The sequence below is a fragment of the Streptomyces sp. NPDC048197 genome, assembly GCF_043202395.1.
Lineage (GTDB): Bacteria > Actinomycetota > Actinomycetes > Streptomycetales > Streptomycetaceae > Streptomyces > Streptomyces siderophoricus.
This window is the reverse complement of the sequence record NZ_JBIDAJ010000019.1, coordinates 1-57,671: the sequence shown is the minus strand read 5'-3', so window position 1 is coordinate 57,671 and position 57,671 is coordinate 1. Positions and strand designations below refer to the sequence as shown.

36 protein-coding genes and 3 pseudogenes are annotated in these 57,671 nt (G+C 69.5%); 26 read left to right on the top strand and 13 right to left on the bottom strand.

Annotation, left to right across the window (positions count from 1 at the left end; translation table 11 throughout):
* Position 1: 1 nt before the first annotated feature.
* The 4 genes and pseudogenes from ACGF4C_RS24155 to ACGF4C_RS24140 form a co-directional block, all read right to left on the bottom strand.
* Complete coding sequence (locus ACGF4C_RS24155; protein WP_393568894.1) at positions 2 to 274, bottom strand: hypothetical protein; 273 nt, start codon at positions 272 to 274, stop codon at positions 2 to 4.
* A gap of 482 nt (positions 275 to 756) precedes the next feature.
* Positions 757 to 1,098 carry a hypothetical protein gene (locus ACGF4C_RS24150; RefSeq protein ID WP_393568893.1) on the bottom strand — a complete coding sequence of 114 codons (342 nt, stop codon included), beginning with the start codon at positions 1,096 to 1,098 and terminating at the stop codon, positions 757 to 759.
* A gap of 605 nt (positions 1,099 to 1,703) precedes the next feature.
* Positions 1,704 to 2,345, bottom strand: a pseudogene (locus ACGF4C_RS24145) (TniB family NTP-binding protein); the annotation flags it as partial.
* A gap of 534 nt (positions 2,346 to 2,879) precedes the next feature.
* Positions 2,880 to 4,976: a Helicase associated domain protein gene (locus ACGF4C_RS24140; RefSeq protein WP_393568892.1), complete on the bottom strand. Its 2,097-nt coding sequence runs from the start codon at positions 4,974 to 4,976 to the stop codon at positions 2,880 to 2,882.
* 404 nt (positions 4,977 to 5,380) lie between these two features.
* Between ACGF4C_RS24140 and ACGF4C_RS24135 the strand changes: the two genes are divergently transcribed.
* Both ACGF4C_RS24135 and ACGF4C_RS24130 read left to right on the top strand, forming a co-directional pair.
* Positions 5,381 to 10,351, top strand: a complete 4,971-nt coding sequence (locus ACGF4C_RS24135; protein WP_393568891.1) for a hypothetical protein — start codon at positions 5,381 to 5,383, stop codon at positions 10,349 to 10,351.
* Between the two features lie 327 nt (positions 10,352 to 10,678).
* The gene (locus ACGF4C_RS24130; protein ID WP_393568890.1) at positions 10,679 to 12,046 is read left to right on the top strand and encodes a hypothetical protein; all 1,368 of its coding nucleotides are present in this window, start codon (positions 10,679 to 10,681) and stop codon (positions 12,044 to 12,046) included.
* 155 nt (positions 12,047 to 12,201) lie between these two features.
* Here the strand turns inward: ACGF4C_RS24130 and ACGF4C_RS24125 are convergent, their stop codons facing one another.
* Genes ACGF4C_RS24125 through ACGF4C_RS24115 form a run of 3 tightly spaced genes read right to left on the bottom strand, consistent with a single transcriptional unit; the run spans position 12,202 to position 16,995 of the window.
* A complete protein-coding gene (locus tag ACGF4C_RS24125; RefSeq protein WP_393568889.1) occupies positions 12,202 to 14,289 on the bottom strand; it encodes a hypothetical protein in 2,088 nt (695 codons plus the stop codon).
* Positions 14,290 to 14,323: 34 nt separating this feature from the next.
* Positions 14,324 to 16,297, bottom strand: coding sequence for a hypothetical protein (locus tag ACGF4C_RS24120; RefSeq protein WP_393568888.1), 1,974 nt, complete (start codon positions 16,295 to 16,297; stop codon positions 14,324 to 14,326).
* Complete coding sequence (locus ACGF4C_RS24115) at positions 16,297 to 16,995, bottom strand: hypothetical protein (RefSeq protein WP_393568887.1); 699 nt, start codon at positions 16,993 to 16,995, stop codon at positions 16,297 to 16,299. The genes ACGF4C_RS24120 and ACGF4C_RS24115 overlap by 1 nt, the downstream gene beginning before the upstream one ends.
* A 641-nt stretch (positions 16,996 to 17,636) precedes the next feature.
* Here ACGF4C_RS24115 and ACGF4C_RS24110 point away from each other — a divergent pair.
* From ACGF4C_RS24110 to ACGF4C_RS24080, 7 genes are read left to right on the top strand one after another with little or no spacing between them, the layout of a single operon-like run.
* Positions 17,637 to 19,073: a Mu transposase C-terminal domain-containing protein gene (locus ACGF4C_RS24110; RefSeq protein WP_393568886.1), complete on the top strand. Its 1,437-nt coding sequence runs from the start codon at positions 17,637 to 17,639 to the stop codon at positions 19,071 to 19,073.
* Positions 19,070 to 19,870 carry an AAA family ATPase gene (locus tag ACGF4C_RS24105; RefSeq protein WP_393568885.1) on the top strand — a complete coding sequence of 267 codons (801 nt, stop codon included), beginning with the start codon at positions 19,070 to 19,072 and terminating at the stop codon, positions 19,868 to 19,870. Before ACGF4C_RS24110 ends, ACGF4C_RS24105 begins: the two co-directional genes overlap by 4 nt.
* The gene (locus ACGF4C_RS24100) at positions 19,864 to 20,691 is read left to right on the top strand and encodes an AAA family ATPase (RefSeq protein WP_393568884.1); all 828 of its coding nucleotides are present in this window, start codon (positions 19,864 to 19,866) and stop codon (positions 20,689 to 20,691) included. The genes ACGF4C_RS24105 and ACGF4C_RS24100 overlap by 7 nt, the downstream gene beginning before the upstream one ends.
* On the top strand, positions 20,688 to 22,148 hold the full coding sequence (locus ACGF4C_RS24095; RefSeq protein WP_393568883.1) for a hypothetical protein: 1,461 nt from the start codon (positions 20,688 to 20,690) through the stop codon (positions 22,146 to 22,148). Before ACGF4C_RS24100 ends, ACGF4C_RS24095 begins: the two co-directional genes overlap by 4 nt.
* A complete protein-coding gene (locus tag ACGF4C_RS24090) occupies positions 22,145 to 22,933 on the top strand; it encodes a hypothetical protein (protein WP_393568882.1) in 789 nt (262 codons plus the stop codon). Before ACGF4C_RS24095 ends, ACGF4C_RS24090 begins: the two co-directional genes overlap by 4 nt.
* Before the next feature lie 23 nt (positions 22,934 to 22,956).
* Positions 22,957 to 24,108 carry a hypothetical protein gene (locus ACGF4C_RS24085; RefSeq protein ID WP_393568881.1) on the top strand — a complete coding sequence of 384 codons (1,152 nt, stop codon included), beginning with the start codon at positions 22,957 to 22,959 and terminating at the stop codon, positions 24,106 to 24,108.
* A 45-nt stretch (positions 24,109 to 24,153) separates the two neighbouring features.
* On the top strand, positions 24,154 to 24,831 hold the full coding sequence (locus ACGF4C_RS24080) for a hypothetical protein (protein ID WP_393568880.1): 678 nt from the start codon (positions 24,154 to 24,156) through the stop codon (positions 24,829 to 24,831).
* A gap of 102 nt (positions 24,832 to 24,933) precedes the next feature.
* Here the strand turns inward: ACGF4C_RS24080 and ACGF4C_RS24075 are convergent, their stop codons facing one another.
* Positions 24,934 to 25,179, bottom strand: a complete 246-nt coding sequence (locus tag ACGF4C_RS24075; RefSeq protein ID WP_393568879.1) for a hypothetical protein — start codon at positions 25,177 to 25,179, stop codon at positions 24,934 to 24,936.
* A 75-nt stretch (positions 25,180 to 25,254) separates the two neighbouring features.
* Positions 25,255 to 26,625, bottom strand: a complete 1,371-nt coding sequence (locus tag ACGF4C_RS24070; protein WP_393568878.1) for a hypothetical protein — start codon at positions 26,623 to 26,625, stop codon at positions 25,255 to 25,257.
* Between the two features lie 138 nt (positions 26,626 to 26,763).
* On the opposite strand from ACGF4C_RS24070, the gene ACGF4C_RS24065 reads away from it, so the two are divergent.
* From ACGF4C_RS24065 to ACGF4C_RS24055, 3 genes are all read left to right on the top strand, one after another.
* The gene (locus tag ACGF4C_RS24065; protein ID WP_393568877.1) at positions 26,764 to 26,892 is read left to right on the top strand and encodes a hypothetical protein; all 129 of its coding nucleotides are present in this window, start codon (positions 26,764 to 26,766) and stop codon (positions 26,890 to 26,892) included.
* Positions 26,893 to 27,003: 111 nt separating this feature from the next.
* The gene (locus ACGF4C_RS24060) at positions 27,004 to 28,584 is read left to right on the top strand and encodes an asparagine synthase-related protein (protein ID WP_393568876.1); all 1,581 of its coding nucleotides are present in this window, start codon (positions 27,004 to 27,006) and stop codon (positions 28,582 to 28,584) included.
* 75 nt (positions 28,585 to 28,659) lie between these two features.
* Positions 28,660 to 30,537, top strand: a complete 1,878-nt coding sequence (locus tag ACGF4C_RS24055; RefSeq protein WP_393568875.1) for an ABC transporter ATP-binding protein — start codon at positions 28,660 to 28,662, stop codon at positions 30,535 to 30,537.
* 230 nt (positions 30,538 to 30,767) lie between these two features.
* Here ACGF4C_RS24055 and ACGF4C_RS24050 read toward each other — a convergent pair whose 3' ends face one another.
* Positions 30,768 to 31,127 carry a hypothetical protein gene (locus ACGF4C_RS24050; RefSeq protein ID WP_393568874.1) on the bottom strand — a complete coding sequence of 120 codons (360 nt, stop codon included), beginning with the start codon at positions 31,125 to 31,127 and terminating at the stop codon, positions 30,768 to 30,770.
* 1,060 nt (positions 31,128 to 32,187) lie between these two features.
* Between ACGF4C_RS24050 and ACGF4C_RS24045 the strand changes: the two are divergent.
* Positions 32,188 to 32,293 (top strand): annotated as a pseudogene (locus tag ACGF4C_RS24045) (IS5/IS1182 family transposase); the annotation flags it as partial.
* Positions 32,294 to 32,384: 91 nt separating this feature from the next.
* Here the strand turns inward: ACGF4C_RS24045 and ACGF4C_RS24040 are convergent.
* Positions 32,385 to 32,999, bottom strand: coding sequence for a hypothetical protein (locus tag ACGF4C_RS24040; RefSeq protein WP_393568984.1), 615 nt, complete (start codon positions 32,997 to 32,999; stop codon positions 32,385 to 32,387).
* A gap of 646 nt (positions 33,000 to 33,645) precedes the next feature.
* Here ACGF4C_RS24040 and ACGF4C_RS24035 point away from each other — a divergent pair.
* The 5 genes and pseudogenes from ACGF4C_RS24035 (at position 33,646) to ACGF4C_RS24015 (ending at position 36,924) form a co-directional block, all read left to right on the top strand.
* Positions 33,646 to 33,909 carry a helix-turn-helix transcriptional regulator gene (locus ACGF4C_RS24035; RefSeq protein WP_393568873.1) on the top strand — a complete coding sequence of 88 codons (264 nt, stop codon included), beginning with the start codon at positions 33,646 to 33,648 and terminating at the stop codon, positions 33,907 to 33,909.
* Between the two features lie 158 nt (positions 33,910 to 34,067).
* Positions 34,068 to 34,460, top strand: a pseudogene (locus tag ACGF4C_RS24030) (DUF6083 domain-containing protein); the annotation flags it as partial.
* Between the two features lie 222 nt (positions 34,461 to 34,682).
* Positions 34,683 to 34,931, top strand: a complete 249-nt coding sequence (locus ACGF4C_RS24025) for a hypothetical protein (RefSeq protein ID WP_393568983.1) — start codon at positions 34,683 to 34,685, stop codon at positions 34,929 to 34,931.
* Positions 34,932 to 34,933: 2 nt separating this feature from the next.
* Entirely contained in the window at positions 34,934 to 35,413 is a 480-nt protein-coding gene (locus tag ACGF4C_RS24020) for a hypothetical protein (RefSeq protein WP_393568980.1), read from the top strand.
* Positions 35,410 to 36,924, top strand: coding sequence for a UvrD-helicase domain-containing protein (locus tag ACGF4C_RS24015; RefSeq protein WP_393568872.1), 1,515 nt, complete (start codon positions 35,410 to 35,412; stop codon positions 36,922 to 36,924). Before ACGF4C_RS24020 ends, ACGF4C_RS24015 begins: the two co-directional genes overlap by 4 nt.
* 579 nt (positions 36,925 to 37,503) lie before the next feature.
* Here the strand turns inward: ACGF4C_RS24015 and ACGF4C_RS24010 are convergent.
* Both ACGF4C_RS24010 and ACGF4C_RS24005 read right to left on the bottom strand, forming a co-directional pair.
* Positions 37,504 to 38,703, bottom strand: a complete 1,200-nt coding sequence (locus ACGF4C_RS24010; RefSeq protein ID WP_393568871.1) for an endonuclease domain-containing protein — start codon at positions 38,701 to 38,703, stop codon at positions 37,504 to 37,506.
* A gap of 306 nt (positions 38,704 to 39,009) precedes the next feature.
* Complete coding sequence (locus ACGF4C_RS24005; RefSeq protein ID WP_393568870.1) at positions 39,010 to 39,786, bottom strand: hypothetical protein; 777 nt, start codon at positions 39,784 to 39,786, stop codon at positions 39,010 to 39,012.
* A gap of 425 nt (positions 39,787 to 40,211) precedes the next feature.
* On the opposite strand from ACGF4C_RS24005, the gene ACGF4C_RS24000 reads away from it, so the two are divergent.
* The 8 genes from ACGF4C_RS24000 (at position 40,212) to ACGF4C_RS23965 (ending at position 57,440) form a co-directional block, all read left to right on the top strand.
* Entirely contained in the window at positions 40,212 to 42,602 is a 2,391-nt protein-coding gene (locus ACGF4C_RS24000; RefSeq protein ID WP_393568869.1) for a UvrD-helicase domain-containing protein, read from the top strand.
* A 332-nt stretch (positions 42,603 to 42,934) separates the two neighbouring features.
* Complete coding sequence (locus ACGF4C_RS23995; protein WP_393568868.1) at positions 42,935 to 44,491, top strand: DUF2397 family protein; 1,557 nt, start codon at positions 42,935 to 42,937, stop codon at positions 44,489 to 44,491.
* Complete coding sequence (locus ACGF4C_RS23990) at positions 44,488 to 45,801, top strand: DUF2398 family protein (RefSeq protein WP_393568867.1); 1,314 nt, start codon at positions 44,488 to 44,490, stop codon at positions 45,799 to 45,801. The genes ACGF4C_RS23995 and ACGF4C_RS23990 overlap by 4 nt, the downstream gene beginning before the upstream one ends.
* Positions 45,798 to 50,822 carry an SbcC/MukB-like Walker B domain-containing protein gene (locus tag ACGF4C_RS23985; protein WP_393568866.1) on the top strand — a complete coding sequence of 1,675 codons (5,025 nt, stop codon included), beginning with the start codon at positions 45,798 to 45,800 and terminating at the stop codon, positions 50,820 to 50,822. The genes ACGF4C_RS23990 and ACGF4C_RS23985 overlap by 4 nt, the downstream gene beginning before the upstream one ends.
* A complete protein-coding gene (locus ACGF4C_RS23980; RefSeq protein WP_393568865.1) occupies positions 50,819 to 52,063 on the top strand; it encodes a TIGR02679 domain-containing protein in 1,245 nt (414 codons plus the stop codon). The genes ACGF4C_RS23985 and ACGF4C_RS23980 overlap by 4 nt, the downstream gene beginning before the upstream one ends.
* 347 nt (positions 52,064 to 52,410) lie before the next feature.
* Positions 52,411 to 53,376 (top strand): hypothetical protein, encoded by a 966-nt coding sequence (locus tag ACGF4C_RS23975; protein WP_393568864.1) that lies wholly within the window; start codon positions 52,411 to 52,413, stop codon positions 53,374 to 53,376.
* Positions 53,377 to 54,459: 1,083 nt separating this feature from the next.
* Positions 54,460 to 56,793 (top strand): DnaB-like helicase C-terminal domain-containing protein, encoded by a 2,334-nt coding sequence (locus tag ACGF4C_RS23970; RefSeq protein WP_393568863.1) that lies wholly within the window; start codon positions 54,460 to 54,462, stop codon positions 56,791 to 56,793.
* Between the two features lie 116 nt (positions 56,794 to 56,909).
* Positions 56,910 to 57,440: a hypothetical protein gene (locus ACGF4C_RS23965; RefSeq protein ID WP_393568862.1), complete on the top strand. Its 531-nt coding sequence runs from the start codon at positions 56,910 to 56,912 to the stop codon at positions 57,438 to 57,440.
* The last annotated feature ends 231 nt before the right edge of the window (positions 57,441 to 57,671 follow it).

The following is a 57,671-nucleotide window of genomic DNA, read 5'->3' as shown; positions in this document are numbered from 1 at the left end:
GCTAGCTTGTCCACGGTGAGAACGGCCCGATCGATCGTTCCTCCCGGCCCATCGCCAGCCCAACTGCACGAGCGAGGACCTCGCCGATCTGGTAGAGGCGCTGCGACGCCAGACCAAGTACGGGACCGCCAGGCTCGCCGCCGAACTGGAGAGGCTGCACGGCATCACCGTGGCAGCGGCCACCGTGCACCGGGTCCCGGTCCGGCGAGGGCTCGGTCGCCTGCGCCACCTCGATCCGCCCACCGGCGAGCAACTGCGCGAAGTCGTCCGCCACGAGCCGACGGCGTCGGCGGCCTGGTCGACGTCGACGTCAAAAAGCTCGGTCGCATCCCACCGGTGGTGGCGGGCGGATGCACGACCGCGGCACCGAAACCGCACAGGACCTCCCACCGCATCGGTCCCGGCACCGGGAACGTCGGCTGCACGTGCCTGCACACGGCGATCGACGACCACTGTCGGCTCGCCTACACCGAGGCGGTTGCTGTGGTGGCGAGACCTGCGCCGGTACCAGGAGAAGGCTCGCCAGCAGCGGGACCGCGTAGCCAGCGCCCTGGCGGCACCGAAAGGCAGGGCCCTGTCCCCTGATCGGTGGGCCTGAGCTGCCGGGACACCCCCATGCCCCGAGGCGGCCGGACTGATTCGTCCGGGCTTGGTGCTAAGCGGCTGGGTGGACGCCGGCCAATCGTCGACGGGCCCCGGCGTAACGGCCCGAACTGGACCCGGCGCCACGCAGTGACGTGTCGGTTTCAGGTCAGGCTACGACTGCGAGGGCCTCGTGTCGTACCGGGCGAACCTGCCGCGCTGGCCCCAGGGGCACTCGGCCTTGGCGTACTGGAACCGCCAGGCGCTCGTGTGGGTGCTGCCGTCGGAGCACTTCACCCACACCCTCACGTCGACGTTGCCGGAGCACTTGGCGTGCCCGCGGTAGGCGCCGCCGGGGCCGGCGTTGTCGTACCAGCTGATGCAGGCGGCCGCCCTCGTGGGCTGCTGCGCCGCCGCTTCTCCGCTATCGGCGGCTACGGCGACACCCCCGCCGAGACCACCGCTCGCGAGGGCGAGCGAGGCGAAACCGAGGGCGATGCGCTTACGTGTGTTCACGGAGTTCTCCCCTGCTTGTCTGCTTGACGTAGGTCGACCGGAGGGGCGGCGCGGGGTGGAGCACGCCGCCCGGTGTGCACGACCGACCTTGCCCATCGGCTCAACGGGCGTCCACAGCCCCCGTCCTCCGCGAGACAACGTGGGATATCCCTCCCTCTGACCTGCTGAAACGCCGTCACGGTTGATGCGGTGCGGGGACACCTGGATGACCTGGACGGCAAAGCCACGTGTGCGGCATCGGTGGCTGCCTGAGTGTTCTGGAGATATGACGCAGCTTTTCAGGGCTGCAGTACGCCCGAGGGGCCGGACGGATCGTCCGGCCCCTCGTCGTATGCCGAGGGGCTGAGAGGGCGGTGAATGATTCCCGGTTTCTGCCGTTCCGTTGACGCTCGGAGGGGGCTTGTTGGTGTGCGGGGCGGTGGTTGGCCTGGTGTGTTGCTGATTGGTTGAGAGGAGCGGCGAGGGGCGGGCGGGGAGGTCGGGGGCTGTGAGCTGTGTCTTCTGTTCTGAGTGGGGCCGGGCTCGTTGAAGGTTGCGTCAGCGTGAAAAGGCCCGGTGCGCGTTTGTGCTGGTCAAGGCTGTTCTGCCTGCTCGGCGGGTCGGGATTAGCGGCCTTGTGTGGGGCGGTGGTGTGTTTCGGCGAGGTGGTCGAGTTGTACCGCGTCGAGGGTTGTCTTGGTGATGCGTTCGGTGCCGTCGCAGATGGCGGTGATGGCGGCTTGGCGGATGAGCCTTGTGAGGGATCCGATGCGGCCGGCGGTGCGTTGGTGGAGGTAAGCAGCGTGGCGGGGGAGGGTGCCGGGTTTGTGGTGGGTGAGGTCGAGGGCGTTCTCGATGTCGGTGATGACGTCGCGGAAGGGCTGGCGGGTGCCGTGGCGGGCGGGGAGGGGGCCGCAGGTGACGAGGGTGGCGCGGCCTGCGAGCTGGGCGCCGCGCGGCCCGTTCAGCAGGGGTGAGGCTTCGACATCGACGCCGGCGTAAACGAAGGTGGCGGGGATGCGTTCGGTGAGGTCTTTGAGCAGGTCGGCGGCCTGGGCGCCGGTGGTGGTGCGGGGGTTGAGGCGGTGGATCGCGTCGATGAGGACGAGTTGGACGCCAGCTTGGGTCTAGGTGTGGCAGACAGCGTCGGTGATCTGGGTCTGGGGCATGCGGGTGGTTACGGGGATGCCGAGGTAGCGGGCGAATCCGGTGATGAGGGTTTTCGCGGTGGCGCCGGACGGGACGAGGACGTACGCCACGGGTGCCGTGGAGTGGGCTGATCCGGGCTGCGATGTGCCGGTTTGGTGTCAGTAGGTGGGTGTCAGTGACGGCACATCAGAGCTGGGTGTTTTCGATGGTCGGGTGCTGAGGACGGGCGGGGTCACTGTCGTGGGGCGGTTTCTGTAGCGGTGCGGCTGTCGTGGGGGCGGTACATCCCGCTCTGTTCCACTGTCTTGAGAACGGCACTTCTGATCCTTCCGAGGGCTGCGCGGCGGCACAGCGGTCCGTGTCGGTCTTGCGCGGGCGGAAGGGGGCGGGGTGGGGGAGCCGGGCGCGTGGGGTGAGATCACGGCGGGGTTGAGGGTGTCCCGGCCGGTGCTGGTGGCGCGGCTGCTGGAGCTCGAGGTGGCTGGGGCGTTGACGACGGCGCATGTGCGTGCGGGCGCGCAGGTCGGCGGGGTGAGTGTGCGGATGGTGTGGCGCTGGCTGGAGGCGGCGCGAACGGACGGCCGCGTGGAGCGCAGGCCGTGGGCCGCCCCGGAAGACCGCCGACGACGGAACCCGCGCCGCGACAGCGTGTGTCATGCCCATTCGATGCCGAGTTCGCGTAGTGCGTGTAGTTGTTCTTGGGTGAGTTTGTGCCGCCTGGTTTTGGTGTTGGAGATCCATACGCCCAATTGCACGACCGCCGAGGCCTCTCCGTCTCCGCTGTCACCGGGTACGGCGATTTCTTCGCTGTGGCCGCGCGGCACAGGCCGGTGGCCTTCCCGTTCGACCCACTGCGCGAGGGCGGTGAGGCCGCGCTGGAACGCCTGCTGCGCTTTGCTGGTACGCGTTGCTGTCGGGACCGCAGCGGGACGCTCGGCGGGCTTGATGCCCAGTGTGGTCAGCCGTTCCTGCTGCTCTTTCGACAGCTGCGCCCAGGTGCTCGGCTGCTTCTGCCGCTGGAGCCATTTGCCCAGGTCGTCGCCCTCGAACACCACCCCGGGCTCGATAGCCGGCAGTACACCGTCGGCGTCGACCAGGTCGGCGAGGACGCGGTAGTGGCGTTGCCAGTCGAGTGGCCAGGGGCAGTTCCAGTTGGGGTCGATTGCGGTCAGCTGCTCCGCGCGCTTCGCCGCCCGTTCCGTGTCCTTGCCGAGGCCGTCTTTGCGGCGGAGGTTGGCGATGTGTTGCCCGATGGGCATCATCGCCTCGCCTTCGCCCCACACCGCGTCCTGACGCGGCGCAAGGTGCCCGGTGGCTCGGTGGTAGGACCGGAGCGTGGCGAGCTTGCTCTCCCACGCTTCCTCACCGGGTTCCCACACCATGCCGGCTTCGTCGAGCAGCTCCTTGCGGTGGGGATCGAGTTCGCCGGCCCGCAGCGCCCGTCGCTGCTGGTGCACCCACCGCCCCAGCGGAAATGCGTCGGTGGACCCGGCCGCGGCTTCAACGTCGTAGGCGACGGCGTGCAGTCCGGTGATCTCGTTCTCCTCGCGCCAGCGTCGTAGGGCTTGGTATCCCTCCAGCCAGACCAGCGATTCGGGCCGGATGACGCGGCATCGGGTGAGTGCGGCGATGTCGGCGGCGTCGCGGGGCTGGGCGAAGTTGACCACCACCGCGTCGACACGGTCTACCTCCCGCTGTACCTCGCTCACGGCCTCCTCCGACTCCTCGCCCTCTGTCCCCGCGCCGCGGGGAGTCGGCCGGATGTGGAGGCGCCGGTGCTCGGTGCCGCGGGTCAGGGCGCGGGAGGCGAGCTGGTCGACCATGCGTTCCGAGTGGGAGCGCAGGCCCTGGAGGATGTCGACCAGGGGTTGGTAGCTGGCGGAGGCGACCATGTCCTTGGGGTCCTCGCCGGGTTCAAGGAAGATCGGGATGTTGATCCGCGCGGTCTTCACGGTGCCGTCCGGATTCGGGCGCAGGGCCCGGCCGATGTTCTGGACGATGTCGGCCTGGGAGGTGCGGGAGCCGACGATGCAGACTGCTTCCACGCCGCGCAGCCCGGTGATGTCGACTCCGACGCCCAGGGCCCGCACCGAGGCGAGGAATGCCCGGTGGACCCGCTTGCCCGCGGCGTTGATGCCGTTGGCGAACCGGCCGATCACCTCGCGCCGGTGGGCGACGGGGTGGTCGCCGCACAGCCAGTCGGCCCACACACGGTCTGGAGGGACGTGCCGGCCTTCCTCCAGCTCGTACAGCTCGGCGTCGATGGAGGAGGCCGGCAGCTCCTCTGCACGGATCAGGGCCGCCTCGGATGCCTCGGCGGCGTGCAGCTCGGCGGCGGTGGCCGGCATCTGCTCGGCGAACGCCCGGGCTTCTTCCACCCGCTGGTGGAAAGTCATGACGGTGTGGAGGTTCCTGGCCGCGGCATGCTCCAGCAGCGCGGCCTGCAGCAGCGCCAGGCGCCGGCCGCGCAGCGCGTCCTCGGACAGCCCCAGGACCGGGTCCGGGTCGCGGATCTCCAGCACGTCGATCTCGAACCCCGCAAGGATCGAGCGTTCCACCGCCTCCGCCAGCCCGAGGTCGAAAATCCTGGGCCCGTAGGTGCTGGAGTCGGCCTCCATCGAGGCGACCACCAGCTCCTGGCCGTCCCGGCCGCGCTGCGGCCGCGGCGCGGCCAGGATCCGCGGGGTCGCGGTGAGATAGAAGCGGTGTGAAGTTCGGGGAACCTGCCACTGAGATGTCCGGCTACGCATGTCACCGGCGGGAAGCCCTCTATGCGCTGATCAGCGGATGTTTTAACGAGCTGATCACGATGTCAATATCCCGAATTTCAAAGTGACATGAAGCCGTATCGGTCGGTGTCGCCTTCGCCGAACCTCCTTCTGCAGAGTTCTGCCATGGTTCCTCCGTGAGGACAGTCCAGCGTGCGGTGGCGACCAGAGAATCCCAGTGGTGGCCACTGTCTACCTGCTGAGCGTCTCCACCTGCTGCGCGGGGCAAGGTGACATGGCCATGACTGCTTTCTCGGCTATAACTGAGCCGACGGCCCCCCAAAGGCACTGGCGGTTGCCTCGTGGAGTGCCGGTGCGCACCCTCATGCCATGTACAGCAGTTGAAAGCGGGCTCCTTGTCTGTCCACTGATCGTAAAATGGCTGGGTGACGACCGGTTCTGCCTCTCCTTACTCGACTGGTGGTGGCGGTGTCCGGCTGGAACACCGTTACGCGGCGACGCTGCTCGCTGCTGTCCTGACCGAGGATCCGGTCAGCGAGCTTGGTGATGACATCGTTCCCTGTCTCGTGCGGTTGCAGGCGAGTGACATCAGCCCGATTGACGATGTCGTCCTGGAGGGCCGCACGGCCGATGGCCGGGGGCGTCGGGTCTCGATCGGAGTGCGCAGGGATCCTGCACTAACCACGAGCGATACGGCTTCGGTGCCGTTGGTGCGGTCCTTCCTTCGGATCGTGACCGAGCACTGGGAGGAGGCCGCGGCGGGGCGCTGGAGGGTCGCGCTGGCGGTCGGCGTGTCGAGCACCGCCGTGCGCGAGACGGACACGCTGGCACAGATCGCGCAGGCCGTCCCTTCCTCGCAGGAGTTCCGCGAAGCCGTTGCGCGGCCGGCGGCAACGAACCGCAGTGTGCGGCGACGGTTGACGCATCTCGATGCCCTTGTGGCCGCGGCTGCCGATGGCGAGGCCGCGTTCTCGCAGGTCGACGCCAGGGAGCTGACGTGGCGGTGGCTGTCTGCCTTGCGGGTGCGGCAGCTACGGCTGGAAGGCATGGATGAGACCGACCGCACCACAACGGTCTCGGCACTGCGGCGGGCGGTAGCGGACGGCGCCACCGAGACCGCGGACAAGGTGTTCGCGGCGCTGGCCGAGCTGACCGGCGCCTGGGCTTCGTCCGCCGCGCGCGTCGATCAGGCGCTGGTGCGCCGTGCGCTGAGCGGATACCCGTTGAACAGGTCGGCGTCCTACGAGCAGGCATGGTCGCTGCTGGACGGACTGGCCCGCCGTCTGCGTGAGGGGATTCGGGCCGACCTGTGCGCCGGTGAGGTGCGCCTTGAGCTGGAGCGTGACGAGGAACGAACGCGTCTCGCTGACGCCATGACGCACGCAGGCCGGACCGGGACCGCCCTGGTGGTGACGGGAGAACCCGATGTCGGCAAGTCCGCGCTCACTCTCCGCACCGCCGAGCAGCTCGCCGACGAGGGCGCGGCGGTGACCTCGCTCAGCCTGCGCGACCTGCCTTCCTCGGGGACGCAGGTAGAGCACCTCTTGGGACGGCCGATGACGGATGTACTGGCGGCAGGAGAGATCCGCCCCGTGCGGCTGCTTGTCGTCGACGGTGCGGAGGCCGTTCTCGAAGGCCGGCGTGACCTGCTGCGTGAACTTGCTGCGGCTGCCTTCCAGGCCGGGCTCGGAGTGGTTGCCGTCACCCGCACCGATGGGGCGAAGCGGGTCCAGGAGGTGCTGCAGACCGCCACTTCACTGGCAGGCGGCACCGGTGTATCGGCCGAGCATGTCGTGGCCCGGCTCACCCAGGCAGAGCGCCACAAGCTCGTTGAGACCTTCCGATCACTCATCCGGCTCAGCGCTGACTCGCGAGCCGAGTGGCTCGTGGGCCGTCCCGGCCTGGTAGACGTCCTGCTACGAGCCGGCACCGTGACCGAGGCGAGTGACCTGCTGTCCGAGGCCGACGTGTTCGCCGCAGTCTGGAACGGACTCGTCCGCAACAACGAAGAACACCCACCCGACAGTGCCTCGCCCGACGACCGCGAACAGGCCGTCCTAGCGGTGGCACACCGCGTACTCGGCACACCCGCGGGTGCAGCGCCGGGCGGCGGAGCGCGGGCGCAACTGCGCTCCGACGGAATCCTGCGGGCACCGGCCAATCCCGCACTGGCCGCAGGCGACGAATTCGCCACCGACCTGATCCGCGACTTCGCGCTGTGCCGACTCTTCCTCACAGCAGGCTGGCCACCCCTGTACACGGCCGGAGCACCACGATGGACCATCCGCTCGGTCCGGCTCGCCTGCCAGGCCAAACTCCTCGCCGGAGACCGGGCAGCCGCCTGGCAGGCGCTGCGCCACGAGTTCGACCAGCTCAGCCAGACCGAGGGAGAACGGTGGGCAGAACTCCCCATCGAAGCGCTACTGACCCTTGGCGACGCGCAGACGGCCATCGAGCACGTGTGGGACGAACTCGCCGCCGACGACCACCACGGCGTGCAGACCCTCCTGCGCCTTGCGCACCTTCGCTACGTCACGGGAACCTTCGGAGATCCCTTCGCGCTCGCACCGGTGGTTGCGGTCACCTACTGCGGCGACCGAGACCTCGGACAGTACAACCGCTACACCCAGCACGGCATGGGCGAAACCATCCGCAAGCTCGTCCTGGCGTGGCTGCGCGGCATGGCCCGCGACCACCACGGGCCCGATCCGCTGCGCCAGCAAGTGCGTGATCGCATCCTTGCCGCAGACCCGCCACGCTACGACGAGTTCGCGGTCGAAGCACTGGCCATGCTCGGCCCCGACACCGACGATCGCACCGAACAGTGGTTGCGGGACACAGCAACCAGCGACCCTTGTCGGCTGCAGCCGGCGATCGAGTCGTTCGGAGCCGTCATCAGCCTGGCAGAAACCCACCCACGGCTGCTCCCCGACCTCACCGAGGCGTACTACATCGAACACCCCGAGCCGGACGACATGCCCGGCGGACTGCGCGACAACGGCATCCGCGACTTCCGGCACGGGTTCGACTCCGGCTTCGGCCCTCCGTTTGCCGCCTGGTACTACGGCCCCTTCTTCCAACTGCTGAACAAGCTGCCCGCCGACACCCTCGACATGATCAACAGGATGCTCGACCACGCCGCAACCATCCGCGTGCAACCCGCGCGGTACCGGCCTCTCGGCGCCGTCCCCGACGACCGTGGTACCGCCCCGGACGGCATCGACCTCGACATCCCCGGCATCGGAATGCGGCACTACGTCGGAGACGAGCATGTATGGGGCTGGTATCGCGGCTCCACTGTTGGCCCCTACCCGTGCATGAGCGCGCTCCTCGCCGTGGAACGGTTCGCCGATCACCTCGTCGCCCAGCTGAGCATTCCCTCCAAGGTGGTTGTGCAGCTACTGCTGCGGGCCTGCAATAACCTGGCCATGCCGGGGCTCCTCGTCGGCCTGCTCATCCGCCACCGTGACGCTGCCTCGGACCTCCTCGACCCGTGGCTTGCCTCCCCGGACGTGTGGGCGCTGGAGTTCGCCCGTGCCACCGCAGAAGGCCACCTCCACGTGCAGGGAGCCGACTCCGACGACCTGGTCGGCAGAGACCGGCGTCGGCTCACCCCGCGGGACGTCGCCGCAGAGATGACCCTGCGCGCAATGCTTGCGGGCGACCAGCCGCGCCTCGACGCACTCGCCGCCGTCGCAGACCAACTCCTCGCCCACGCACAGGCGGTGGTCGCAGACGACGACGGCGACCAGCTCATCGTCGTCCAGGGGTGGGCGTCGGTCTTCCGCCCCGAGAACTATCCCGCCCGCCGGGCCCCGGATGGCTCGGTCGTGGTGCAGTACCAGCCTCCCATCCCGGTGGCCGAAGCGCTCGCCCCCTCGGCAGCCGACTTCCAGGCAGGAAACGAAGCACTGCGCCTGGAACTGACCTACACCGACCACGACCGCCACCCCGACGGTTGGCCGGCAGACACCCTCCTGGCCGATATCGCGCTCGCCCGGCAGTTCGCCGCTAATCCGCCCGCCAGCGGGCCCCTGAACCCCCAAGATCCTCTGGCGGCGGTCGCAGCAGCAGCTATCGTCAGCCACGCCCGCGCACACCTTGTCGTCCCGGATGACGACCTTCGCTGGGCAGCCGACACCGTCCTGGCCGCCGCCATCGCCCCGCACCTCGACGTCATGAGCGACGAATCCACGACATATCCGATGTCAGCCGACCGCGCGGCCGCCAAAGCCGTTCCCTCCTTGCTGCTTGCACCGTTCGACCACCTTGGCCTCGACGCAACTCGCCTCCAGGAAGCCCTCACTGCCCTGGCCACCAGCCTCTACGACGAGGTCCGTACCACACTCGTCGCTGGCTGCGCACCCGTCTGGAACGCCCCCTGCCCAAGTAGCGACGACACCGGCTGCGCTCGGCACGAGCCCGTGTGGGCCGCCGTCCAAGCGGGCCTCGGCGACTGCCGCCTCGGCCCGTGGAACCAGCAAGCCCAGTGCCGTCAGCCGCAGTTCCTACCACCCCCCTACACCGACACCCTGCGAGCCGTCCCCGCTGATGAACTGCTGGTGAACCGGCTCGCCATGCCCATTGCCTGCACCGCCGCCGCGCGCAGCACCCCCTGCCTGACACCCCGGGCAGCCGCACTGCTGACTGTCCTGCTGGACGCACACCGCAGCGGCTTCGACCACTGGACGACCCAGGGCTACAGCGGATACGACCAAACGCCGCGCGAACTGGTGGCCCGCGTCCTTATCGACCTCACTGCCGAAGGCGAAACGGAGCCGCTCACCGCGCATCTGCAGACCTTCGCCGCCAACGCCAACGCCCTGCACCACCTTCTGCAGGATTTCGCCCTGCTGTTCACCTATGATTCGCAGCTGCGCGCCGAGCTTGCCACCGTGTGGCCGTACGCACTGAAAGTCACGCTCGATGACCTGGATGCAGGCGCTGACCTGTACGCGAACGGCCACTGGGCCGACTACGCCCTCGGTGTTCTCCTGCCGACACCCCAGCTGCGCCCCGCCGACACCAACCCTGACGACACCCTCGAGCGTGCCCGCCGCGACTGGCTCGCCCCCAACGCCCTGAGCGGGCTGGCCGAACGGTGGGTTGCCGTTGCCAACGGTGAGCCCAAAGCCGCAGATGCACTGGCCCAGTATGCCCGCACCACCCCCTACACCTGGCAGTGCACTACAGGGCTCACATGGCTCGAACACATCATCAGTGGCCGCTACGACGCCTTCGCCAACCGTTGCTGGTTCGTCACCCACTGGCTGACTGAGCTGCGCGAGACAGCAACCCCCTCTGCCCTCACGCTGAGCCACTGGCGCCGCATTGTCGATGGTCTCTCTGCAGCCGGCGACAGTCGGGCCGTCGAACTTCAGCGGATCGACGAATAGCGTTGGCCTGGCGTGGTCCCCACTCAGCAAACGAGCCGTTGCCACGGCTGGAGCCTGACTTGCCCACACGGCAATCGCCCATCGTGGGCAGGCCAGCAGTTCGGCACCCTGCTCTGGGCGGCCGCAGTCACCAAGTCGGGTTGCGGCGTGTGCTGAGGGAGATAGGCGGGAAGCATGGACAAGCGGCACTCCCCGTGCTTGTCCGTCGTCCCCCCGGTTGATTAACGACATGAGGCCCGGCGCCCGGCGGGCGGAACGAGCAGGCCCGAGTACGCGAGCACCTGGCTTCGGACCGATTGTCAGTGCCAGCAGTTAGCCTTCACGGTCATGAGTACTGCGCGCCGTCCAGCATCTGAACTCCCCAGTGACCCGGCCCACTTACGGTTGATCTACTCCCATGGACACCCTGCCGTCCCCTACGGGGACGAGGACACGCTCGAGCACTGGCATGTCTCCATTCGTGCCTTCCACGACGAGGAGGAGGAATGCGAAGGCGGTTGCACGGAAGCCTGCGACCAGCTCATCAAGGACGGCAGTGAGGTCGGCTATCTGCAGCTGTGGCGGCTGCGCGACTACACCGGGGTGGACCGATGGATGGTCGCGGACGCCGAGTCGGGTGACCTGGAAAGCATTGCCGCTGTCGTCCTTGACGGCGGTGGGTACTCGGCGGCTTTCGAGGAGGCCATCGAGTGCCCGGTGGGAGATCTGCTCATCCTGGACCGGGTGTTCTTGTCCAAGCCCTGGCGTGGATTCGGCTTGGGCCCGGTGTTCGCGGCCGAAGCCGTCCGTCGGCTGTCTGGCGGATGCTGCGCGGTGGCTGCAGAGCCCGGCATGGCCGAATGGCCTGATAACAGGGAAGAGGTGACCGACGCCTACCGTGCCACGGCGAAAGCGAAGATCGCGGCCCTGTGGGAGTCGATCGGCTTTCACGCCTTCCAGCGCGGCGTGCAGTTGCTGGACACCAGCCTGCAGGAACCCGTCGACCTGCACCGGCAGCGCAGGAACGACCTCGAAGAGCTCGCCGCCGCCTACCAGGCCCACCTCAGCGGCCGGTCCGCCACGCCCACCACCACGCCCCAGCTGGCACCAGACGCGCCCCTCCCGGCCCCGTCCCCTGCGCCGGCCGACGCCCACCACCAGCCTGCTTCAGGGCCGATGGTGGCGGTGGCGGAGAGCGGTGACGGCCTGGCGGCCGTTACGAGTCTGTCCGACCTTCAGCAGGAGTGCGCGATGTCCGGCTGGAGCCGCGGTGACCGCGCGATCGCCCTGAAGGTGGCTGAGCAGTCTGCCAGCGATACCGACCTGCGCCACCTCGCCGCGGAGGTCGAGAGCGTCCACTTCGGCCTACGCGATGCCTGGGCCGCCGCGCTCACCTTCCCCGGCCGCTGCTTCAAGCTGCACCCCTTCCGTCAGGACCCCGCCGCGCTCGGGCCGCTGGCCGACGTGTGGGTGTACGGCTCCAATCTCAACGGCCGCTACCAAGGCCGCTCCCATGCTGTGGGCGGAGACTGCCAGCACTCCCGCCCCCTTACCCCACACACGGAACGGATGACACTGGCCCAACTCATCGAACTGGGCAGCTTCTGGGAGTGGAACGGCTCCGGCTGCGCCTTCTGCCACGGTTGGTCGGGGCAGCGCCTGACGCCTGCCCAACACGCGTATTACCTGAGCGTGGTTGGTGACTATCGTCGCTGACCCGCACGGCACCACGTGTGAGACTGGGTCCGACACACCGTGTGCGGGCTCCAGTCGCGGATGGTCTGCTGTGGTGCATACCCGCCCCCGTACCCCCGCGCCTGATGGGGGTGCCGTCGGCATGCGAGCAGAGGGCTGTGCAGGTTTGCTTGGGGTCAGCGGGAGTAGTCGGCGGGAGTGACGCGGTTGCCAGTGACGAGGCCGACGACGATGGCGCGGTCGATGGTGGCGCCGGTAGGGCGGTGGGCGGTGGTCCAGGCCAGCTCGTCCAGGCGCAGGGTTCCGGTGGACTTGCCGGTGAGGTCGAGTACGAGGAGCTGTCCGAACGGGGCGTTGGTGTTGGTGTATTCCGCGGCTTGCTTCAGGTAGTGGCCCTCCAGATAGGAGGGGGTGTTGTCGGTGGCGTCCTTCTTGATCTCGGTCAGGTAGCGCAGGGAGCCGAAGTGGACCATGACGTCGGCGCGGCCCATGCCGACGTCGACGGTCTCGACCTGGACGATGCTGTGCAGCTGGCCTGACTGGAGCCAGTGGTGGAAGTCGCGCTGCAGGTCGCTTTCCAGGGGTTCGCGTTGCCCTGGCCCGCGCTTGCGCCGGTAGTCGTAGGGTGGAATCGTCTTTCCGTCTGGGCCCTTGGTGCCGGAGCCGAGCAGGTTGGTGCGGGTGAGGTCGATGCGGCTTTTTAGGAACCGCAGGGTCTGGTCAACCAGCGCGGTGAAGGTGTGTCGCACCTGACCGGTGAAGTGGGGGTGTGTGGACAACTGTGCCAGGATCTCGTCCAGAAGGGGGACGATGACCGGGTCGGTGGCCTGCAGTCGTGCTGCGTCTTGGGTGTAGGCGAGTGCCTCGACCTCCGCGAGTGCGGCGTCATCCAGGTGAGCGGCGATGTCGGCAGCTTTCTGCGGGCCCAGGGCCAAGGTGAGGAACGGGGCGAGGCGGAGCAGACGCGTCGTGGCCCCTCCAGGCTCCTCGCTCTCCTCACCGCTCTCAGAGGAACTGCTCGCGCCGGGGGACGTCGTGGCGGTGCGGGCGTCGAGACGCGCGAGTACCGCGGCCGCCGTCGCCGAGTCCAGCCCTCGTGCGGGTTGCTGCTCAGGGTGGGTAGCCGCGTGCCGCAGCGCGGCGAGGAAGCTGTGCTGGCGTAGGAAGCCATCTTCGATGGCCGGTTCGATCAGCGAGGCTAGGCCGGTCAGGTCCTTGTCACCTTGGCCGACAGGCCGCACGGTGCGGGCGATCCGGTAGACACCGAGCACGCAGTCCAGCGCCTGCCAGCAGTCCATCCACACCGGTTCGTCCAACAGGGCGCTTGCAGAGTGTAGTTGGAGTAGCAGGTGGCTCCATGCGGCCTCAGCGGCACGACGTGGTTGCAGCCACGGCGCCTGGTGGGTGCCGTGCAGCCACGCCGACTGCTGCTCGAGTGCGCGTTCCAGGGCGTCGGTCGCGTCGGCAACCTGGACGGTATTGCCGGCGGCGAACCCGAGCAGCGCGTCACATACCGCGGTGTAGGCATCAGCGTCCTGGCGTGCTTCCACCGCGGCTGCGGTGGTCGCAAACAGACGCCGGGCCTGGGCGAGATGACAGGTGACCTGGTTGAGATCACCGCTGGACAAGGCGCTGCGCAGACGGTCGCAGCCCAGCTCGAACCAGGCATCGGCGTCGGCTGCTTCATCCTGGGAAAGTTGCTGCAGCAGATCGCGGATCGTCGCAGCGACGGTCTCCTCACCCGACCAGCAGTCCAGGACGACACCGAGCAGTCTCGGCATGCGTTCGAGGAAGTCGTCCGGGCCGTCCAGGGGAAGTTCGTCTAGTGCTTCCCACACCCGGTAGGGGGTGACCGCTTGCGCAGCGGCCAGCCTCACGGCGCCTTCCAGACGGGCGGCCGCCACCAGTGGGGTTGTGTGCACCGCTGCGGCAAGGTCGTTCAGCAGCGCGCTGTTCAATTGCTTCGCCCAAGCGCCGGCCGCGGTCGGGCTGCCGAGGAGTGTCTGCAGCACGCCGGTCAGGTGCAGGAAGCTGCCTTGAGCGGCGAGGCCTTGAGGGAACGCTGCTGCTGCCGTAGTCCACTGGGCGTCGCGGCGTTCAAAGGCATCCACGATCGCCTCCGCAAGCAGCGGTGCCATCGGTCCGGCGGCAGCAACCCTGGTCTGGTCCGCGACGGCCTCGCAAGACAGGGCGAGGGAGGGAAAGGTGATCGGCGTGCCCTGGGCGGCGAGCGAGCCCAAACGGTCCACCAAGGTCTCGGTCACAACTCTTCTCCCTCCCCACCCAGCGAGGCAGCGGTCACCACAACGGTTCGCCTGCCTTGGTCTGCACGACGCACCGCTTCGGCAGTACTTCTTCCACCAGCTCTGGGTCTGCGGTGGTCAGCACGATCTGCAGCTTGTTCTCTTCGGCAACAACTGTCAGTTCCCGAAGGAGGGTGTGCGCGTCGAGATCCTGGACCTCCTCCGCCTTGGGGCTATCGATTAGCAGCAGTCCTGGGTGGGTGGACACGCCCTGCTCGGCCCCGACACGCAGCAGCGCGATGACGACGGCGATCCGCAAACGCAGCCTTTCCCCAGCGCTCTGCTTGCTGAACCAGTCCTCAGCCATGCCGTCCTTGACGATCTTCAAGCGTCCGGCGCGGTCGATCTCTACGCGCTCCAGCGAGACGATGCCGAACTGGCGCCCCAGCCCGGCGATCTCGCGGTTCAGGGCATCGAAGAGCGCGTCACCGCTGGATCGGCTGTCGTCCTCCAGGATCTTGGCCCCGACTCGGAGCACCCGAACCTCTCGACTTTCCGTAGCGGAGGCAGTCACCGGCTCTGCTTCCGGCATGACGCTCAGCGCGCCCTCCCAGCGCAGTACCTCCTCGCGCGCTTCAACCACGGCAGGCAACAGGGTCGCAGACTCGGCCGCCCGTAACTGTGCGGTTGCAGCGCCCAGTTGCGTGGTGAGGTCGTGCAAGCCCGCCTCCACGGCTTCCAACGCGTCCTTGGCGGCCTCCTCCGCCTCGCTGCTGGCCTCCAGCCGCTCCGCGGCCTCGGCGATGATGTCCTCCGGAGTGTCCTCCTCGCCGGTCTCAACAGGGCGATCGCACACTGCGCAGGCGTGAGCGTGGCGCTCCCGCAGTCGCCGCTCCTCCTCGATGTCCTGGTCGCACCGCGGGCAGGCGGTGGGGTTGAGGCCGTGGAAGAGCCGCCGGGCTACCGCGCTCTCGGACACATCGTTGAACAGCTTTTCGTCACGCTGCCGTTCTCCACGGGCCTGTCGGTATGCGGCCATCAACTCCTCCCACTGGCCTTGCTTGTCGGCGACATCTGTGGCCAACTGCTTGCAACGCCCGGCTAGTTCCGACAGCGAAGCCCCGGGCTGGGCGGCGGCCGTAACCGTCGTCAACCGCTCCTGCGCGGCTTCCAGCTTCGCCTGGACCTGCGTACGCTGCTCGGCCACCGCTCTGGTAAAGGCCTCGGTGGCGGCGCGCTGCTGCTTCTCCTGAGTAGTGCGCAGGTCCTTGGCAGTCTTGACCCGGGCCAGGGCTGCGGTGGCGGGCAGGTCCAGGAACACCTGAAGGAGCCGGCCCGGCAATCCGGCGATCGACTGATCCCCGAGCAGCACCTTGTCCCCGCCCGCTGGCAGGTAGATCGCACCGTAGTACGCAGGCCACCCGTGGGTCTGGGTGGACGTGCCCTTGACGCTGTTGACCAGCGGCTGCAGATCGAGGCGGTCCATCATCAGTGCCTGGACCTGCTCGGTGAAGCTGGAGGCGTGCGAGGCGCGCAACAGCGCCGTGATGCCCTGCTCAGGCAGCGGGACACGCGTGCTCGCCAGCGTGTCCAGCTCAGGGCCCGCCAGCACGACGGCCGAGGCGATGTCACCGGACTCGACGTCCAGGCGGAACCCCATTGGCTGACCAGCGACCACCGCGTCCAGATCCACCTGCTCCAGCCACATCCGCACGCCGTTCTGCAGCTCCCGCGGCGTCCCGCGCAGGCACCACGTCACCAACTCCAATACGCTGGTCTTGCCCCGCAGGTTGGATGCCACCAACGCGGTCACACCCTCGTCGAACCGGATCGTGCTGTCGAACCGACCCGGTGCCACCACACCGGTGCGCACCCCTGCCACCCGTAACCGGCTCAGCCGCAGCGACCGCCGGCGCGCTGGCGTGCTCACCAGTGGCAGCCCGTAGGCGGCGAACACGTCCTGGACATCTTTCACCGAGGTCGCTGCCAACGCCGCGATCCGCGCCTCAATCGACTCCTGCTCGGCCATCACACCGCCCCCGCCGCGGCAGCGGCACGGAACTCGGCCAGCCGCGCCCGGGCCTTGGCACTGACCGAGCCGATCCGCGTCCGGCGCTCGGTCTGTGCGTACTCGCGCTGCAGGTACTGCCTCGCCTTCAACCCGCTTCCCCCCAACCCATCCGCCAGGTCCAGCACCAGCCGGACCCGATCCACGTAGTACACGAATTCCGGAGCCTGTCCGACGACGTCCCGGGCCACCACGCGTCCCTGATCCAGCAGGAAGTAGTCATGCTGGCGGATCCGGTTCACCGTGCCGCGGCGCCGAACCACCACCAGCCCTGCGCTGCGCAGTACCGCCAGCGCGTCGTCCAAGGGCTCGTAGGCGCCGAAGTGATGACGCAGCATCGGATACCGGCGGACCTCCGGCTCCTCGGACTCCAAGATCTGTGCCGCATGGTCGAGCAATACCGTCTCGCCGCTGGCCTCGTAGTCGTTGAGCAGTTCATCCGCGAGGTAGTCCGGGTTCCGCAGCCAGAAGTCCAGCTTTTGCAGCCGCAGCTGCGCGCGAAGCACGCCCACCGCGGTCGCCAGGCGCGGATCCTCCAGGTCCGCGCTGCTCACCGGCTCGCACGCGCCGTCCAAGAGCAGCAGTACCCGCACCGCGTCCTGCTCACGGCTGGTTATCCGAGCTTCGTCCCCCTGGCCAGCTGTCACATCCTGATCCACCACGTCAGCGTATCGATGTGATCAGTTCGCGTACATCGTCCGGCAGGCGGCGTATCAGGGCGCCGCATGACGACTCGAGTACTGACGCTCTGACCGCCCCACCGCTGCGGCTTGCCCACCCGCACCGCGTAGGAAGACCGGCGCACAGAGGGCTGACCTGCGCGCGTTCCTCCTGTGCACCGTGCGCACCACGCCCACCGCCGTGCGCACGCGTACCCCTCGTTGCCCCCGGTAGCTGGGCAAGCCCCGCTCGGAGGGGTGGATTAGCGTATGTGTCCATCGAAACGGTGGTGGAACGGTCTGATGTCACCCGCCCGAGTGAGCGGCTGGGCGGGAAGCCTACGCGCAGCTCATAGCCTCGCATCAGACGCACGTCACACACGTGCGTCTGGTTGAACTGACCTGTTCACAAGCGCTGTTCGTAGTTGGAGGCTGTACGTGATCATCGTGCCGTTATCCGTCCGCCTGCCTCGGTGCCGTCACCAGTGACGGCGCCGGACGATGCCTCGGAGGCGGCAGAGGCGGGCTTGGGGCGGCACCGGGACGAGCTACGGCCTGCTGCGGTACGGCAGTTGCTCAGGCTGCGTGGGGCGGGGGAGTTGACCACCGCTCATGTGCGGCTGGTTGCAGACGCGGTGGGTGTGAGCGTGCGTACGGTGTGGCGCTGGCTGGCGCAGGCCGAGGAGACCGGCAACCCGGAGAAACCCGATCGCCAGCGCTTTCGGATCACCGACGAGATCATCGATGTCCTCGCCGACTACCAGGGCAACGTCAAACGCGCCCATGAGCACCTGGTGCGCGTGGCCAAGGCGGCGAGGGAGGAGCCGGTGGGGCTGACTACACTGCACGACGCCATCGCCCGTGACCTCGACCCCGGTTTTATGGCGGGTCTGCGGGAGGGCATTCCGGCCGCCCGCGGCTTCGATCCCGCCTTCCAGCGGCCTCCAGTGGCCCGCAATCAGGTGTGGGAGGGCGATCACAAGCAGGCTCCCACTGTCGTGATGATGCCCGACAAGACGCTGTCGAAGGTGTGGGTGACGTGGTTTGAGGACCGCGGTACCAGCTATGTGATGGGCTGGGCGGTCACCGCCGGCTCCGCGCACCGCGGCTCAGTCCTAGCGGCCGTGCGGGCGTCCGTGCTGCGGGAGGCCCCTTACGGGCCGGCCGGGGGACTGCCGGAGCTCGTACGGGTCGACGGCGGCGCCGACTTCCTGTCCAAGACCGTCCGGCGGGCTTTCGGACTCCTCGGTGTCCCGGTGCACCGGGTGCACAGCGCCCGCCACAAAGGCGGTATCGAGCGGCTGAACCGCACCAGCATGACCCGCTTCTTCGCCGACCTGCCCCGCTACACCAAAGCGCCCCGGCTCGATCACCGCCGACGCGTCGGCGAGACGGACCCGCCGCTGGCCTTTGAGGCATTCGTGGAGTGCCTGGGGGAGTGGGTGCACGAGCACAACACCAAGCACGTGGGGAAGCGCACCGGGGTGACGCCGCTTGAGGCGTGGCTGGCCGACCCGACCGAGATCCGGCCCGAGCCCACCCCGGCCGAGCTGCGCGCGTTCATGCTGGAGAGCGATCACCGACCCCGGAAGATCACCAGTCACGGGGTGGAGTTCGCGGGCCGCTGCTACATGCCCGAGAACGGTGTCGGCCGGATCGGGGTTGAGGTGCGGGTGCGATGGATGCCGCACCACACCCACGAGATCGACCTGTACACCTTCCGCGGCGACCGCTACCTGGGCCGGGCGCTCCTCAGCGACGAGGCCACCGAGGAACTGCGCGCCAAGGTCCTTGACGACCGCCAGGAGCACAGCGCTGTCCTGCGCCGGGCCTTGCAGCGCGCCGGTGAGCGCAGACGCGACCGTTATCTGCCCGCTACCGAACCCCAACTGCCCGTCCAGGCAACCCGCATGACCAGAGAAGAGGCGCTCGCCGAGCTCGCGGGCACCAGCGGGAGAGCGCCTGCTGCTCCCCGCCGGCGCGAAGAGCCGTACCAGCCCCTGACCCCCATCCCAGCCGGCTGGGCACGCCCCGGCCAGGCCCCCGCCCCCGCCGACCCGTCTTCGGAGGACACATGACATCCACCGCCACCGTGCCGCAACCTCAGCCGCCCGAGTCGGCGGCGCCGCGCCGTCCGGATCTGCGCCCGCAGTTCTTCCTCGGCCTTGAGGACTCGTCGCTGGTCGCCACCGACACGCTGCTGCAGATCAAGGACACCGTCGTCGACACCGTCGAGTCGCGGGCGATGTCGGTGGTCTACGGCGACGCCGGGCTCGGCAAGAGCTTCGGCACCCGGGCCACGATCCAGGAGATGAATCCGGATCTGATCCTTCCGCTGGACTTCGCCCGCTCCCGCCCGGGGCCGAAGGACCTGCGCGAGGAGCTGTTCCACCAGATGAACCTTTCTTGCAAGATGCCGGGGACGCCGACCGCGTTCGACAAGCTGCTGCGCGAGACCCTGCCCCGTCGCCCGTATGTGATCGTGTGTGACGAGGCCCAGCAGTACCGGCGGGAGAACTTCGAGTTCCTGCGCAAGCTGTGGGACACCTGTGACCCCAAGCCCGCCATCCTCTTCGTCGGCGGCCGGGAGGCGTACGAGACGCTGCAGAGCGACCCGGCGCTCGCCTCGCGGATCTACATCCGCCTGGAGATCCTGGCGATGACCGAGGACGAGGTCCTCAGGACCGTGCCCGACTCGCACCCGGTGTGGAGGGGCGCGGATGAGGCGCTGCTGAAGCGGGTCGACACCCAGTACGCGCTCGGCTCATTCCGTGAGTGGGTGAAGGTCACCAAGCACGTGATCAAGGGCATGGAGCACTTCAAGGCCGACAAGGTCGACGACCGCATCGTGGACTGGGCCCTGAAGCGGTGCTGACCACCCCACCTCCGCCGTCGGCCGTCTGGGGCGCGGCCGCCGCAGCCGAGCCCTTCGCCGTCATGGAAGACGCTGCCCCACCCGGCCTGCACTTCCTCGACGCCCCATGTGTACGCACCTTGCTCACCCCAGGCATGCTCGCCGTGGGCGAGTCGCTCGCCGACGCCTACGCCCAGGGCCGGTTTGTGTGCGTGCTGGGCGATGCCGGGGTCGGCAAGACCTTCGCCGTCCACACCGCCGCCCGCCGCCTTGGTGAGCTGTTGCCGCTGGACTTCCGGGCCCAGCCGGCGCCGGCGGACCTGCGTGCCGCCTTTCACCGTGCACTTGGCCTCCGCGGCGAGGCGCCCGCCGACCCCGGGGCCGCCGACACGTTGATTCGCCGCGCCCTGGCCCAGGAGCCGCGGATCGTCGTGGTCGAGGACGCCCACCGGCTGTCGGCGTCCTGCTTCGAGTACTTGCGTTTCCTGCACGACGACCTGCCCCAAGGGCTCTGCGTGGTCCTGATCGCCGCGACGCGCGGCGAACGCTCCTTGCGAGCCCAGCGGATGCTCGCCACCCGCACCGCAGGCTGGCCTTACATCTGGCCGCTCACTCGCGACCAGGTCCCGAAGGCGGTTCCCGCGTTGCACCCGCTGTGGCAGAGCGTCGCGCCCGGCGACCTTAAGGCGCTGGATGCCCGCCTCGCCGATGGCTGCCTGCGCCGCTGGGTCGTGCTGACCCTTCACACTCAGCGTGCTCTGGCCGCCACCGGAGCGAAGAAGCCCGACTGGGGCATGCTGCAGGCTGTGGCCGACCGGGTCGACGGCGGGCGGCGCCCATGACCGCAGCCACGCTTCCTCCTGCCTCCGCCCCGCAGGCCGCCACGGCGCCAGCGGCCCCGGCGGCGTGGCCGGTGAGGCTGCTCCTCGACAACGACGACGACCACGCGGTGCACCGGGCCGCCTACCAGTGGGCCGATCCCACCCGCGGTCGGATCACCGCCGACCCCACCCCGCACACCACCAGCCCCGCCTACCTCGCGCTGGATGTGCTGCGCGCCATGGGCCGCGACGGGTTCTCCCGCGAGGGCGCGGAGCGGATGTCCACCGACCCGGCCTGGCGGGCGGTGACCTGCTGGACGCTGGCCACCAGCGTGCACGAGGCGATCGTGCTGCGCGCCCATCGCTTGACGGTCGAGCGGCTGCGCCGCCTGGCCGCGTGGCGTGCGGACACCGGTATCCGCCTCACGCTCCTGGCACACGCCCCGGAGCGGGACGACGAGCAGCGCCTGCGTGAACACCTCACAGCCGTCGGGCTGGTGGACGTGGTGACCGCACGCGGCCCGGCCGCCGTCCTCGACGAGATCGGCCCGGCCGCCACCGGCCGCCGCTTCGGCCCGCCGCCGCACGATCACGTTTACCCGCTGCCCACGGTGCCCCGCAGCTCGGTGGCGGCCTTCCGTGCGGACTGCTGGCGCCGCCAGAACGAGACCGACTTCGCCCACACCGACGCCCAGTACCGCGCTGGCTACTCCGCCGCCCGCACCTGGCTGGCCCGCACCCTGCCACACCAGTCATCCCCAGCCGGCGGCACCGAACCCGCCAACGGCTCGCCCGAGCCGACCGCCTGGAGCCTGCAAGAGATGGAAGCCTTGCGGTTCTTCCTGGCACGGTTGGCCAGCTCAAGCCCCAGTCCCCAGCACACCGTGGCCCGCGTGCGCGGCGCCCAGGCCGGCTTCCTCAGCCGCTCGGTGCTGCTCAATGTGCCCGACGACCTCACCAGCTGTGCAGGGCCTGGCATCACCACCGTGCCCATCACCCCGCGCATCGTGCACAGCATCACCCTCCGCTTGCCCAACCCGCTGCGCGCCGCCGCGGTGGCCGCCCTCCTATTCACCGGAACCGCAAAGTCGCTGCTGTCGATGACCCAGATAGCAAGCGTCGACGATGCCGGCACCACTGTGGCTATCGACCGCGACTCGCGGACCAACATCGGCGAACCTCCCGGGCCGCGGCACATGTACGCCGTCCCGCCCCGCGCCCGCTCTCTGCTGCGCGCCGCCGTCGAATTCCGCCGCCGCACCCCGCGCACCGCCGCGGGCCACGGCCTGTTCGCGAACTGCTTCGGCACCACGCCACGCTTCGAGGCCCTCATCGCCGACGCAGGGCTCCCGATCCCCGCCCTGGTCCACCCCCACTCCGAGGACGACTGGCACACCGTTGCCCGCTGCTGGCACCTGCACACCCCCGCCCCACCCGCCCCCGATGCCCTGCCGCGCCTTGTGGAGTTACGCCCGTGACCGACCAACTCCCGCCACCCGGCAATACCCCCGCAGCTGCGTTCGACCTGATGTTCCTGCGCGAGCGCGCCATGGAGTGCCGGCTCACCGACGAGGACCTGACCGCGCTGACTGGCATCCCCACCGCCGACTGGGACACTCACCTCACCCCGCACACCCTCTCTGCCGCGGCCCTGTTCCCCCTCGCCCGCGCCCTGAACACCTCCCCTCAATCCCTCCTGCGCGTCCCCGAGCAGGCCACCCGCCCGAGTCCGAGCCCGCAAGCGGCCACCCACGCCACCATGCTGCACGCCGCCCTGCTGGAAGCCGGCCGCATCCACCCCGACGACCTGGCCTCCGCCCTGGAATGGCCCCCACACCGCCTGAAGCGGGCCGCCACCGCCCTGGCCGCACACCTCGAGCAGCCCAGCAGCCCCCACCGGCTCGTCCACACCGACACCACCATCCACCTGACCTGCGTGCCCGGCCTGCTTGACCCCAGGCAGCGGCAGAACCTGCACAGCGCCGGCCATACCGCCTCCTCCCTCGCCCCCGGTGAGGCCGCTGCCGTCACCCGCCTGCTGCACCGCACCGGCAGCGGCCTTCCTCCCGACGTGCCCGCCGAGCAGATCCCGCGTCTGGCAGGCCGCCGCCTCCTCGCCCCCTCCGGCAGGCAGCATGCTCCCCACCCGGATGTGTTGTTCGCCCTCGGCCTGGCTGCCCACCCCCTCACGCAAGCAGAGGCCGCAGCCAGCTCCACGTCGACGCCCGCCGCTGCCACGCCACCACCTCGCGGGCCGCAGTGATGCCGCTGCCGCGCCCGGCCGCCGTGCCTGAGACCACCGGCCCGTGGAGGCCCACATGGTCACCCGGCCACATCAGCCCCGGCCTGCCCCCGCTCACCGTGGTGCACGACCCCGACGACGACTGCGCTTTCATGGCCGTCGCGCTGGCTGCCCACATCCCTGCGCTGGGCCGTATCACCGTCCATCCCACCCCAGTGGCGAGCGCTTCCGCTTCCCTGGCCCACGACCTGCTGCGCAGCCTGGGCAAGCACCTCCCGGTGGCCGGGAGCGAGGAAGGCACCTACTGGACCGGCAACACCGAGACCGCCTGGCGGGTGGTCGCCGCCTGGATCTTCGCGCTGCGCATCGGTCATGTCATCGTCACCCGGGCCCATCGCATCAGCTCACGGCACTTCGAGTACCTCTTCGCCCTGCGGGAACTCACCAAAATCCGCCTGACCCTGCTGTGCCACGGCCCCCTCCCGCCCGTCCTGGCCGCCGCCCTTACCGCCCTCCCACACGAAGAGGGGCACACCCTGGCCGCGGCCCGCCGCGCTGTGGGCGCTCCTACTCCACCGCCGCCCACAGGCCGATTCGCGTGGTGGGAGACGGATGGACAGTTCCCGCCCCACGAGGGCGAGCCGTGCTTCCTGCTGCCCACACGCCGTGCGCACGGCCGCGGCGTGATCGAGGCGGCAGCCCGTCGCCTGGGCCGTACGGTGCTCCCGCTGCCTGCTGCTGGCCGCTTCCCGCCCGAGCCCGGCGAGCCCACCGCGCTCCTCGCGCACCGGCTCCATGCGCGTATTGCTCATCCTGTCCACGCTGCGGCGCTGGCAGTGCGCATCTTCACCGGCTGCTCAGCCGCGCAACTGCAGCAGGTATTTACCGCAAGGGCAGCGGCGTCGGCCCGGACGAACCGTGGCCGGGAACTTGGGACACCGTCCTGGGCAGCGGACTTGCTCGAGGCAGCCCGCCGCTTCGAGCAGCTGGACGGGCACGCGGACAGCGCCCGCCCGCTGCGGCTGAGCCCTTGGGACCAGGCGGCCGTGACAGAAGCGGCCCACGTCTGCAGCGTGCACGAACACCAGGCACCAGGCCCGAAGCGGCACTCTGCCGTGACCACCTCGCGTTCCAGGCGGCCAGCCGCCGCTCGTCGCAGCGCGGGCGGCACGCCAGCACCCGGCCGGGCAGCATGAAGCGCGCATGAACCCAACCAGCCTGCATACACACGGGAGTAGACGATGGCCGAGCCAGGGACAGAACTGTTCGAAGCGATCCGCCGTGACCACCGTGCCGGCGAGAGGTTGCCGAGATCCCTGGCCGCCCGGCACGGCGTGTCCCGCCAGACGGTCATGGAGGCGATCTCGACCGTGCTGCCGCTGCCGCTTGAGCTCACGGCCGACGAGGAGAAACTGGACGAGACCCGTCAGCTTCTGGACGCGCTGCTGGACGAAGACCAGGCCAAGGCACCTGCCGAACACCGCTCGGCCTTCGAGCTGTATGAGGAGCTGAGTCTTCGCACCAGCAGGCTTCCGGTCTCCTACCGGTGGGTGTGGGAGTACATCACCGGTCGCCGCTCCCAGCACGCTGCCGGCACCTCACCGGATCCACACGAGCGGGCCTGGGCGGCAGGCGTCCCCTCCGACATGCCGAGCTTCGTCACCTACCTGATCGCCAGCGCGGTGCGCGACCTGACGGAGCTGAAGATCGAAGGGACGCTGCCGGCCGCCGACGGCGTCGAGCTCGGCATGGCCTCCCTCGGCAACGCCGTGGCACGGATCCACCAGGCCCTGTACGAGTTCACGCTGGTCGGACTCAGAAGCGGCCTGTCCTACACCCAGATGAGCGCCTGGACCGGAATCCCCGAAGGCGACCTGACCCAGCAGGTCGAGGACTACCACCGACTCATGACTACCTGAACCGCCGCACCACTCTCGTGTCACGACGGCCAGCGGTAGACCCGCCGGGCTCGGGGCTCAGTGATGCCCGTACTCCCCGGCGAGTGGTCAACGCGTGAGGCGTTACGGTCCGGTGGGGCGGTCGAAGGACGCCCCTGCCGGACCGTCGTAGGCGCGGATGACCAGGTGGCGGCCCGGGTGGGCGTCTTCCACACTCCGGCAGTGAGCCACCACGGTTCCCAGCGCGCCACCGCGGCCTGTGCCGAAGCCCAGCAGCGCTCCGGTGTCGGCGTCGTGGATCCGGTAGTGGATGTCCTTGTTCACGCTCTTGGCGTCTGCCAGCGGTTCACCGTTCCAGGTATCGGTCACTGCCGGTTCCATTCGTCGAGGCGGGGTTGTTGTCAGCGGCTGCAGAGGTTGACCAACGCGGGCTTTCCCTGCCGGTCAGCACTGGTGGGCGAGGAAGACGCGGGCGCGCTCGTCGAGTTCGGCGGCGCACCGCACGCCGCGGACCCGGTACGGTCGCAGGTCGGAGCGCAAAGAGCGGATAGCCTTGAGGGTGCGAGCGGACTTCACCCCGGCCATGGTGTCGATCGCGCGGTCCCAGGTGGTACACGCCTGCTCGATGCTGCCCTGCTTGGCCTGTTGCTCGGCTTGCGCGACCAGGTCGAGGGCGATGATCCGCGCATACGTCGTGCCCGGACGGCTGGCCGCTGCCGTCGCGTACTGGCGGGCCGCGTTGCGGCGGTCGCCGAGCGTCTCGAACACCTTCGCCGTACGGGAATGGACGGTGGCCGCAGGCGGCCCCCACACCAGCGCCCAGAACGGCACCTCGTCCCCGGTAGCGAGCGCGGCCTGGGCACGGTCGATGTCCGCGAGGGCACGCCGGGTCTGGCCCGTCTTGGCGAGCGCGTGCGCGTGGGTGATGGCGAACAGCGCCTCCACCTGCCCATCGACTCGGCCCTTGGCGCGGTCCCATCCGGTTTCGGCCAGGGCGAGGCAGTGCTCGGGGCGGTGCAGCTTCATGCCCTGCTGCGACATCGTGCGCATCACGAAGCCGTCCTGGCCGGGGATATTGGAGGCCCGCGCGAGCGCGAGGGACTGCAAGTAGTACCGCTGAGCCAGCCCCTGTTCCCCGGAGTCGTACGCTTTCCAGCCGGCCAGGTGCGCGCCGGCTGAGGCGACGGAGAGCGCCTCGGCGCGAGCCTCGTCGCTGGCGAATCGGCCCCGGCACAGGGAGGCGACGTCGGTGACCAGGTACTGCACGAACGCGGAGCGACCGTGCTGTCCGCCGTGGCGTTCGTCCATGTCCATGAAGAGCTTCACCATGTCGCGCACTGCGGTGACATCGGCGTGCCCGGCGACGGCCCCGCTGCGGATGGTGCGAGTTCGGGCGGCGGCTTCCTGGACCGTCTCCAGCGGAAGCATCGCGGCGGCCATGGAGTAGGCGGAGGTGGCCAGGAAGCGGCGGCGGTTCACATCGGCCTCCCCGATGGCGGTCAGCGTCTCGATGGGATCGAAGTCCAGCGTCAGCCCGATGTTTTCATCTTCGCCGCCGACCGGGGAACCAAGTCCGAGGTCTTCGCGGGTGATCCGGCGGCCGAGGCGCCGGGAGAGCGCCTCGGCCAGGTACCCCGGAGTCGCCCCGGACGGTTCGGCGCCCAGAATCCAGTGGTGGACCGCCGACTTGTTCGTCCCCAGCCGCTGCCCGCTCTCTGACGCCACGGCGCGTACAGCGCGGGCGATGCCCTCGTACGGCAGCCCAGACTCGTCGATCAGCTTCTTGAGCTGGTGGTTCGCAGTGCGCTGGGTCATGGGGTGCCGCCCCTCGTATACCCGATATACGGCTCCGCGCGCCCGTCACAGTACCCGCCAACGCCCTTGCTCGGTTCACTGATTGACGAAGCCCGATGACATTCCGTCAACGGGCTCGCCGAGAAGAAGGGATTCGCGATGAAGGACCAGACGCGTCCGTGGGAGTCCGTGTTCGCCGGGCCGGCGGTGGTCGCCGTGCCGAGCGACGCCGCGCGCTTCGAGGAGAAGGCGGCGGACATCTCCGACCAGGGCCGGTTCGAGGACTAGCCGGCCCTGGCACCGTCGTCCGTCCAGCACAACCAGCCCTACCGGGGCCCGCGCCTGGCTCAGCGCCGCGCGGGCCCCGTCGCATGTCCACCGCCGGGAAGGGAGTTCAGGATGTTGACGTTATCGGTCGACCTGCGCACAGCCTCGGGGCCGTGGCAGTGGTGCGAGCAGGCAGAAGGCTGCTGGGCACGGGGCCAGGACCGCATCCGCCCGCTGGCCAACCCCGCCCTGGAGGCACGGGCGGTCACCGACGGCACCCACACGCTGATGGTGGTGCGCGAGCGGGCCGCCGGCCGCGCCTCGCTCCTGCGCTCCACAGCGCCGATGCGGGTCGACGCCGCCGTGTACGCCCGCGCGGTCGAGGAGTGCCGCACCTGGCCGCTTCAGTCCGTGTGGATCGAGGCGGCCCTGGATGGACTGCGGCTTCAGACCGGGCTCGGTGGGGTGTGCCCGCTCTACCTCGCGCACGACAACGGCACGTTGACCGGGTCGTGGCAGCTGATGGACCTCCGCGCCCACCAGGCGCCTGACAAGCTCGACGAGAAGGAAGTGATGCGGCTGCTGACCGGCCACCCCCGGTACGGACACGACACCCTGTTCACCACCATCAAGCGGCTCTCCGAGCGGTCGTCCGCCTGCGCGGACGCCGAGGGCCTGCGCATGGTCTACCCGGCCGCGGCCGAGCACGCCCGGCCCTCCGAGCTGTCCGACGGCACCGGCGGGCCCGCCCTGGTGGATTCCTTCGAGGCGCTCGTCGACCACATCTACGCCCAGCGCCCCGTCACCCCGGGCCAGACAGCGGCGCAGTTATCCGGTGGGAAGGACTCCACCAACCTCGCCATCTCCCTCGGCCTGGCCCATCCCGGCCAGGTCACGCCCTGTGCGCTGCTGATCGGCGGCGAGGCCGGACCCCAGCAGGCAGCGCGGCGCCGCATGGTGATCGAGCACACCGGCTTCGCCCCGGACATCACGGTGTCGGCCGCGGACCACCCGCCGCTGGTCCCGGGCAGCCTGCGCCGCGCACATCCCGAGGCGATCAGCCCGCTGGACGAGCCGCACCTGGAGGCCGCCGACGCGCTCGCCCAGGCCCTGATGGCGCGCGGTATCACCACGGTGGTGACCGGGTTCGGCGGCGACGAAGTCGCCCGCGTACGGCGCCCTGAGGGCGGGCCCGGACGCACCCCGACCGCGCCGGCCTGGTGCGGCGAGCGGGTGCACGACCTGCTCGGCGAGGTGAACACCGGGATCTCCCCGGTCACGGTGGCCCCGGAGACCGCGCTGGTCGCCCTGGAGGTTGCCACCCCGCTCCTCGCGCGGCGCGGCCTGTGGACCGTGGCCCCGTTCACCGACCACGAACTGGTCCGCTTCGGCCAGCGCCTGCCGCTGGAGTGGAAGCGGGACAAGCGGCTGCTGACCGAACGCTTCGCCGCCCGCGGCCTGCCCGACGAGGTGGTCCACCCCGTGCTCCGGGAGAACTTCGGCCATCTCATGGAGACGGCCGTGCACAAGTACGCCACGGGTCTGTTGCGCGGCTGGGGCAAGGACCTGCACCTGGTCGAGCAGGGATACCTGCACGCTGCCTTGTTCGCCGAGACGGTCGAGCGGGCCGCGCTGAGCCCGACCGAGGCGGCGCCGTACCGGATGGGCCTCTTCCTCGTCACCGCCATCGAACTGGCCCTGCGGACCCTGTAGACACCGGTCCACCACGCGGGCGACTTCGGCTTAATCGGCCCCGCCCGCCCCGGCTGACGCACCAGGATGGGGCGGGTGACGCAGTCCTCACCCGCCCCGGAAACCTCCGGTTCCCCGCAGCAGGTCGGCTACCAGAGCGACCCGCGTTTCGAGGACATCGCGAACGCCTCCTGGTGGCAGATGGCTGCCCGGCTCCCACGTACGCTCACCGCTGCCGCACGACTGGGCTGGGCTGCCGACCGCCCAGCGATGCTGTGGCTCGGTCTGTGCCAGTTGGTGGTCGCCGTCTCCTCGGCGGTCGCGCTCGGCGCCTTGCCCGGTGCGATGAACCACCTCTTCGCCGGCGGCAAGGTCGCCGACCGCGTGGCCGCTGCCACCGGGTCGCTGATCGTGGTCGCCGTCGCCACCGGGGTACGGGCCGGGGCGGATGCGCTCGCCGTGTACGCCTCCGCCCGGCTCGCGCCAGAGGTCGCCACCGAGGCGGACCTCCAGATTCTGGCCGCGACGCCGGAAGTGGAGCTGGAGGCGTACGACCGGCCGGGCTTCACCGACCGGCTCCAGGCGGCCGGCAAGGGCGCCGAGGCGACCGAGAACCTCATCGGCGACGCCCAGGCCCTCGTCTCCGCGCTCGCCCAGCTCATCGCGGCGGCCGGAGTGCTGACGGCGCTTCACCCGTTGCTGCTGCCGCTGCTCCTGCTGGCCGTGGTGCCCAAGGGGGCGGCGGCCATCACCACCGCGAGGATTCAGCACCGCGCCGACTACCAGAACATCTCGGACAACCACTTGCGCTACCTGCTGCGGTACTACTCCACCGACCGCCGCACCGCCGCCGAGGTCCGTGCGACCACCATGTCCGGCTTCCTGGCCAGCTGGTACCGGCAGATCACCGACCGGATCAAGGCCACCCACCGCGCGGCGGCGCCGCGCGTTCTGCGCGTCACGCTGCTCGGCGCGGCCTTCAGCGGGCTGATGCTCGCCGCGACCTGGGCCGCGCTCGGGTGGCTCGCCACGACAGGGCGGATGGAGCTCGCCGTCGCCGCGACCGCCGTCATCGCTGTCCGCACCTCCACCGGCGCCCTGACGTCCCTGGTCATGGTCGCCGCGAGGCTGTTCCGTACGTCGCTGTACCTGGAGGACTGGCAGGCGTTCCTACGCCGGGCGAAGGCCCTGCGCGCCGTGCGCGGAACGAAGACGCTCCCGGCCGCGGCGCCTGCCGAGATCCGCGCTGAGAACGTCACGTATACCTACCCCGGCGCCAAGGCCCCGGCTGTCGACGGTGTCAGCCTCACCCTGCGCCAGGGCGAGTTGATCGCGCTGGTCGGCGAGAACGGCAGCGGCAAGACCACCCTGTCTGCTCTGCTCACCGGGCTACGGGTAGCCTCCAGCGGCTCGGTGACCTGGGACGGGGTCGATCTCGCCGAGGCCGACCCGCACAGCGTGTGGGCGCGGGTCGGCCTGGTTCCGCAGGACTACACCCGCTGGCCCATGGACCTGCGCTCCAACATCCACCTCGGCCAGCCCCGCACCGAAGACGACGTGCTCCTCCTTCAGGCGGCGCGCGCGGCCGGCGCGGACAGCGTCATCGCGAAGGCCCCGTACGGCCTGGACACCCTGGTCGCCAGCTCGAACTGGGGTGGTACCGATCTGTCCGGCGGGCAGTGGCAGAGGATCGCGGTCGCCCGAGCCTTCTACCGCGACGCCGCCATGCTGATGCTTGACGAGCCCACCTCCGCGATGGACCCGCGCGCCGAGCACCTCGTGATCAGCCGGTTCAAGGAACTCGCCGCAGGCAAGGCCGCCATCTTCGTCACCCACAACTTGGAGAACGCTCGCATCGCCGACCGCATCATGGTCCTCGATGGCGGCCGGGTGCGCGAAGAGGGCGACTTCCAGACGCTTTTGGATCTCGGCGGGGTCTTCGCTGAGCTGTACAAACTCGCCCAAGACCGGTGAGAGCTGTCGAGCTGGGCGAGTTCGCGCTTGCAGTCGACGGGTACGGGAGCCGTAGTAGTCGACCATCGAGCTGTGGGCTGAGGTCGGGTGTTCAGCTCCGGCTCATTCAGTCTCGCGTCGGGTGCCTCCGTCACGCAGGGCGTGCATGGCTGAATTGCCCGATGTGCGCTTCCTCTTTGGCTCCGGTATCGGTCAGAAACCCTTCAACTCCAGCTGACTGATGAATGGGGCTACAGCTCTTCTTGGACACCCCGACGACGACGCCGAGCTTTCCATCGCGCCTCTCGTACGGCGGCCTCCCGAACCCGGATAGGACACAGCGCATCGAGCACCATTGCGCGTAGCTGCTCCCGCAAGGCCCGGCGGGGCGGCAGGAGGCTGCCCTTGGCGTACCGCGTCACTGTGCGGCGGCTGACACCGAGGCTTGCGGCGAGGACTGCGGTGTTGCCCTGGTAGCGCGTGATCAGAAAGGTCATCTGCTGTTTAGGGGTGCGCGGCATCTGCCGACTGCAGGTCTCTTGCTCGAGGTGCGAGAGGTGGTTGTGCAGCTCGCAGGTGGGGGCAGCTTCTTGGGCATCGGTTCGATTCATGAGAGCAACCGTGCCCCGGTCCGCTTGTGGATGGGCGCTGCTCGCGAGGTGGCAGCAAGTCCGGTCGATGTGATGAGGCCCATGACCGAGGCAGGAACGATTACCGTCGTGGCCGGGGTGGTGTTCGGGAGTGTGCTTGGCCATCATGGCGGTGGCCCGGTGCCCATGCTTATTACGTCTTTTGATGGTTGAGCATGGGACTCCTCGGGTAGCGCTTGGCCGCAGAGAGTTGATCGAGGTGAGGCCGCGCTGTTTGCGTTGTTCCGCGCAGATGTGTCTGGCTTCCGTTAGCCGAGGTGGAAGTCGACCGCATCGAAGGAGAAGTCATCGCTTGCGAAGCCTCCGTAGCGCGCGCCACCGTTGAAATAGGTAGCTAGTGCTTCGCCGATGGTTTGACGGACTGCGTCGTCTGTGGTGGCGCGAGCTAGAGCGGCGGCCTGTTCGCACGTCAGTCGGAGATAGATGTCCCGGCAGCGGATGGCATCGGATCCCCGGATTGCGAAGGAACGGGCCCGGCTTACACGTACGGCGACTCTCGAGATAGGGCCTTCCCTTTCGAATTGCCGGGCGCGGCGTTCTCTTCCGCGGGGAGTTGTCTGGGCCTCGATGGCTTCACGGAGCAGCCGGGCGGTGTGGGCAGCGGGACGATGAGTCCCGTTGATCCAGCGCGCTACGGTCCCCGGGGCGACGCCGTAGGCTGCTGCCATCGTGGGGGTGCTGCCGATGTAAGTGCGATCGCGCACCTGCCGTGCCTGGACGGGGGTGCTGGCAGGAGCCTTGCGGGAGGGAAAGATGCCTTGCCGGGCACGGGCCAGCAATCTCGGCAGCGGGGCGGGTTCGGCGGTCAGGGCAGATGCTCCTTCGGACGCGAGGGCAGCCTGGCCGGCACATCTCATTGACCAGTAAGCCTTTTCGGCATGGCCACCGATCTGACGGCTGATGGCAAGCTACGGGTGGAGACGTGGGCTGTTGAGGGAGGTGACGAAGCCTCAACTCTCCAACCTAGTAGATATGTTGATCCTTCTATCCTGCCGCAGATGTGCCGGAGGAGTGGGTCACGATGCTGATCGTTCACCCGGCAGGGTGACCGCAGGTGCAAGCTACTGCCGTCGCAGCGCGCCCTGGTGGCACTGGCGTACCTGCACGAAACGAACGCTGAAAAGGCTGGTCCGCAGCCACGGATAATTCTGCGCCGCATGGAACGAGTCGCACATGTCGGCGTACGGTTCGTCCGCTCACGCCCACGTTGCGAGAACGTCACCCGGACGAAGGTCCATGCCCGGCAACCATGCTCGCGTACTGTGTGGCCAGCGCTGGCCCCAGGGCCCAGGTGATGTCGTCGGATCCCTGGTCGTACGACCACCAGTCCGCTACCCGGGCGGCAACCAGGCAGTCGAGGGTGGCGGTTAAGGCGCCAGGTGCTGCTGCGCACACGCGCGCGAGCCGGTCCGCCTCGATGATGCCGTTCAGTGGGCCGGGGGAGAGGTGGGTAGCCAGCGCCAGGCCGGTCAGCTGGTTTGAGGCCGGCAGGCTGCGCAGCGCCGGGCAGGATGTCAGGCGCAGGGCTCTGTCGGCGGCATGGGCACGGTTCCGGCGCCCGGGGGCCTGTGCCAGAACAGCAGCGTCGAGCACCTGCACCGCGACCCCGCACTGTCTTGCCCGGGGCGAGTTCGTGGACAGGCGCGTGAGCCAGCCGGATTGCTCCAGCTCTTGCCATGGAGATGAACACTGGCCCATACGCATGCCTCGGAGGAGCCCTGCCGGCATCCGGAGCCGGCCGGAGGCGGTTGCCCGCAGCGCGCACTGCAGAGCCAGCAGCCGCGCAGCGGCGCCGACCTCGGCGGGAAGGGCAGCTGCCAGGTAGCTGAGCATCTCCCGGACCCGGACCTCCACCTGCGGACGCCGGACCTGCCGCCGTCTTTGTGCCCGGCTCGGCGGAAGGGAGAGCTTGGCGGGTGTGACGCAGGTGGTCTCGGGGACGATGGCGCTGTGTGCGGTGGCTCGTGCACAGGCGGTGCAGGCGTCGGCCAGCCGCCACAGGCGCCCGCCGCTCTCCCGGGCCAGTACTAGTGCGATCGGTCCCGAGCAGCCGCGATGTCGCGGGTGCCATGGGCAGCCGCGTTCGTGGCACTGGCAGGTCCGCAGGTGTACCGGGAGGGCATCACGGTGGGCGTGGCCGGCCAGATGCGCGACCACAGCGGGGCGCGCCGCTGCTGTCTCCGGACGCAGTGACCTGCTGACCGGCGGACAGTGCGGGCAGACCATGACAGGGCCGCCGGGCTGGGGTCGCAGCTCGACGGTCCAGATGCGCCGCACGGGTCGTCCGGTCGCGCACAGCCGCATGGACGCACGCCTTTCTGTCTCATCCGCGTCGGTCGTCCTGGTCGCGACGCCAGTGGGGGAGGGGATGGCGGAACGGTAGTGCAGACCTCTGCCCTCCCTCGTGCGGCCGTCACCTGCGGAAATAGGGCAGAGGTCTGCACTGACAGGGCAGGGTTCTGCACCGTCGGATGGTGGGGTGACGATCTTCCCGCCCGACCCGAACCTCACCGCCCTGCGCTTGGAGCTGGGACGGCTGCGGGGCGAGCACGGATGGTCCTACGACGAACTCGCCCGCCGCAGTGGCCTGGCCAGACGCACCCTCATCGAGATCGAGCAGGGCCGCACCATCGGCACCCTCAAGACCTGGCATGCCCTCGCACACGCCCTCGGCGTCCCCGTCGACCACCTCTTCGGCGCCCTCTGCAAGGGGCACGAGCCCCCGGACGCCATCGCCGAATAGCCCCCACGGCCCGGCTTCAGCAGATCACCCGATCCGGTAACCAGCTGCGAACGTGCGTACCTAATATCGAATGCAGTTACGTGACGATTGGCCCGTACGCGGGACCGCGGCGGCGTTGGCGCCGTTTTCCCGGCGTGCCGCCTGTCACCTTCACGCTCATGTGCTCCACCACTGCTTCATCCGGCCGCCGATGGGACGGCAGCCCAGTCCGCCCGCATCACCGGATGCGCGCCCTGCGCGTTGCCGCGGACAGTCCTAGTCGGCTCCTGTGCTCCGCCCAGCCCAGCCGTTGCCGCGATTGCGGCAACCGCATCGACTGGCACACGCGCACCAACCAGGAACTCATCAGCCTCCACCCACACGAGGTGCCCGCGGGCGCCGTCGCCGCCCCGCACCGCTGGCATGTCAGCTCCGGCATCGCCCACCCTGCACACGACGGCACACCCTGGTGCCGCATCCCCCACACCCCCCTCTGTCCCACCCAGCCCGCCAGCGGACCCCTCACCCCCCAGCTCGCCGAACTGCGCCGCCGCCTGGCACTTCGCACCCGGCGCCTGCTCGATACCGGCGCCTTCACCGCACAACCCACCCACCCCACACCCTCACCCCATGGCCCATGCAGGCCAGCACGCCCCGTGGTGCAGCTTCTCTGCTGCCGGTACCTCGCCCAGCGGCCCCTCGACGACATCCAATGTGTCGCTCAGACCCGCCTACGCAACCGCTGCACCCACCCTGTCCTCGCCCCCGACTCACCGACAGGCATCTGGACACTCGTGTCCACCACACCGCTGCACGGACAACTCACCCTTCCCGCGGCAGAGATGGCCGTCTACAACCTCAACCACCTCCCCTACCAGGAGCAGCTGCGCTGGCGAGCTCAGCGATGCCCCCTCCATGCAGCGGCCTCACAGGCCGCCGACCTGTCGGCGGCCGAGTGGGAGCCCTTCGACCCTCTCCTGCATGCGCCGCACATCTGCACCCGCCTGCCCCACACCTCGGCCCGCACACCCAGGCGCAGGTGACGATGCGGAACCACCACGCTCTGGAGATCACGCTGACCCGGTCGCTGAAGACCACCGAAATCCGCCAGGCCGCCTGCGCCTGGCCACTTGCGGCCAACAGCGATGCCACCCGCCTGATGACCCTCGTGGCAGCCAAAACCCCCGACCGAGCCGTGCACCGCCTGCGCCATCGTCTCGGCACCCGGCTGCCCATCGATGTCATCACTACCCACTACCCGGACGTGAGCGGCCAGGTCCTGCTCAACGTGGCCTTCCCGCCAGCCACCCATACCGCCCTCACGACCCGCGCCCGCCGCGCGGGCCAGAGCCTCGAACGCTTCCTGCATCTGGCCCTCCACCGCGCCCTGGCCGAACAAGCCGAGCAGGAGGTCGACCGCCTCGACCGCGCCGTACGCCACCTGCTCGCCCACACCACACCCGCGCACCTGCTCTCCGCAGTCGGGCATGCGCTCACCCGTCTCCCTGAAGGACCCACGCCATGAAGCCGACCGACGAACAGACGGCGGCAGCCGACGCCTTCCACGCCGGCGACCACCTCGCCCTGCAGGCCGGTGCGGGAACCGGTAAAACCACGACCCTGGCCCTGCTCGCCCACGGCACCAAACGGCGCGGTCGCTACCTCGCCTACAACCGTGCCATCGCCCGCGACGCGACCGCCCGCTTCCCGCGCAGCGTCCAGTGCAAAACCGCCCACGCACTCGCCTTCGCAGCCGTCGGTCACCGCTACGCTCCCCGACTGAACGCACCGCGCCGTCCGGCCTGGCAGACCGGCCAGGCCCTTGGCATCACCCAAGCCATCCGCATCGGCGACCGAGACATCTTCCAACGCACCCTGTCCAACGCCGTCCTGCGCACCGTGAACCAGTTCTGTTACACCGCCGATGCGGCAATCACCCGCCACCACGTACCGCACCTGCGCGGACTGGAAGACAAAGACCTGCACGCCCAGCTCGCCGCCCACATCGTGCCCTTTGCCCGCAAGGCATGGACGGACCTGCAAAACCCCGACGACGGGGTAGTCCGCTTCGACCACGACCACTACCTGAAGATCTGGGCCCTGGCCCAGCCGAGAATCGAAGCGGACTTCCTGCTCCTGGACGAAGCCCAGGACACCAACCCTGTCGTCGAACAGATCTTCCTCAACCAACGCGACCACACCCAGCTGGTCATGGTCGGCGACTCCGCCCAGGCCATCTACCACTGGCGCGGCGCCAAAGACATCATGACCGGCTTCGACGGCACCCAGCTCACCTTGTCCCAGTCTTTCCGCTTCGGCCCTCACCTGGCCGAGGAAGCCAACCGCTGGCTGCACCTGGCCGACGCCCCCATCCGCCTGACCGGATGCGAGACCGTGCCCACCGAACTCGGAACGGTCACCCAGCCGGACGCCGTGCTGTGCCGCACCAACGTCGGCGCGATCACCCAGGTCATGGCCCTGATGGCCGCCGGTTGTCAGGTCGGACTGGCCGGGGGAGGAGACAGCCTGCGCGCACTCGCTCAAGCCGCCCGCGACCTCAAGGAAGGACGCCGTACCAGCCACCCCGAACTCGTGCTCTTTCCCACCTGGGGCGAACTCCAAGACTACGCCGCCCATGACCCGGCCGGACGCGACCTCCAGCCGTTCGTCGACCTCGTCGACACCCATGGCGCCGAAGCTATCCTCGCTGCGGTGGACCAACTCGCCGACGAATCCTACGCTCATGTGACCGTCTCGACGGTGCACAAGGCCAAAGGCCGTGAATGGCCGAGCGTGAGGATCGCCGACGACTTCCAACCACCACCCGACAGCGAACAGCAGGACGACTCTGGACGTACCCTTCCCCGCCCGATCGGCGATGCCGAAGCCCGCCTCGCCTACGTCGCCGTAACCAGAACCCGCAGTCGCCTCGACATCGGCGGTCTCGCCTGGATCGACCAGCATCCCGATGGAATGCGGAGGGCCGACACAGCGTCTTCCGCCTCCGACGAACAGCCCCGTGACGTCGCCAGCTAGGTCGCTTGCCGTCATGGCTGTAGGCACCGAGGCGGACCATGTCTGAACCCGAGCCCTTGCCGGAGCTGAAACGGGAAACCTTATTTGCCGGATTGTGATCGTTGGTTGCCCTGGAGGGCACGGTCGCGACCTGGGGCGTGTTCGGGCTCCTGGTGGCCACCGGCCGCATGGAGCTCGCGGTCGCGGGAACCGCGGCCCTTGCGGTACGGACCTCCGGGGCGGCGATTGCCACGAGGTTGGGCCGGGGCGCGGCTGTTCCGCACCTCGCTGTCCCTGGACGACTGGGCGAGGTTCCTCACCGTGGCCAAGCCGTGGACGACCCGACGCGGCACCGCCGCCCTCGCCGAGATGCTGCTGCTTGCTGCTGCACACGACCGCCGACAGCCCCGGGTTGGGCGATGACGTCATGCCAGACCCCCTGGCACACAGGGAGACTGACCGGCCCGGAACGCGCTGCGCATGGCCGGCATGGAAGCGGCACCGGCCCGCTCCGAGATCCCTGGCGCAGGGCAGACGCCCGGCCGGGGGAGAGTAAAGGGAAACGTAGGAACCAGGGAGCAGACCGGCCGTGGCAGGACGTCAGGCGGAGTCCTGGTCAGGGGCATCGGCGTCGGATGTCAGGATCTTGTCGACGAACTCCCGTACGAGGCGCCTGACAAGCGAGGCTGGCACGATCTGCTCCCATTGGTGAGCGGGAGTGTGGTGCCAGCACTGGAGACGGAAGCGGACGGACCGGTCATCCTCCACCGCCCCCAACGGGTAACGGGGCTGCTCCCTGCACGAGCCGTGAGGGTTGAACACGAACGTACGGAGTAGGACGTCGGGTTGGTGTCGTGGCGGCACGGTCCGTCCGCGGCGGCAGCCGTTGCATTTCAGGAGGTGCTGTACTGCGCCCGGGCGGTTGATGAATTGGTAGCCGCCGCCTTCGAATGTGTTGCAGCTAGCGCACACCGGGCCGCGGACGAACCCGTGCTCGTGGCAGTGATCCCAGTACATGGCTTGCCGCTGGCTGGGGCACAAGACGCACAGGAACGCGTCAGGTTGTGAGTTCTTCGGAAGCGACTTGTACGGCCTGCCCCGCAGGTGGCCTTTGTACGGGCGGGCAGCGGCGCTGGTGCATGAGGGGCACAGGGTGGTGTAGCCGGCGGTGCCGGAGGAGCGCCACTCCCAGATGTCTCCGGTGGCGCCGCACCGGCTGCAGCGGGCGGCCTGTTTGGTGGACTGGGCGGCGATCTGGTCCGCCCGGTCGAGGAGGGCGGCGTAGGCGCGTGGGACTGTCCAGATCGTGCCCGACCAGGTCAGCAGTGGCAGGGGCCTGGTGGACGCGATGGCATGCTGGCCGTAGCGTGCTTCGACCTGTTCCCAGGTTGCCCCGCACCCCAGTCCGTGCTGGTTGGGTCGGGTGCGGTCGCACGGCTGTTGGCCTTCGCAGTGGCAGCCGTTGACTGTCTGGTCCTCGTAGGCGACATGGGCGAACCAGTTCATGATCTGTATGCGCCATGTGCGCTCGAGGTCGGCGGGTGTGGGACGTGCGTCGACCCGGTCGTCGAGGTCGATCGCGAGCGAGGCCAGCCGTCCGCCGGCCTTGCGGATATCCCGTTCGTCCAGCCGCCACCGGTTCTTGTGTTTGTAGCCGCGGACGGCGACGTCTCCGATGAGCACGTGGTCACTGGTCTGGAAGGCGTAGCGGGATAGCCCTGCAGGGGCTGCAGGGACGGGGCAGCCTTCGGTGAGTTCCTTCAGCAGCTGGATGGCGTATTCGGGGCTGATCAACGGCATGATGTGTCTTTCCTTGCATGTGGTGAGGGGGCGGGGCCATGCGGTGAGGTGCTGTCCAGGGCGGCCATGGGCGGCGGTGCTGCGCAGCCCGTGCCGAACTGGTGGCGGATGAACCCGCCGTGATACCGGGAACCTCACAGGTACGGTGCCGCCCCTGTCCGTTGCGGGGGGACCGGTTCCCATCCGCCGGTCAGGGAGGCCCTTGCCTCTTTCAGCGTCGAGCGAGGGTTGCTGTCGGTGAGGAAACTGGCGCGGTCGCTGTACTCGGCGGGCCGCGCCGCGGCCTGGTTCACCGTCCACAAGCCGTCATCGCTGGTGCTGCCGTCTGCTGCGGTGAAGCGGATCGGTCTGTGCGGCTTGCCTGGTACGGACACGGATACAGGCGCTCAGCCAGTCCGCGAGCCACGGTCCGTCGCGTTCGACCCGTGCAGAGCGCTCGACGTGCTCGTCGGGCACTGTCCTTCCGCCGGGATCGGGCATGTCGGGTGGGGCGGCGGTTTCCGTCTCAAGGTTCTGGGGGAGTTGGTCGAGCCAGTCGCGGGCGGCCCGTGCGGCGCGGCGGATCACTTGCTCGCTGGCTCCGACGCGGGTGTGTACCCCGATGGTGCGGTTGATGCGGGCGTTGACGTCGCGGTGTGTGGTGCCGGTGGCCGCGACGAGCTGGTTCACCATCGCGCTCAGCCGCATGCGCGGGTTGGGCCCGGTGTCGATCTCATCGTCCCAGACCGCGTCCGGCTCCTGGTCGATCTCCGATTCGACCTCCACGCACCGGCCGCAGAGGTCAAGAATGCCGTCGACTTCGGCCTTGCCGCAGGCGACGCACACGTAACCGTCGCAGGTCGCCCACAGGCTGGAGGCGCTGTAGGCGTCGCGGCCCCTGGCGCGTTCCTGGGAGACGCACTGGCCGGTGCACGGCCGCGGGACGTAGTGCGCAACGGTCGCCGCCGGCTGCGCCTGTTCGCCCTGCTCTTCGCGTGCGGCCACCTCCGCTGCCCGGCGGGCGGCGTACTCGGCGTTCGCCCGGGCGCGGGCTTCCTGGCAGGCGGCGCATTCCGCTGGCGTGAGGTGGCTGGCGCACGCCATCACCGGGGAGGGGAGATCGTCGTAGCGGGGCCACTCGGCGGCCTCCCGGCGGCATAAGCGCCGGGTCGACTTGGCTCGGCGGGTACACGTCGGCATCCCGCGCCTCCCTTCTGAGCACGCGGCAGGGCATCAGCGTGCCCACCGGTTCTCCAACCTGCGGCAGCATAGAAACCGGTACTGACAACTCCTGCCGGAATCAGGGAAGTTCGTTGTCTCGATCGCGCCGACGCGGGTGCATCGTCAGGGGACGGGGGAGGGGGAAACTGGCAGCACACAGGCCCGCGGTGCTGCCTTGCAGGCTCCGCCTTGATTCGGCCAGAACTGGTTACCGAACGTATGACTGTATTGACGGTTTGTCATCAACTGGTCCAGCCTCTGGGGCTGCGGTACATGAAGCCGCGCTTCCCAGAGAGGAATTCATGGCCATGGAGCCGACGAAGGAGCAGCAGGCTGCCCGTGAGGTGTTCGCCTCCGGCCGGGACCTGGCCTTGGTCGCAGGTGCCGGGACGGGCAAGACGTCCACGCTGATCCTGATGGGCGCCGCGACCCGCGAACGCGGGCTGTACGTGGCGTTCAACCGGGCGATCGCCGACGATGCCCGCGGGCGATTCGGGCCGAACGTGGAGTGCCGTACCGCGCACTCCCTGGCCTTCCGCGCTGTCGGCCACCACTACCGTGAGCGTCTGGATGCCTCGGCGAGGATACCCGCCAAGCACACCGCCCGACTGCTCGGCATCACCCGCGACCTTGACGTCAACTCCCGCCAGATCAAGGTCACTCACGCCGCGCGTCTGGTGATGGGCATGGTCCGCAAGTTCTGCTACACCACCGACCGACAGGTCATGGCCCGCCACATGGAGCCGGTCAACGGCCTCGACGGCCCTGGCCAGGACTACCTCGCCCGCACCCTGCTGCCCTACGCGCATCGTGCGTGGGAGGACATCTGCTCGTCCGCGGGCCGGCTGCGGTTCGAGCACGATCACTACATGAAGCTGTGGGCGATGACCTCCCCGCAGCTCGGGGCGGACTTCGTCCTGCTGGACGAGGCCCAGGACACCAACCCTGTCCTGGAGGAGGTCTTCCTCGCCCAGGACGCGCAGCGGGTGTGTGTCGGGGATCCGGCCCAGCAGATCTACGGCTGGCGCAACGCGCGCGATGTGATGACCGGCTTCCCGGCCGAGCAGCTGCGCCTGACCCAGTCCTTCCGCTTCGGCCCGGCCATTGCCGAGGTGGCCAACCGGTGGCTGGGGCACACCGAGTCGGAGATGCAGCTGACCGGCCACGGCCCCGGTTCCCGCGTCGGCGAGGTTGCGCAGCCCGAGGCGGTGCTGTGCCGGGGCAACGTGGACGCGATGAGCGAAGTCCTGTCCTGCCTGGAGCTCGGCATCCCGGTGGCGCTGACCGGCGGGGGCAGCGCGCTGCAGCGCATCGCCAAGGCCGCACTCGAGCTCAAAGCGGGCCAGCGCACCAGCCACCCGGAGCTGTTCTTGTTCTCCTCCTGGGGTGAGGTGCAGGAGTACGCCGAGCAGGACAAGGCCGGCCAGGACCTCAAAGCGATCGTGCAGCTGGTCGACACCTACGGCCCCGACCAGATCATCGCCGCGGTAGACCGCCTCTCCCCGGAGGAGAAGGCGCAGGTAACCGTCTCCACCGCGCACAAGGCCAAGGGACGGGAGTGGCCGTCGGTACGCATCGGAAAGGGCTTCATGGCCCCGTCGGTGGACGACCACGGTCTGCAGCGCGCGCTGAACGCGAGCGAGGCCCGCCTGATCTACGTCGCGGTCACCCGCGCCCGCCATCTGCTGGACACCGAGGGCATCGCCTGGATCGACGAATACGAAAAGACCATGGCCGACGTCGGCCGGGACGGCACGGTGGCCGGGCGGCCGATGGTCGAGCTGAGCCTGACCGGGCAGCTGAAGTACGACTCCTCACCGATCTCGCAGTTCATGGCCGCCCACCTGCCCCACAGCGAGAACCTGGTCCGCGACTACCAGACGCGCATCGCTCGCCTGGCGCACCCGGTGCAGCCGATCGACGTGCAGTACCCGAACTGGTCGGCCCTCGGGCACGCCATCGACTACCGCCTCCGCCTCAGCCTCGGCGGGCGGCTCGGTCTGGCCGTCGTCGCCGGTGTCATGCTCCTTGACGACACCGGACCGCTACGCGGCGCACCGACTCGTGGGGCCTGCAAGGCCCTGTACACAGCGGGCCGGGAACTGCTGGCCATCATCGACACCTACCTCGCCGACCCCAGCAGCCTGGACGAGAACGCGCTCATCCGGCTGTGCTTCGTAGCCGGCTTCTTCGAGGACGTCGCCCGCACCGGTGAGATCCGCCGCTTCAGCATGCTCGCCCAGGCCACCGCCGCCACGACCCTGGACGACCTCACCGCGGCGGTCCCCGAGTACGTCGTGACCGACATCGACCAGCAGACGCGGCTCGCCGACGGCCCGTTCGCCACCTTCCGGGCCTTACCACAAAGGGCCCGCGTGTGTGGTCCGGTCTTCGCCGGCAGCGGCGACATCGGCGGCGCCGACGCCGACTACATCCTCGGCGGCCTCCTGCTGGACTGCAAAGCCACCAAAGACCCCCGCCGCCTGGGCCGCGAGGAGATTTACCAGCTCGCCGGATATCTCCTGCTGGACTACGACGACCAGTTCGGCATCGACCAGGTGGGCCTGTACCTCTCCCGCCAAGGCGGCCTGATCACCTGGGATGCCACCGACTTCCTGCGTCGGCTCGGCGCGGCCACGCCGCTGGCGCAGCTACGGGAACGGCTCCGCAGGCACCTGCACGAGGCTGCCCACCGCTGAGGCCACATCGCACCGTGCCGCCTCCGGCCGCTCCACGCGGCTGGCGATCTCCCCCAGCCGGAAGGCGGCTCGGGGCCGGAACCGAGCGCTCGGCTCCACGGGCCATGACCTCAGATTCAGCGCACACCCGCAAGCTGCGCCATGCAGCGATCCATAGCGCGCGAAAGCGATTATTCAGTGACATTTGTCGCACGTTCCTCCGGCAGTCAATGTCAGTGGCGGCGGATACCGTCGCAGACACCAGCCAAGCAGGGCACGAACCGAGGCGAGCCACCACAGAACGGTCACGAGTTCTTGTGCGTGGAGGCGCCGTGGGAGCGAGGGGGTGGGCGATGAGTCGACCGCGCATGTGGTGGCAGGAGGTTCATCCCGGCGACTGGGCGGCGTTCGCGCTACCTGATGACCTGGTCCGGGAGCGGTACACCGCGCTGCTGGCGGCCCTGGAGGAACTGTCCACGCGCGGCCCCATGTCCACGCTGGCGGACATCGCCGACCAGCTGCGGGCCATCGGCTACCACGACCCGCTCCCCGAGCCGGATCTGCTCAAGGCGCTGGACCAGCTGGCCAAGTGGGGCTTCGCCGAACCGTTCCGTGACTACGCCGCCCCAGTACGCAGCTACCAAGGCATGATCATCCGCCAGGAGGCATGGGCGCTGACCCGCAAGGGACGCGGCATCGTCGCCGCCGTCCGAGCGGCCGTCGTCGACGTTCGCCGCGCGCTCCAGCTGCCCAGCCGCCTGCTGGACAGCGTCGAGCACACCGTGCGCGGCATCCTCGACCACCTGAGCGCCGACCACGGGCTGCTTCCCGTCGACCTGGAGGACGTCCGCACCCGCATCGACGAACTCCAGCGGGTCACCGCCGACTTCTACGCCGCCCTGGCACAGATGGTCCAGTCCGACGTCACCGACGACGACCTGTTTGGCGACAACCGCGACCGGGTCATCGAAGCGCTGCGCCAGTTTCCCCGCGAGTACGGCCGGGCACTGCGACGGGTCGAGGCCGCGCTGGGCGATCTGCAAGCGGCAGGCCCCCGCCGGATCGTCGAAGCCGCCGTGCCACACGCCGGTCTGATCGACCCCGGTGACCAGCAGCACTGGGTCGACGAACGGGTGCGCCGTCTGGGGGACCTCCAGGCGTGGTTCCGCCCCGACGGCACCGTGCATCGCCTGATCGCCTCGGCCACCGGCGCCGTGCACACGCTGCTGGTCGCCATCGACCGGCGCTACGCCGCGCGGCGGCGCGGCTCCGACCTCGGTGTCGACTTCCGTTCCCTCGCCTGCAGCCTCCACCGGCAGCCCACGCCAGCCGACGCACGGCGCGTGTACGCCGCCGCCTTCGGCGACTGGCCAGCCTGGCACGCGGTCATCGGCCCGGCCGAAGAAGACGTCGCCCACGGCACCGCCGCCGCGGCCGGCACCGGCCGGCACCAGGTCGAGGTGACCTTGCGGGAACACGAGCGGCACGGCCCAACCAGCGGCCGGCCCCGCAAAGTACCCGACACCGCGGCTGAACGGGAGGCCGCGCTGGCCGAAGCCGCAGCCGAGGCGGCACGACGACGGCGTTTCGCCGCGTTGCTGGTCACCGACACAGAAGTGGGGCTGGAGCACTTCGCCGGCCTGCCCATCGACGCGGCAGTCATCCTGTTCCGCGCCATCGAGGTCGCCTACGCCCAGACCGACCCCGCCACCGGCCGCGGGCAGGCCGAGGCCGATGGGACAGGCGTCGTGGTCCACGTCCGGCGCGGTGACCCCAAACAGACCGTGACCGTGGCTCTCGCAGAGGGCCGCCTGACCGGACCCGACCTGCGGGTACGGGTCACCGCCACCGACCACGCCGCCGCGAGTGATCCACCAGACTGCGTCCCGAAGACCTGGAGCGTGGCATGACGCCGCCGCAGCTCCTCGATCCCGACCTGGGCGAGGCAGCCCGCCGGCTCATCGCCACCGGCCGTCTGCGCGCGGAGAGCGACCCGGAGCTCTACCGCGCCGCCGTCAAAGGCGCCGCGGCACTTGCTCAGTTCTTCCGCGCCGAACTCGGCTGGCGCCTGGAGGTCCATGAAGTCGCCGCACTGGTCCGCCTCCACAAGCGCCGCGCCGACGTACCCGACGACCGCGGCCCCCACCTTCCCCGCGACGGCCGCGCCATGCACATGGCCCCCACCGAGGTCCTGGTACTGGTCTGCCTGGTCTGCGAGCAGCTGTGGCGCCGCCCGCGCGTCAGTCTGCGCGAGCTGCTGCAGGCCGTCGCGCAGGTGTGCGCGGCCGAAGCCCCCACCGGACGGCTGCCACAGTTCCGTATCGTCGCCTCCGACGGCACCGGCAAGAAGGAAGCCCGCGAAAGCCGCCGGCACCTAGTCGACGCCCTCAAGCTCCTGGTCGCCGAAGGATCCATCACCGTGGACGCCGACCTCGACCGCGCCGTCACCGACGAAGACAGCGACCTGGTCGTCACAGCATCCAGGGACCGTCTCGCCGCCAAGTTCTCCTCGCTTTCCCCCACCCTGCTCGGCCTGGACGGCCTCTCCCCACAGCAGCACGCCGCAGCCCTGTCCGCCGAGTCACTCCTGGACCACACCGCCGCCCTCGAACCAACGGACGCCCCGACCCGGGACGAGCGGCGGCTGAAGGCCCTGCGCCGACTCGTCGACGACCCTGCCACCGACCCCCACGACGACGCCGCAGAGACCACCGCCTACCTCCACACGCTCACCGGCCGTGAACGGGCCCTGAGCGTCGTGGCCTGTCTCGGGCTTGCCGCTACCGTCCGCCGCGACTGGTGGCAGACCACCGATCCGACCGGTCTGGGCAGCGGCATCGACTTCCCTCAGGGCCGCCGCACCGAGCGGCAGGCAGCTCTCGCCCTGCTAGCCGAGCTGCCCCGCCGCGCCGATCCCACTGGCCCGCTTCCGATCACCGAGGTGACCGCCCTGTTCCAGCGGCACCACGACGACCTGCCCCGCTGGGCCGCCGCCTACGACCGGCGCCTGCCCGCCCTGGCCCGCGCCGCCACCGCCGAACTCATCCAAGCCGGGCTGCTCACCGCAGACCCCGACCTCCCCGACCACTGGCACCCCACCCCCGGGATCTACCTCTGGCGCACCCACCTGCGACAGCCTCCCCGCTCCGTGCCGGCCGAACACGCCCCCTCCCCGCCCTCACCGCGCCGCACGCAGGACAGGCAGGAACTTAACCTATGAGCGTCACCGACCCTCCCACTGCGCACCCGGCCACAACCGTGCCCCTCGGCCAGCCCGGCGCCGACGGCCGCTGGCAGCCCACTCGCGCCGGCATCGTCAACTCCTGGGCGTGGGCCAGCGAGGACCTGCTGTTCGCCGACGGCTGGCTCACCCTGGCCGGCCCCAACGGCTCCGGCAAGTCTCTGACCGCCTCCATGCTGGTCACCGTCCTGCTGGACGCAGACACCTCCCAGACGGCCCTGTCGGTGTCCGGCAAAGCGGCTGGCACGCTCACCAACCGCCACACCGACTTCAACGACCGGGAGGACCGTACCGGCGCCTGGTGGCTGGAGTACGGGCTGCGCGACCCGGACACCGGTGAGGTGACGTTCCTGACAACCGGACTGTGGCTGCGGGCAACCGGCGGCCACTTGCACCGCGCGTTCTTCCTCGCCCCCGGCCGCATCGGGGCCGACCTGCTACTGCAACGCGACCGCGAGCCGGTCCGGATCGAGGACCTGGCCGAGCAACTGGCCGCCTGCGACGGAGAACTGTTCACCGCCTCACCCAGCCTGCGCACCAAGGCGCTGGCCCATCTGCCCATCATCGAGGACGAGCGCGACTATCGGCAGACCATCCGCACCCGCCTGTTCGCCCCGCTCGACGAAGTCCAGTTCGACGCGCTCATCGCCGTCCTGCGCAGCCTGCGCAGTCTGCGCACCGCCGAGGCCATCTCCCCCACACGCATGCGCCAAGTGCTCACCGATGCACTGCCCGCCCTCGACACCGACAGCCTCACCCTGATCGCGGAGGCGATGGAGCGCATCGCCGAACTGGAGACGCAGCTGCAGCGCACCCGCGAGGAAGCCAAGCTGCTTCAAAGCACCGACCGGGCCTACCGCCGCTACCTCACCACCGTTGCGCAAACCCAGGCCGCGGCGCTGACCGCTGCCAACACCGAGTTCGACGACCAGACCCGGCGGACACGGGAGGCGACCGCCCAAGTCCAGGCGGCCCAGGCCGCCGAGGCGGCAGCCGATCAGGAGCACACGGCCACCCTCAGCCGGATCTCCGAACTCGAAGGCCGCCTCGAGGCAGCCGACAGCGAGCTGCGCGGCCACGCCGGGGCCGACTTGCCGCACCGGGAAATCCGGGCCGCCGAACTGGCCAAGGCCGCCGACGAGGCCGCCGAACGTGCCAGGCAGGCCACCACCGACGCTCAGGCGGCCACCGAGCAGGCCGACGGCTCGGCGGACCTTGCCCGCACCAGCCAGCACCATCTGGTCCACCTGGCGGATGAACTGCGCAGCACCGCCACGACGCTGGGTGCCGAAGCCGCCATCGAACGCCTGCTGGCCGCCACCGGGCAGCTGACTTCGGCCGACATCGGTAGCAAAACGGCCATCGACATCGACCCCCTGTGCGCAACCCCTGGGGCCTGGGCCGAAGCACGCACCAGCCAGATACGGGCGGTGGACGACGCGCTGCGCCGCCACCAGCTGGCCCAAGAAGCCGAATACACGGCTGCCGAAGAGCTGCGCGCAGCCGAAGACGACGAGGACACCCACCACCGGCTCGCCGCCGAAGCCACCGCCCACCGGCAACACACCGAGCACGAACTCGCCTCCCGCACCACCGAATGGTCAACCGCCATCCGGCAGCTGGAACCCGCCCCCAGTGAACTCACCGCCTGCGCCGACGACGAGCGCCGTGTGGACCTCGGGCAGTTGACCACCTGGCTCGCCTCCGCTGCCGCAGCGGCCCGCGCTCGCATCGACCTGCCCCGCCACCAGCAGACCGCCGCCACCGACGCCGCCCTGGCCACCGAGGCAGCTGCCACCGCGGAGCGAGCCCGCGCCGTGCACCAAGCCGCGCAGACCACAGCCGTCGAAGCCATGGCCGCCTACCGCGACGCGCAGGAGACCGCCCGCGCCGAGACCGAGGAAGCCGAACGGCAACGAGACGAAGCCCACGCCACCTACCAGCAGGCCGAGGACGCCGCGCGCGCCGACCTCGCCGCCGCCCAGCTGCGATGGAACGCCGGCGTGGACGCTGCCGCCCGCGCCGCCCGCACCTGGCTGGGGGACGTGCACCGCTGGCGAGCCGACCTCGTCCATCTGTCTGCCGAGGCCATCCAGGTACCCCAGGCCCCCGCATCGAACAGCCCCGCGGACGACACCGAGACCTGGCTGGGCACCTTCCGCCCGGCCGACATCGAACTGATGGCACAGCGCGCACACGCGGCAGCCGCTCCGCGCCTGCACCACCACGCTGAGGCCGCCGAACACCAGGCCGGCCTCGCCGCCGCCGACGTCGCCGCCATCGAAGCCAAGCTGGCCGCAAGCCGCCAGGCTGCCGCCACCCCGCCCGCCCCGCCGTGGCGGACCCGCCAGGAAGGCGACGGCATCCCCCTGTGGGCACTGCTTGACTTCGCCCCCCACCTGACCGACACCGAAGCTAGCCGCCTCGAAGGCGCCCTACTGGTCGCCGGCATCCTCGACGCCCTAGTCACCCCCGACGGCAGCGCGGTGGCCGGCGACCTCACTCTCACCCCCACCCTCCACCCCGCAGCCGGAACCACCCTGGCCGACCTGCTGCACCCCGAACCAGACCCGGCCATCGACCCCGACCGGATCCGGCGACTCCTGCACGCCATCCCCGTCGACGCCCCCGGCAGCGACCTGGCCACCGGCAGACTGACATCCGGCGTGCTCACCGCCGCCGCCCCCGACGGCTACCAAGCCGCGTACATCGGCCGTACCGCCCGCGAACGGGCCCGGCTGGAGCGCGTCGCGGCCCTCGAAGGCGACTTGGCCGCCGCCGAGCAGCGCCTGGCCGCCGCGCGGGAGGAGGTCCGCCGCCGCCGCCAGGACATTCAGGCCGCCGCCGACGAACGCGACGCCTTCCCGAAGACGGCGGCGCTACTGACCGCAACTGGGACCGTGGCCCGGCTGTGGCGCGAGGCCGAGACCGTCCAACGACAGACCGACAGCCGTATCGCAGATGCCGGACACAGGCGCCAGCAAGTCCTCGCAGAGCTTCAGACCGCCGCAGTCGCCCGCACCGCACGTCTGGCCGCTGTCGAACAAGAACTGCGTCACGCCGAGCAGGCCGCCACCGACACCGGCACCCAAGCCGACCAAGCACACCAGGCACTCGATCAGCGGCAGCAGGCAGCACAGCGCAGCGAGGCGGCCCGGGCTGCAGCCGCCGACGCACAACAACAGGCGGACGCCGAACGGGCCGCCTTCCCCCTCGCAGCCCTCGCCACCGCTAGCACAGCCCAGGAGGCCGAGGACGAGGCAGGCGACGCCCTCACCCGCGCCCGCAGCACGGCGCTGGCTGCCGCCGAACGGCATCGCACGGCCGGCGAGACGGTCAAAACGGCCCTGCGAACGCTCAACCGACGGGCTACATTGCCCGACGGAACGCTCCTGCCCACCGAGCCGGCCGCAATCGACCGCCATCAACGCGCGACCGAACAACTCGCCTCGCAGACCGAGGCATGGAAACACGCCGCGCTGCGCGCCACCGACCTGCTCCAGCGCGCCAGCCACGACGCCCGTGCGGCCAAGGAATGGACGAGCCGCTGCGAACGCGCCCGCCAGGAGGCAGACGCCGCCCGTCGGGATGCCCAGCGAGAAGCCGCCGCCGTCGCCGAGATCCGCGCCCTGCACGGCGCCGAATACGAGCGGCTGCGGCAACACCGCGCGAACACCGCCACCACGCTGAACCAAACCCGCACCCACGCCGAGCAACTCCTCCAGCGACGCAACAACGCCGCCGTGCAGGCCGCCACCGCCCAGGCGACACTCGAGAGCATCGCACCCTACCGGCAGGCCGCCGAAAGCCGCCGCGACGCCTGCCTGCGCCAACTCAACCGCCTCGCTGAGGAAAACCTCGCCACCGTGCCCGACGACCTGCCCACCGACGCCTCCAAACGGCCCGCTCACCTCACCGCCGGCCTGGCCTGGGCCCGCCGTCTACTAGCCGACCGCCCCGCCTCCGCTGACCGCCTCGCCACACTCACCCAGACCCGCGACCGCGCCCTGGCAGCACTGGAGACCAGCGCCCGCACAGCGAACACCGCGCTGGCCCGCTTCGACCGCCAGGTCACCCTGATCAGCATCGAGAACACCGACTGGCGCCGCGCCGTCGTCGCCGATCCAGGCGCCACCCGCGGAGAAGACCTCCACACCGCCGTCCAGGCCCTCGAGGCCACCGCCGGCCAACTCGAGGACGACCTGCGCGCAGACATCAAACAGACCCTGAAGACCAGCCTGTTCACCCGACTGCGCAGCGATGTGCGCCTGCGCCGTGAGGCGGCCCAGGAACTGGTCCGCAAGATCCGCTCCACCCTCAGCGAAGTCCGCACCGGCGTCGCAGGCGTCGGCGTCCAGGTCGAATGGACGGTACGCGAAGACGAGGACGCCCAGCGCATGGTGGACCTCATCTCCCAACCGCCCTCCGACGCGGTCTTCGAGCAGATGTACGCCGTGCTGCGTCAGCGAATGGACGAAAAGGCCGGCGAGCCCTGGGCCGAGCGTGTCGCCCACACCTTCGACTACCGCGCCTGGCACGACTGGGAAATCTCCCTGACCCACGCCTCGTTCGGCGACGGCAGCACGGAGAAATTCCGCAAGGTAACCGCCCGCTCCAACCCGCTGGAGTCGCTGTCCACCGGAGAGCGGCGACTGGCCACCATGCTCCCGCTGCTGGCCGCAGCATGGTCGATGTACTCCGGCGGAGGCTTCCACGGACCCCGGCTGCTGTCCGTCGATGAGATCGACGCAGCATTCGACGAACCCAACCTGCGCCAAGTCCTCGCACTGCTGCGCTCCTGGGACTTCGACGTGCTCGCCACCGCCCCCTTCATGACCCCCATGATCAAACAGGAAGCCGGGCAGGTCATGGTCCACCAAGTAGTCACCGCCGGACGGCACCGGGTCACAGTGCCCTGGCTGTGGCAAGGCCACGGCGAACCACAGCCCCTAACCCTCGACATGGCCCTGGACCATGCCCATCGCGAGGAGCACACGTGAGCGTGGACCTCGACCTGATCGCCGACGACCCTGACTTGGCCCCCCTGTGGACGGCCATCCATGACCGACTGTGCTCCGGCCAGGCCCCCGAGACGATCGCCGCCGTACGGGTACCCGACTTGCCCCCTGCGGGGACAGCCACCCTGCGCTCCTGGCTGGACACCACCGCCCGCCGCCGCAGCGTCCGCTCAGCCGTCGCCGTCAGCGCGACCGGCGTCCGCGTGCCGCTCCGCGAACTGCTGACCGTCCTCGGCCTGACCGCCGAGCACCTGCCACCCCTAGTGGAACGCGCCGTCGGCCGTCCAGTAGTGGACCGAGCAGCGAACCGGCGCACGGCCGCAACGCTGCGCCAGGAACTGTGGGACCACGCAGCCGGAGCCCTGCCGCGCCTGCCCATCCTGGTGGCGCGGATGCGCGCGGCCGGCGTCGCGGATGACGACGTGGCCGCGATACGCCGCCTCGTCGACGCCCTGGCCGCCGCGACCTCACAACTGCCGCACAGCCCCGCGGTCTCTCTGGCGAAGCTCTCGCACGACTGCGCGGGCGACCCTCACTACTTCGACCTGGACACCACCGCCGGCACCCGACTGGTCGCCGCAATCGCCGAACTGGCAGAGCGCCCCGAGCCGAGCCGCCCGGACCTGGTCCGGGCGCTGCTCGCCGGCTACGGAGTGATCGCCGACCGGCTGTCGGCCACCGTCCTGCTGTACCAGGTGCAGGCGGTGGGCGACGGGCCGGTGGACCGGCGGCTACGGGAGGCGGCCACACCGGTGGCGCTGACCCTGCTCGACCTGACCCGCACCCCGCCGACGCTCGCTCCCCAGGTGCTCACCGTGGTCGAGAACCCCTCGGTTCTCGAAGCGGCCATGGCCTGCGACAGCCCGGGCCCGCTGGCGTGCACCAGCGGGCAGCTCAGCAGCGTTGACCACACCCTCCTGCAGCTCGCGGTCGACCAGGGGATCCACCTGAGATACAGCGGTGACCTGGACGGGAGTGGTCTGCGGATCGCTGAGTACGTTGCACGCACCTACGGAGCCGAGCTGGTTGCGATGGACGCATCGACGGTGCAGCACGCGGGCCCTGAGCCCTCAGCAGTCCCTCTGGGGCCGGCTCCTGAGATAGGAGAGGTGACCGTGTGGGACGCCTTGAGGGCAGGCGGGCGGGTGGTCTTCCAGGAGCACGACGCTGTACTGCGCCAGGTGCTGGGCCAGCCTGGGGGCCCGCCGAAGGCAGGCAGGTGAGTGACGTTCACACTAGATCGGCTAGGGGCTGATGTCGCCCATGGAGCCGGCGGCCGCGAGAACATCGTCGGCGACGAACGCATGGCGATCGGCTGCCACGGGGCCAAGACGTGAGCAGGCGAGCTTGCGGATGTGGCAACCCCCGGACTGACGGTACCTCCGTGGCACGCGTGCGGTCGGGCTCACGGCGGCTGTCCGCCCCCAGCCAGGTAGTGCGTAACTCTTCAGTGCAGGCCGGGACTTGGCAAAGCGTCCACGTCTGACCTGTAGGACCGAGACGATGGGATCGATGTGTGTGGCTATCGCGCGGCCGGTCCGCGCTTGGAGAGAGGAGCCATGGATTGTCCTTGACGTCCCAGATCGACTCGTCCGACAGCCCGTTCACCCGTTTCACTGCTGTGCATCTGCCGCGTCCGCGTGCGGCGATGGACGCCTACCGCGCCACAGCCCGCGCCGCGCGGCGGCCAGTGTCGTTGCCGACGCCGCCGCCCAGGGTACGGCCGGCATGGGGCACGTTGGGTGCGGCGATCGACCACCGGCTGCGCTACGCCTTTACCTGCCACCAGGTGATCGACGGTGCGGTCGGTGAGGGCGTCGCGAGCGCGGCCGCCTGGTGTGTGGGTATGCGGCGCCCCGACGTCGCAGACGCGATTCTGGCAACCGGCCGTGACCTGGAGAGTGAACTGCGGCTCCTGTTCGAGCGGGAGAGGCCCGACGACCGGGGCCGGCCGATGCTGCTGGCCGCCGCGGCTGAGGAGCGGCTGGCCCGTCTGTGCGTGGCGATGGTGTGGTTCGAGGAGGTCTACCGCTCCGGTGTCCTGTACCCGGGGTCGGCGATTGTGCGTCTGGCTGCCGGGCTGACGTTGCCCGCGTTGCTCGCCCAAGTCCCCGATTACATGGTGGACGACCTCACGGTGCAGGTGCAGCTCGCGCAGGATGCTCTCGGCGAACTGCGCGCCGCAACCAAGGCCGAGGAGTGCTGTTCGGGGCCCGTGTTCGCTGGCTCGCACGCAGTGGGTGGCGCGGACGCGGACATCATCGTCAGTCGGCTGCTGCTGGACTTCAAAGCGCTGAAGGATCCAGTCCGTCTCCCGCCGGCGGCGGCATACCAGTTGGCCGGGTATGCGCTGCTGGACTTCGAGGATCTCTATCATCTGGAGCGGGTCGGCTTCTACCTCACCCGCAGCGGGCAGCTGATCACATGGGGATTGGGGGAGTTCGCAGACTTGCTGGGTGCTCAGGTCCCGGTGCCCGAGCTGCGGGCTGAGCTGTCCGGCCGTCTGGCCGGCGAAGATCCGGATGCGGAGGCGTAACTGGCGCTCGGGGCGGTGTTCCTGGGATGCCGCGGTGCGCGCGGGGGGCGGCCACGCGGACGGTCTGTATGGGCCTGGTCGGGATCCTCGGCGTCCTCGACCCGGCCGACGGCTCCGGCGGCACCGTCGGGTATCCCGTGTACGAGATGCGCCGACCGACGCGGCGACGTTCCGGCGCTGGCTCTGCGCCACGCTCGCCGGGCCGCGGTGCCGGGTCGATCGGCAGCGGCAGGACGAGGACGGGGCCGCGGTAGTTGGGATAGTGGGCTTGGCACTCTTGCGACGGGAACCAGGCGAGGTCCGGGTTCCCGAGGTCCCGATTCGGGGACATCCCGTGCACCATCAGCAGGTGCGGGACTCTGCGCGACTGCCGGACGACCTGAGCGGCCCGTCTGTCCCAGTGGTGAGAGATGAGCAGCTGCGGCCTCAACTTCTGCACCGCGAAACGCCAGTTCGCTAGCGGGCACACCTTCACGCCGTCCTCGGTACGGGCCTGACCGGGCTCACGGCTCGTGGTGACCACCTGCACGCAGTGGCCGGCCGCGACAAGGCCGCGAACGTATTCGCGGGTCGTGATGACAGCCCCGGTGGTGGGGGCACCTGCCCGTACGTCGGCAGGACTACCAGAATGCGCAGGGGACGCCCGCGCCGCTCTCGCACTTGCGCCTCCGAGTGTGCTTGGCGACGGTGGGTGTCCCGGCCGCGCTGCGTGCTGAACTCTCGCGGACACCGCTCCACACCGGTACGACGGCCCCGACTCCGGACTCTGGTCGCTTCGGTCGCTGCCCTCCTGATCGGGGGAGGCGTCGAGCCAGCCGGGGCCATACGCGGAGGCCCCCGGTGGAGCGGCGACGGCCTGCGCTCAGCGCTCAGCAAGCAGCGGCTGGTCGGCCGTGGGCGCGGACCGGGCTGGGAGACGTCCGCGCCCGGCCCGTCTCCTGCACGAGAGTTGCTGCCCAGCCTCGGGCGGGGCGCCGTCTCTTCATTTGCTTACGCCTCGCACCTCGACGTCTCCATGGCACCCTTACGCTAAACTCTTACGTGTCTTACGTGTCTTACGTGTATGGAGGGAAGGGACCAACCATGGCCGAGGACACACCAGGCACCACAACCACCACGGCTGGCGTCGTGCGGCGGTGGGGTATCGATGAGGCACGCAAGGCCTTGTACGACCTGGTGGATGCTGCTGCGGCAGGCCAGCCCGTGCTGATCGGCCGCGGTACGAAGTGCGCCGTGCTCTCCCCGCTGAGCCACCTGGACTCCACCTGGCAGGCCCAGATGTCCGCCCTGCCTGCCACGCCGGTCACCACGGCGCGCAAGAAGCTGGGCGACCTGCTGGCCGCCGCAGCCTCCGGCACCCCGCAGCTGCTCCTGCACCGCCGCACGCCTGCGGCAGCCCTGCTTCCCGCTCACCCCGCCCACCCAACCACCCCCACGCCCACCGCCGTTCCGGCAGGCGAAGGAGCAACGGCAGCGCGCCGTCTGACGGCATTGGACGACGTCCTGGACGAGATCCTGACACCTGGTGCTTCCGGCGGGGACAGCCACGCAGTCCTGTTCGGCATTCACGCTCTCGACCACACCGTCGGCGGCCTCAGACCGGGCACACTGACCCTGGTCGCCGCCGCCCCGGGCGCCGGCGGAAGCCTGCTCGCCGCGGCCGCCGCCCGCCACACCGCCCTCACCCGACAACTCCCCGTGCTGTACGCCGCATCAGGACTGACTCGGGCAGACATCGCCGCGCGGATCATCGCCGCCGAGACCCCCGTGGACTACCGTCGGCTACGCACCGGCGCCCTGACCGCCGCGGAGGAGCAGACCGCCGCCGAAACACGGGCCCGACTCGTCGGCGCGCCCCTGCACGTGGACGACGGCACCGACCTGACCGCCGAGGTCATCGCACAAACCGCCCTGGAAATCACCGGCCTGGCGCTGGTGGTGGTCGACCGTCTGCAATACGTCCACGATCCCGCGGTCCCGCTGTCCGGCCCCGCACTATCCGCCGCTACACGCACCCTGGCCCACCTGGCCAGAACCCGGAACATCCCGGTCCTGGCCGCGCTGGACACCGACCTCCCCGAGGTAGTGGCCGCGCTGGACCCGGATGTCACTCTCACCCTGACCCGCACCGGCGAGCGTGCCCGCATCGACGTTGCCGAACGCGACTTCGGACCCCAGGACACCAGTCAGCTGTGTGCCGAACTGCCCTATGCCCGCTTCACGGATCCCGCTGACAGCCTCCCGGCCCCTGGCCCCGTACAGGCCACCCCCGCGTCACCGGAGTACCACGAACCACCCGAGTCTCCCCGGGAGACGGCCGACACTCAGCGCCCAGCCCCCTCCGGCACCTTTTCGGCGCCGGAGCAGCCACACGCCACGTCCGCGGCGGCGCCAGCGCGCCAGCAGCGGCGTCTCAGTTCCGCGAAGACGGGTCTGTCCACGTTCGTCTCTGACCAGGTGGCCCGTGCACTGGAAGTGCACGCTGGTGACGCCGACGCAGCCCTGAAAGCACTAGCTGGCGACGGTGGTTCGGCGATTCCCGATGTGATGGAGCTGTTCGAGGCGACACGGGTGGAGACGAGCTATCAGCACACGACCTACCCGAAGCTGCCCGAACCGCTGACCCGCAAGCGCCGCGACAATGCCGACGAGGTGTGGGAGGCCCGCCCGAAGTTCACCAACACCTTGGTGCCCGACGGCACCAAGGTGACCGAACTCGACGTCAACGCCGCCTACCTCGCCGCGCTCCAGTCGGCACACCTTCCGATCCGCACGATCACCCACAACCCGGAAGGATGGGATGACCTCGCCAACTACGGCAAAGGGATGGACCTTTCGGGAATCTGCCGCATCGACCCGATCGACTGGGAACACCCCGAACTTCCTCACCCCCTCGGCGACGACCGCGAGACATCAGGCACGCTTTGGGTGCCCACATCCGTGCTGCTCAGCCTGAAAGACTTCGCTTCACCCTCGTACGGAGAATTGTGCACACCGCCGACCATCCGGGAGGCTTACGTCGCAAAGGGAAGCGCATCCCTTTTCAAAACGCTTGTACATGTCCTCAACGAGGCTCGCATGCACGCTATTTACGAAGATGATGAACTGACCAAGGCATACATTGCTACAATGTATGCCAAGTTGGTCTCTACCATGGGGGACAGTCGTAAGAACCACGAACTTCGGCGTCCTGAATGGCAACACATCATCCGCGGTCAGGCATTCTCAAACCTGCGGCGAAAGGCAATCCGTGCACACCAGGCAGGACTGACAGTTGTTCAGGTCGGCGGTACGGACGAACTCCACCTTGAAGGTGATGTGTGGGCCGCTCTCTGGAACGGCAAGCCGCTGTTCACGGAAGGACGCGCCCTGAATCAGATCAAGATCAAGAAGATCTCACGAAAGGGTGAGAAGTGACGCCTAGCCGGCCCCGCCAGCCACACACCGGAGGACCTCTGGGAACCTGGGGCCGCGGACCCGACAGCGGCGGCACCACCTTCGGTGAACAACTCAGCACCGAACTCCTCGACTTGATGGAAAACAGAGACGTCACACCACCCGCAGACGCCTCAGCAGAGGGCGTCCAAGCCCAACTGGAGTACCTCAACAGCCGCAAGGGCGGACGCGAGGCCATGGACCGCGCCGGCATCCCCGCACGCACCCGCCGAGGCTGGAAGACCCGCACGCCCAGCCCCGCCAGCCAGCAACGCATCAACCACGCCTACTGGCAGCTCCGTGCCACCAACTGGAAACGAACCGGACGGACCCCACCGCCCAGTGTCCGTGAAGCCGTCGCGCCTCAACTCAAGGAGCGTGCCCACGGCAAACGGATGAGTATCACCCCCGTCGACTGGAGGGATGTCCGCGAGCAGGCCCAGGGCGCACAAAAAGAAGCCAGCGAACGCGAAATCCGCCCCGGCCAACGCAGCTGGGATAACTTGATTGACGCGTGGTCAACCGGCGATGAAACTATCCTTGATACAGCCTGGATGGACTACGCCAGTGAAATTGACTCTCCACCAGAACTGTACTACGAAGTCGCGCATATTGGATTCACACTCTAGAGCTGGAAATGCCCGGTGAAAAGCGGATCGATAATTCCCCTTTCACACCAGCCAACTGACGGGCAGTCAGTAAGATCCGGCAAGCCGTGCCTACCTTCTAGCCAGCTAAGGCGCGCGCTGCGCGCCATTGTGTAACGCCGCGCAGCGGCGTTACACAAGCGGTCCGCAGGACCGCAACTGCCTCACGCCGCGCAGCGGCGGCGCTCCGCGGCTGCGCAGCAGAACGGCGCG

Coding starts and splice junctions, on each gene's coding strand:
- ACGF4C_RS23985 (WP_393568866.1), top strand. CDS start 45,798: ATGAGCGTCACCGACCCTCCCACTGCGCACCCGGCCACAACCGTGCCC.
- ACGF4C_RS24080 (WP_393568880.1), top strand. CDS start 24,154: ATGGCCGAGCCAGGGACAGAACTGTTCGAAGCGATCCGCCGTGACCAC.
- ACGF4C_RS24015 (WP_393568872.1), top strand. CDS start 35,410: ATGAAGCCGACCGACGAACAGACGGCGGCAGCCGACGCCTTCCACGCC.
- ACGF4C_RS24105 (WP_393568885.1), top strand. CDS start 19,070: ATGACATCCACCGCCACCGTGCCGCAACCTCAGCCGCCCGAGTCGGCG.
- ACGF4C_RS24050 (WP_393568874.1), bottom strand. CDS start 31,127: ATGAATCGAACCGATGCCCAAGAAGCTGCCCCCACCTGCGAGCTGCAC.
- ACGF4C_RS24095 (WP_393568883.1), top strand. CDS start 20,688: ATGACCGCAGCCACGCTTCCTCCTGCCTCCGCCCCGCAGGCCGCCACG.
- ACGF4C_RS24000 (WP_393568869.1), top strand. CDS start 40,212: ATGGAGCCGACGAAGGAGCAGCAGGCTGCCCGTGAGGTGTTCGCCTCC.
- ACGF4C_RS23990 (WP_393568867.1), top strand. CDS start 44,488: ATGACGCCGCCGCAGCTCCTCGATCCCGACCTGGGCGAGGCAGCCCGC.
- ACGF4C_RS24130 (WP_393568890.1), top strand. CDS start 10,679: ATGAGTACTGCGCGCCGTCCAGCATCTGAACTCCCCAGTGACCCGGCC.
- ACGF4C_RS24120 (WP_393568888.1), bottom strand. CDS start 16,297: ATGGCCGAGCAGGAGTCGATTGAGGCGCGGATCGCGGCGTTGGCAGCG.
- ACGF4C_RS24070 (WP_393568878.1), bottom strand. CDS start 26,625: ATGACCCAGCGCACTGCGAACCACCAGCTCAAGAAGCTGATCGACGAG.
- ACGF4C_RS24005 (WP_393568870.1), bottom strand. CDS start 39,786: ATGGCGTGCGCCAGCCACCTCACGCCAGCGGAATGCGCCGCCTGCCAG.
- ACGF4C_RS23970 (WP_393568863.1), top strand. CDS start 54,460: ATGGCCGAGGACACACCAGGCACCACAACCACCACGGCTGGCGTCGTG.
- ACGF4C_RS24040 (WP_393568984.1), bottom strand. CDS start 32,999: ATGCTCAGCTACCTGGCAGCTGCCCTTCCCGCCGAGGTCGGCGCCGCT.
- ACGF4C_RS24065 (WP_393568877.1), top strand. CDS start 26,764: ATGAAGGACCAGACGCGTCCGTGGGAGTCCGTGTTCGCCGGGCCGGCG.
- ACGF4C_RS23995 (WP_393568868.1), top strand. CDS start 42,935: ATGAGTCGACCGCGCATGTGGTGGCAGGAGGTTCATCCCGGCGACTGG.
- ACGF4C_RS24060 (WP_393568876.1), top strand. CDS start 27,004: ATGTTGACGTTATCGGTCGACCTGCGCACAGCCTCGGGGCCGTGGCAG.
- ACGF4C_RS24140 (WP_393568892.1), bottom strand. CDS start 4,976: ATGCGTAGCCGGACATCTCAGTGGCAGGTTCCCCGAACTTCACACCGC.
- ACGF4C_RS24010 (WP_393568871.1), bottom strand. CDS start 38,703: ATGCCGTTGATCAGCCCCGAATACGCCATCCAGCTGCTGAAGGAACTC.
- ACGF4C_RS23965 (WP_393568862.1), top strand. CDS start 56,910: ATGGAAAACAGAGACGTCACACCACCCGCAGACGCCTCAGCAGAGGGC.
- ACGF4C_RS24020 (WP_393568980.1), top strand. CDS start 34,934: ATGCGGAACCACCACGCTCTGGAGATCACGCTGACCCGGTCGCTGAAG.